This window comes from Micromonospora sp. CNZ322 (assembly GCF_007827755.1).
The window spans coordinates 1-57,671 of sequence record NZ_VITD01000018.1; the positions used below are offsets into that span (position 1 = coordinate 1).

The 57,671-nt window shown below is 71.5% G+C and carries 50 protein-coding genes (1 of these 50 running past the window's edge); 41 read left to right on the forward strand and 9 right to left on the reverse strand.

Going from position 1 to position 57,671, the window contains the following annotated elements; translation table 11 throughout:
- On the reverse strand, nucleotides 1–477 hold a 477-nt coding region (locus FB453_RS29715; protein WP_486480523.1), incomplete at its 3' end, for an SPFH domain-containing protein.
- A gap of 222 nt (nucleotides 478–699) precedes the next feature.
- On the opposite strand from FB453_RS29715, the gene FB453_RS29720 reads away from it, so the two are divergent.
- From FB453_RS29720 to FB453_RS29755, 8 genes are all read left to right on the forward strand, one after another.
- Nucleotides 700–1,461, forward strand: coding sequence for an ABC transporter ATP-binding protein (locus FB453_RS29720; RefSeq protein WP_091401800.1), 762 nt, complete (start codon nucleotides 700–702; stop codon nucleotides 1,459–1,461).
- Nucleotides 1,448–2,140 carry an ABC transporter ATP-binding protein gene (locus FB453_RS29725; RefSeq protein WP_112726738.1) on the forward strand — a complete coding sequence of 231 codons (693 nt, stop codon included), beginning with the start codon at nucleotides 1,448–1,450 and terminating at the stop codon, nucleotides 2,138–2,140. The genes FB453_RS29720 and FB453_RS29725 overlap by 14 nt, the downstream gene beginning before the upstream one ends.
- Before the next feature lie 51 nt (nucleotides 2,141–2,191).
- Complete coding sequence (locus FB453_RS29730; RefSeq protein WP_373861043.1) at nucleotides 2,192–3,442, forward strand: ABC transporter substrate-binding protein; 1,251 nt, start codon at nucleotides 2,192–2,194, stop codon at nucleotides 3,440–3,442.
- A gap of 10 nt (nucleotides 3,443–3,452) precedes the next feature.
- Nucleotides 3,453–4,334: a branched-chain amino acid ABC transporter permease gene (locus FB453_RS29735; protein ID WP_145795532.1), complete on the forward strand. Its 882-nt coding sequence runs from the start codon at nucleotides 3,453–3,455 to the stop codon at nucleotides 4,332–4,334.
- Entirely contained in the window at nucleotides 4,331–5,344 is a 1,014-nt protein-coding gene (locus FB453_RS29740) for a branched-chain amino acid ABC transporter permease (RefSeq protein ID WP_145795535.1), read from the forward strand. Before FB453_RS29735 ends, FB453_RS29740 begins: the two co-directional genes overlap by 4 nt.
- 78 nt (nucleotides 5,345–5,422) lie before the next feature.
- Nucleotides 5,423–6,094 carry a transcriptional regulator gene (locus tag FB453_RS29745; RefSeq protein ID WP_486480524.1) on the forward strand — a complete coding sequence of 224 codons (672 nt, stop codon included), beginning with the start codon at nucleotides 5,423–5,425 and terminating at the stop codon, nucleotides 6,092–6,094.
- Nucleotides 6,095–6,178: 84 nt separating this feature from the next.
- The gene (locus FB453_RS29750) at nucleotides 6,179–7,747 is read left to right on the forward strand and encodes an MFS transporter (protein ID WP_112583338.1); all 1,569 of its coding nucleotides are present in this window, start codon (nucleotides 6,179–6,181) and stop codon (nucleotides 7,745–7,747) included.
- 11 nt (nucleotides 7,748–7,758) lie between these two features.
- Complete coding sequence (locus FB453_RS29755) at nucleotides 7,759–8,367, forward strand: TetR/AcrR family transcriptional regulator (RefSeq protein ID WP_145795537.1); 609 nt, start codon at nucleotides 7,759–7,761, stop codon at nucleotides 8,365–8,367.
- Between the two features lie 87 nt (nucleotides 8,368–8,454).
- Here FB453_RS29755 and FB453_RS29760 read toward each other — a convergent pair whose 3' ends face one another.
- Complete coding sequence (locus tag FB453_RS29760) at nucleotides 8,455–10,374, reverse strand: helix-turn-helix domain-containing protein (protein WP_145795539.1); 1,920 nt, start codon at nucleotides 10,372–10,374, stop codon at nucleotides 8,455–8,457.
- 14 nt (nucleotides 10,375–10,388) lie between these two features.
- Complete coding sequence (locus FB453_RS29765; RefSeq protein ID WP_112583336.1) at nucleotides 10,389–11,171, reverse strand: 3-hydroxybutyrate dehydrogenase; 783 nt, start codon at nucleotides 11,169–11,171, stop codon at nucleotides 10,389–10,391.
- A gap of 341 nt (nucleotides 11,172–11,512) precedes the next feature.
- Here FB453_RS29765 and ruvC point away from each other — a divergent pair, with 341 nt between their 5' ends.
- From ruvC to FB453_RS29805, 8 genes are all read left to right on the forward strand, one after another.
- Complete coding sequence (gene ruvC, locus FB453_RS29770; protein WP_112584546.1) at nucleotides 11,513–12,040, forward strand: crossover junction endodeoxyribonuclease RuvC; 528 nt, start codon at nucleotides 11,513–11,515, stop codon at nucleotides 12,038–12,040.
- The gene (gene ruvA, locus FB453_RS29775) at nucleotides 12,037–12,639 is read left to right on the forward strand and encodes a Holliday junction branch migration protein RuvA (RefSeq protein WP_091401818.1); all 603 of its coding nucleotides are present in this window, start codon (nucleotides 12,037–12,039) and stop codon (nucleotides 12,637–12,639) included. The genes ruvC and ruvA overlap by 4 nt, the downstream gene beginning before the upstream one ends.
- 87 nt (nucleotides 12,640–12,726) lie before the next feature.
- A complete protein-coding gene (ruvB, locus tag FB453_RS29780) occupies nucleotides 12,727–13,794 on the forward strand; it encodes a Holliday junction branch migration DNA helicase RuvB (RefSeq protein WP_112677965.1) in 1,068 nt (355 codons plus the stop codon).
- 122 nt (nucleotides 13,795–13,916) lie between these two features.
- A complete protein-coding gene (yajC, locus tag FB453_RS29785) occupies nucleotides 13,917–14,273 on the forward strand; it encodes a preprotein translocase subunit YajC (RefSeq protein ID WP_145795541.1) in 357 nt (118 codons plus the stop codon).
- Nucleotides 14,274–14,551: 278 nt separating this feature from the next.
- A complete protein-coding gene (gene secD, locus FB453_RS29790; RefSeq protein WP_186718632.1) occupies nucleotides 14,552–16,465 on the forward strand; it encodes a protein translocase subunit SecD in 1,914 nt (637 codons plus the stop codon).
- 1 nt (nucleotide 16,466) lies between these two features.
- A complete protein-coding gene (gene secF / locus FB453_RS29795; protein WP_145795543.1) occupies nucleotides 16,467–17,666 on the forward strand; it encodes a protein translocase subunit SecF in 1,200 nt (399 codons plus the stop codon).
- Between the two features lie 78 nt (nucleotides 17,667–17,744).
- The gene (locus FB453_RS29800; RefSeq protein ID WP_112584551.1) at nucleotides 17,745–18,311 is read left to right on the forward strand and encodes an adenine phosphoribosyltransferase; all 567 of its coding nucleotides are present in this window, start codon (nucleotides 17,745–17,747) and stop codon (nucleotides 18,309–18,311) included.
- Nucleotides 18,312–18,508: 197 nt separating this feature from the next.
- Nucleotides 18,509–21,031 carry a RelA/SpoT family protein gene (locus tag FB453_RS29805; protein ID WP_145795545.1) on the forward strand — a complete coding sequence of 841 codons (2,523 nt, stop codon included), beginning with the start codon at nucleotides 18,509–18,511 and terminating at the stop codon, nucleotides 21,029–21,031.
- Between the two features lie 97 nt (nucleotides 21,032–21,128).
- On the opposite strand, the gene FB453_RS29810 is transcribed toward FB453_RS29805, so the two are convergent.
- Both FB453_RS29810 and FB453_RS29815 read right to left on the reverse strand, forming a co-directional pair.
- Complete coding sequence (locus tag FB453_RS29810) at nucleotides 21,129–21,971, reverse strand: peptidylprolyl isomerase (protein WP_145795547.1); 843 nt, start codon at nucleotides 21,969–21,971, stop codon at nucleotides 21,129–21,131.
- Nucleotides 21,972–22,030: 59 nt separating this feature from the next.
- Complete coding sequence (locus FB453_RS29815; RefSeq protein WP_145795549.1) at nucleotides 22,031–22,915, reverse strand: peptidylprolyl isomerase; 885 nt, start codon at nucleotides 22,913–22,915, stop codon at nucleotides 22,031–22,033.
- A 270-nt stretch (nucleotides 22,916–23,185) separates the two neighbouring features.
- Here FB453_RS29815 and FB453_RS29820 point away from each other — a divergent pair, with 270 nt between their 5' ends.
- The 3 genes from FB453_RS29820 to FB453_RS29830 all read left to right on the forward strand — a co-directional run bounded on the left by FB453_RS29820 (nucleotide 23,186) and on the right by FB453_RS29830 (nucleotide 26,311).
- Complete coding sequence (locus tag FB453_RS29820; RefSeq protein ID WP_091401834.1) at nucleotides 23,186–23,896, forward strand: MBL fold metallo-hydrolase; 711 nt, start codon at nucleotides 23,186–23,188, stop codon at nucleotides 23,894–23,896.
- A 73-nt stretch (nucleotides 23,897–23,969) separates the two neighbouring features.
- Nucleotides 23,970–25,298: a histidine--tRNA ligase gene (gene hisS, locus FB453_RS29825; RefSeq protein ID WP_145795551.1), complete on the forward strand. Its 1,329-nt coding sequence runs from the start codon at nucleotides 23,970–23,972 to the stop codon at nucleotides 25,296–25,298.
- Nucleotides 25,299–25,369: 71 nt separating this feature from the next.
- Nucleotides 25,370–26,311 (forward strand): acyl-ACP desaturase, encoded by a 942-nt coding sequence (locus tag FB453_RS29830; protein WP_181518646.1) that lies wholly within the window; start codon nucleotides 25,370–25,372, stop codon nucleotides 26,309–26,311.
- A gap of 123 nt (nucleotides 26,312–26,434) precedes the next feature.
- Here the strand turns inward: FB453_RS29830 and FB453_RS29835 are convergent, their stop codons facing one another.
- Complete coding sequence (locus FB453_RS29835; RefSeq protein ID WP_145795553.1) at nucleotides 26,435–26,941, reverse strand: PaaI family thioesterase; 507 nt, start codon at nucleotides 26,939–26,941, stop codon at nucleotides 26,435–26,437.
- 55 nt (nucleotides 26,942–26,996) lie between these two features.
- Here FB453_RS29835 and FB453_RS29840 point away from each other — a divergent pair, with 55 nt between their 5' ends.
- Nucleotides 26,997–27,473 (forward strand): winged helix-turn-helix transcriptional regulator, encoded by a 477-nt coding sequence (locus FB453_RS29840; protein ID WP_112677957.1) that lies wholly within the window; start codon nucleotides 26,997–26,999, stop codon nucleotides 27,471–27,473.
- A gap of 336 nt (nucleotides 27,474–27,809) precedes the next feature.
- Nucleotides 27,810–28,856: a S1 family peptidase gene (locus FB453_RS29845; RefSeq protein ID WP_091401842.1), complete on the forward strand. Its 1,047-nt coding sequence runs from the start codon at nucleotides 27,810–27,812 to the stop codon at nucleotides 28,854–28,856.
- 84 nt (nucleotides 28,857–28,940) lie between these two features.
- Here the strand turns inward: FB453_RS29845 and FB453_RS29850 are convergent, their stop codons facing one another.
- A complete protein-coding gene (locus tag FB453_RS29850) occupies nucleotides 28,941–29,675 on the reverse strand; it encodes a DUF998 domain-containing protein (protein ID WP_091401843.1) in 735 nt (244 codons plus the stop codon).
- Between the two features lie 154 nt (nucleotides 29,676–29,829).
- Between FB453_RS29850 and aspS the strand changes: the two genes are divergently transcribed.
- The 4 genes from aspS to FB453_RS29870 all read left to right on the forward strand — a co-directional run bounded on the left by aspS (nucleotide 29,830) and on the right by FB453_RS29870 (nucleotide 34,506).
- Nucleotides 29,830–31,635 (forward strand): aspartate--tRNA ligase, encoded by a 1,806-nt coding sequence (gene aspS, locus FB453_RS29855; RefSeq protein WP_091401845.1) that lies wholly within the window; start codon nucleotides 29,830–29,832, stop codon nucleotides 31,633–31,635.
- A 99-nt stretch (nucleotides 31,636–31,734) separates the two neighbouring features.
- Nucleotides 31,735–32,547: a sugar nucleotide-binding protein gene (locus FB453_RS29860; protein WP_145795555.1), complete on the forward strand. Its 813-nt coding sequence runs from the start codon at nucleotides 31,735–31,737 to the stop codon at nucleotides 32,545–32,547.
- A gap of 67 nt (nucleotides 32,548–32,614) precedes the next feature.
- Nucleotides 32,615–33,223: a winged helix-turn-helix domain-containing protein gene (locus tag FB453_RS29865; RefSeq protein ID WP_145795557.1), complete on the forward strand. Its 609-nt coding sequence runs from the start codon at nucleotides 32,615–32,617 to the stop codon at nucleotides 33,221–33,223.
- Nucleotides 33,220–34,506 (forward strand): MFS transporter, encoded by a 1,287-nt coding sequence (locus tag FB453_RS29870; RefSeq protein WP_145795559.1) that lies wholly within the window; start codon nucleotides 33,220–33,222, stop codon nucleotides 34,504–34,506. Before FB453_RS29865 ends, FB453_RS29870 begins: the two co-directional genes overlap by 4 nt.
- A gap of 39 nt (nucleotides 34,507–34,545) precedes the next feature.
- Here the strand turns inward: FB453_RS29870 and FB453_RS29875 are convergent, their stop codons facing one another.
- A complete protein-coding gene (locus FB453_RS29875) occupies nucleotides 34,546–35,286 on the reverse strand; it encodes a GNAT family N-acetyltransferase (RefSeq protein ID WP_145795561.1) in 741 nt (246 codons plus the stop codon).
- A 140-nt stretch (nucleotides 35,287–35,426) separates the two neighbouring features.
- Between FB453_RS29875 and FB453_RS29880 the strand changes: the two genes are divergently transcribed.
- The 8 genes from FB453_RS29880 (at nucleotide 35,427) to mltG (ending at nucleotide 45,756) form a co-directional block, all read left to right on the forward strand.
- The gene (locus FB453_RS29880; protein WP_091401854.1) at nucleotides 35,427–35,648 is read left to right on the forward strand and encodes a hypothetical protein; all 222 of its coding nucleotides are present in this window, start codon (nucleotides 35,427–35,429) and stop codon (nucleotides 35,646–35,648) included.
- A gap of 74 nt (nucleotides 35,649–35,722) precedes the next feature.
- A complete protein-coding gene (locus FB453_RS29885) occupies nucleotides 35,723–37,261 on the forward strand; it encodes a replication-associated recombination protein A (RefSeq protein WP_145795563.1) in 1,539 nt (512 codons plus the stop codon).
- A 2,444-nt stretch (nucleotides 37,262–39,705) separates the two neighbouring features.
- Nucleotides 39,706–40,401, forward strand: a complete 696-nt coding sequence (locus FB453_RS29890; RefSeq protein ID WP_145795683.1) for a hypothetical protein — start codon at nucleotides 39,706–39,708, stop codon at nucleotides 40,399–40,401.
- A gap of 149 nt (nucleotides 40,402–40,550) precedes the next feature.
- A complete protein-coding gene (locus tag FB453_RS29895) occupies nucleotides 40,551–41,015 on the forward strand; it encodes a DUF948 domain-containing protein (RefSeq protein WP_112677951.1) in 465 nt (154 codons plus the stop codon).
- A 30-nt stretch (nucleotides 41,016–41,045) separates the two neighbouring features.
- Entirely contained in the window at nucleotides 41,046–41,351 is a 306-nt protein-coding gene (locus tag FB453_RS29900; protein ID WP_091401860.1) for a hypothetical protein, read from the forward strand.
- Complete coding sequence (alaS, locus tag FB453_RS29905) at nucleotides 41,348–44,026, forward strand: alanine--tRNA ligase (protein WP_112677949.1); 2,679 nt, start codon at nucleotides 41,348–41,350, stop codon at nucleotides 44,024–44,026. The genes FB453_RS29900 and alaS overlap by 4 nt, the downstream gene beginning before the upstream one ends.
- A gap of 72 nt (nucleotides 44,027–44,098) precedes the next feature.
- Nucleotides 44,099–44,557: a Holliday junction resolvase RuvX gene (gene ruvX / locus FB453_RS29910; RefSeq protein WP_112677948.1), complete on the forward strand. Its 459-nt coding sequence runs from the start codon at nucleotides 44,099–44,101 to the stop codon at nucleotides 44,555–44,557.
- Nucleotides 44,557–45,756, forward strand: coding sequence for an endolytic transglycosylase MltG (gene mltG / locus FB453_RS29915; RefSeq protein ID WP_145795565.1), 1,200 nt, complete (start codon nucleotides 44,557–44,559; stop codon nucleotides 45,754–45,756). Before ruvX ends, mltG begins: the two co-directional genes overlap by 1 nt.
- Nucleotides 45,757–45,867: 111 nt before the next feature.
- On the opposite strand, the gene FB453_RS29920 is transcribed toward mltG, so the two are convergent.
- The gene (locus FB453_RS29920) at nucleotides 45,868–46,299 is read right to left on the reverse strand and encodes a peptidoglycan-binding domain-containing protein (protein WP_112700037.1); all 432 of its coding nucleotides are present in this window, start codon (nucleotides 46,297–46,299) and stop codon (nucleotides 45,868–45,870) included.
- 271 nt (nucleotides 46,300–46,570) lie between these two features.
- Between FB453_RS29920 and FB453_RS29925 the strand changes: the two genes are divergently transcribed.
- From FB453_RS29925 to FB453_RS29960, 8 genes are all read left to right on the forward strand, one after another.
- Nucleotides 46,571–47,398, forward strand: a complete 828-nt coding sequence (locus FB453_RS29925) for a shikimate dehydrogenase (protein ID WP_145795685.1) — start codon at nucleotides 46,571–46,573, stop codon at nucleotides 47,396–47,398.
- Nucleotides 47,399–47,666: 268 nt separating this feature from the next.
- Entirely contained in the window at nucleotides 47,667–49,373 is a 1,707-nt protein-coding gene (locus tag FB453_RS29930; RefSeq protein ID WP_145795567.1) for a glycoside hydrolase, read from the forward strand.
- Nucleotides 49,374–49,595: 222 nt separating this feature from the next.
- Nucleotides 49,596–51,533, forward strand: a complete 1,938-nt coding sequence (locus tag FB453_RS29935; protein ID WP_145795569.1) for a hypothetical protein — start codon at nucleotides 49,596–49,598, stop codon at nucleotides 51,531–51,533.
- Nucleotides 51,534–51,661: 128 nt separating this feature from the next.
- A complete protein-coding gene (locus FB453_RS29940; RefSeq protein ID WP_186718634.1) occupies nucleotides 51,662–52,180 on the forward strand; it encodes an acyltransferase in 519 nt (172 codons plus the stop codon).
- The gene (locus FB453_RS29945; protein ID WP_145795572.1) at nucleotides 52,173–53,771 is read left to right on the forward strand and encodes a lipopolysaccharide biosynthesis protein; all 1,599 of its coding nucleotides are present in this window, start codon (nucleotides 52,173–52,175) and stop codon (nucleotides 53,769–53,771) included. The genes FB453_RS29940 and FB453_RS29945 overlap by 8 nt, the downstream gene beginning before the upstream one ends.
- A gap of 68 nt (nucleotides 53,772–53,839) precedes the next feature.
- On the forward strand, nucleotides 53,840–55,132 hold the full coding sequence (locus FB453_RS29950) for an O-antigen ligase family protein (RefSeq protein WP_225855075.1): 1,293 nt from the start codon (nucleotides 53,840–53,842) through the stop codon (nucleotides 55,130–55,132).
- A complete protein-coding gene (locus tag FB453_RS29955) occupies nucleotides 55,129–56,766 on the forward strand; it encodes a lipopolysaccharide biosynthesis protein (RefSeq protein WP_145795574.1) in 1,638 nt (545 codons plus the stop codon). The genes FB453_RS29950 and FB453_RS29955 overlap by 4 nt, the downstream gene beginning before the upstream one ends.
- Before the next feature lie 8 nt (nucleotides 56,767–56,774).
- A protein-coding gene (locus tag FB453_RS29960; RefSeq protein WP_112700043.1) for a sulfotransferase domain-containing protein crosses the window boundary here: on the forward strand, nucleotides 56,775–57,671 show its 5' portion. 6 nt of this gene lie beyond the right edge of the window; the window shows 897 of its 903 coding nt (coding positions 1–897); it begins with the start codon at nucleotides 56,775–56,777; its stop codon lies beyond the right edge, outside the window.

The window sequence follows — 57,671 nt, forward strand, 5'->3', positions numbered from 1 at the left end:
CCATGCCAGGCACCATCTACCAGCACACCCAAGATCCCTACCAACTGACACATGTATCGGGACTTCAACACTGACAGATGTCATGGGACTGAATACCTGCCATTCGACGAGCACCTCGACGCAGGCGTCGGCGAGGGTGCCGGTGCGCACACGTACGCAGTTGTTGCCGCCGATGTGGTCGTACTTCTGGCGGCCCGCGTCCCACTCGCCGACCTTCTGCCAGGGGGCCACCCACTTCAGGCCCGAGCCGGTCACCTCACCGGTGGGCTTGCCGAAGCTGGTGACGATGCCGACCGAGCGGATGGGCACCGAGTGGGCGCTGGAGGCGATGCCGACCAGCAGCGTGAGGGCGAGAAAGCCGAACGCCGCGAGGGCGGCCATCCGCTTGAGCGACCGTGCGGGAGCGACGAGAGCGACGACGGCGCTGACCGCCAGGGCGACGGCGAAGACGATCGCCATGGTGAAGCCGACGGGCATGGGGTGGGGACCTTCCGATGGGCTGTGTGGATCATCAACCTAGGGGGTCTGGTCAAGTCGACGGCGCGGGGAGTGGAGTTCAGGCACGTCAAACGTGGGTCGAATATGGAGCTCATCGACATGGTTCGACTCCGGCGGCCCGCCGTAGGTTTCGTCCACGCGACGGGCCTGTGACCACGGTCACCGAACCGACCGTCGCCGCGACGTGCGGAGGATGAGGCGATGGCCGGGCAAGCGCTCCTGTCGGCCCGTGGGCTGACCCGCGACTTCCGGGGCTTCCGGGCGGTCGACGACGTCGACCTCGACGTGGCGTCGGACAGCGTGCACGCGCTGGTCGGCCCGAACGGCGCGGGCAAGACCACCCTGTTCAACCTGCTCACCGGCTTCCTGCGACCCAGTGGTGGCCGGATCGAACTGGCCGGACGGGACGTCACCGGGCTGCCCCCCGAGCAGGTGGCCCGGCTCGGTGTGGCCCGCTCGTTCCAGATCACCAGTCTCTTTCCCCAACTGTCCGCGCGCGAACACGTCGCGCTGGCGTTGCAGTCGCCCAGCGGGCTGGGCTGGCGGTTCTGGCGGTCGGCGAAGCTGATGGGCCGCTACACCGAACGGGCCGACGAGCTGCTGGCCATGGTGGGGCTGGCCGAGCTGGCGCACGCCCCCTCGGCGTCCCTGGCGTACGGCCGGAAACGCGCCCTGGAGCTGGCCATCGCCCTGGCGCTGGATCCGAAGGTGCTGCTGCTCGACGAGCCGACCGCGGGCATGGGCCTGGAGGACGTCGACCGCACCGTCGAGCTGATCGGTCGGGTCCGTCAGGGCCGGACCGTGGTGATGGTCGAGCACAACATGAGCGTGGTCGGCCGTCTCGCCGACACCGTCACCGTGCTCCAGGCCGGCAAGGTCCTCGTCGAGGGCCCGTACGAGCAGGTCCGCGCCGACGAGCGCGTGATCACCGCCTACCTGGGAGCCGCCGATGCTGCGCATTGAGAACCTGTCCGCCTTCTACGGCGAGGCGCAGGTGCTGCGTGACGTCAGCCTTGAGGTTTCCGTCGGCGAGGTGGTCACCCTGGTCGGCCGCAACGGCGCCGGCAAGTCCACCCTGCTGCGCTGCGTGATGGGGCTGCACCCCGGTCAGCGCGGCACTGTGGAGCTGGACGGGCGGGACATCACCAGGTTGCCGGCGCACAAGCGGGCCCGCCTGGGGCTGGGCTGGGTGCCCGACGACCGGGGCAGCTACGCCACGTTGACCGTCACCGAGAACCTCACGCTGCCACCCACTGTCGGCCCCGACCCGTGGTCGCTGGAGCGGGTGTACGAGGCGTTCCCGGCCCTGTACACCCGACGGGACTCGGCGGCCACCATGCTCTCCGGCGGCGAGCAGCAGATGCTCGCGCTGGCCCGGGTGCTGCGGATGGGCGCTCGGCTGCTGCTCTGCGACGAGCCCACCGAAGGGCTGTCGCCACTGCTGGTGCAGCAGGTCGGCGACCTGCTGCGCGAGGCCAAACGGCACGGGGTGACAGTGCTGCTGGTCGAACAGAACCTGCACTTCGCCACCGGTGTCGCCGACCGGCACTACCTGCTGGCCGAGGGCCGGGTCGCCGAGGCGATGGACAACTCCGAGGTGCGTTCGCGCGAACGCGAACTGCTCGCGTACCTCGGGATCTGAATTTTCTCAACGACGACCCGCGCGACGCCGCGCGGAATGGATGGAGTGGGCATGCGCAGGACGATGGGTGTGGCCGCGGCGTCGGCCGTGGTGGTGCTGGCCGCCGGATGCGGTGGCGGTGGTCCCCAGTCGAGTGGCGACCAGAAGCTGACCGGCGACAAGATCGTGCTGGGCGTGCTCAACGACCAGTCCGGGGCGTACTCGGAGTTGTCCGGAAAGAACTCGGTGGCGGCGGTGGAGATGGCCATCGCCGACTTCACAGCGAAGTACGGCGACAAGGCGGTGACCACTGACATCACAGTGGAGACGGCCGACCACCAGAACAAGCCGGACGTGGCCAACTCCAAGGCCCAGGAGATGTACGACCGCAAGGGCGTCGACCTGATCCTGGACGTGCCCACCTCGTCGGCCGCGTTGAAGGTCGCCGACGTGGCGAAGGAGAAGAAGAAGCTCTACTTCAACATCGGGGCGGCGACCACCGACCTGACCGGCAAGAGCTGCAACAAGTACACCTTCCACTACGCGTACGACACGTACATGCTGGCCAACGGCACCGGAAAGACCACCACCGAGCAGATCGGCAAGAACTGGTACATCCTCTATCCGAACTACGCCTTCGGTCAGGACATGGAGAAGAGCTTCTCCACAGCGATCACGGCGGCCGGCGGCACTGTCGTCGGCAAGGACGGGGCGCCGTTCCCGAACACCAGCGGTGACTTCTCCACCTTCCTGCTCAAGGCGCCGAACCTGAACCCGAAGCCGGACGTGCTGGGCACCATGCAGGCCGGCGCGGAGCTGGTCAACGTGGTGAAGCAGTACAACGAGTTCAAGCTGCGGGACAAGGGCGTCGGCCTGGCGGTGGGGCTGATGTTCCTCACCGACATCCACTCGCTCACCCCGGCCGCGCTGGCCGGCACCACGTACACCGACGCCTGGTACTGGAACTTCGACGCGAAGAACCGGGAGTTCGCGGACCGCTTCCAGCAGAAGGCCGGCACCCGGCCGACCTTCGCGCACGCCGCCAACTACTCCGCGGCGTTGCAGTACCTGGAGGCGGTGCAGGCCGCCGGCACCGATGACGCGGACGCCGTGGTCAAGGGCCTGGAGGGCAAGACGGTCGAGGACGTCTTCCTGCGCAACGGGAAGATCCGCGCCGAGGACCACCGGGTGGTGCACGACGCGTACCTGGCCCAGGTGAAGCCGCAGTCCGAGGTCGCCGAGCCGTGGGACTACGTGAAGGTGCTCAAGACGATCCCCGCCGCGGAGGCGTTCCGCGCGCCCTCCGCGGACTGCAAGCTGTGAGCGGCTCGCTGTGAGCGGATTCGCGCAGAACACGTTCAACGGGTTGGTGAGTGGGGCGTTCTACGCCCTGCTCGCCCTCGGTCTCGCGGTCATCTTCGGCATGCTGCGGGTGGTCAACTTCGCCCACGGCGCGTTCTACATGCTCGGCGCGTTCGGGGCGTACGTGCTGCTCAGCGAGGCGGGCGTGCCGTTCTGGGCCGCCCTGGTGATCATGCCGGTGGGGCTGGGTCTGCTCGGCATGGCGCTGGAACGCGCGGTGATCCACCGGCTGACCAAACTGGACCCGCTCTACAACTTCCTGCTCACCTTCGGTCTGACGCTGATCCTTCAGGACCTGGTGAAACTGCGCTACGGCGTGCAGTCCAGCCCGTACGAGACACCGTCGCTGTTGAGCGGGTCGGTCGACTTCGGGCTTTTCGACTTCCCGACGTACCGGGTGTTCATCCTCGGCTTCGCGGTGCTGCTCTGCGTCGCGGTGTGGTGGGTGCTGACCCGGACCCGGATCGGCATGGTGGTCCGTGCGGCCACCGAGCGGCCGGACCTGACCCGTGCGTTCGGCATCGACGTCGGACGGTGGGTGACTCCGGTCTTCGGCTTCGGCATCGGGCTGGCCGGCCTCGCCGGTGTGCTGGCCGCGCCGATGCGCGCGGTCAACCCGCTGATGGGCGCCGACCTGATCATCGTGGTGTTCGCCGTGGTGGTGATCGGCGGGCTGGGCTCGATCTTCGGGTCGGTCGCCGCCGGCTTCGGCATCGGACTCGTGCAGGCGTGGGGTGAGGCGTACCTCTCCGACTTCCCGCTCGTCTCGCAGACGATCGTCTTCGTGGTGATGGCCGGCGTGCTGCTCTGGCGCCCGGCCGGCCTGTTCGGTCGGGAGGAGGCCCCCGCATGACCAACACCGTGGACACTCCTACCGACGCGTCCCGTTCGACGCCACCGTCCGGGCTGATCGCCGTGGCCCGGGCCCCCGGCTGGGTCCGGTACGCGCTGCTCGCCGTCGGCCTGGCCGTCGCGGCCTGGCTGCCCAACGGCCTCTACCCGGCGGTCGCGGTGGACATCCTCTGCTGGGCGCTCTTCGCCGTGGCGGTGGACCTGCTGCTCGGCTTCACCGGGCTGATGTCCTTCGGTCACGCCGCGTTCTGGGGCACCTCCGCGTACGTCACCGGGCTGGTGGCCATCCACGCCGGCCTGCCGTTTCCCCTCGCGGTGCTGGCCGGGGCCCTCGCCGCGGCCGTGCTGGCGGTGCCGATCGGGTACCTGGCGGTCAAGCGGACCGGCATCTACTTCGCCATGGTGACGCTGGCCTTCGCGCAGATGGTCTACTACGTCGCCAACGAGTGGCGTTCGGTGACGCAGGGCGAAAACGGCCTCCAGGGGGTGCCCCGCGAGCTGTTCGGCGTCGACCTCACCGACGACTACTTCTTCTACTACGCGATCCTGCCGATCGTGCTGCTCGGGCTCGCCGCCGCCTGGCGGATCGTGCACTCACCGTTCGGTCGGGTGCTGGTCGGCATCCGGGACAACCCGGCGCGGGCCAGGGCGCTGGGCTACCCGGTGCACCGCTACAAGCTCACCGCGTTCGTGCTCTCCGGGTTCATCGCCGGCCTCGGTGGCGGGTTGTTCGCGGTCGGCCACCGGTTCGTCTCGCTGGACGTGCTGCACTGGACCACCTCCGGCAAGGCGGTCATCGTGGTGGTGCTCGGCGGGATCGGCACCCTCTGGGGTGGGGTGCTCGGCGCCGCCCTCGTGGTCCGGCTGGAGGACTGGCTGTCGTTCTCCGGGTTCGAGGCGATCGGCCTGGTCACCGGCGGCATCTTCGTCCTGGTCGTGGTGCTGTTCCGGCGCGGCATCTGGGGCAGCATCGCCGCGTTGGCCCACCGGCTGGCGGCCCGCCGCCGCTGAAATTCCGCAACGGCGCATCCGCCAGGTGCGTGCCGAGCGAACCCCCGGGTAGAGAACGTCTACCCGGGGGTACGTCTGGTGCTGACCGATCCGATGCCGGCCGAGGCCGTGGAGATCGCGCACAAGCAGGTGTCGCTGGCTGCCGAGGACCTGGACGCCAACGCCGTCGCGACGCTTGTGCTGGAGTTGGCCGAGGCCTGGGGCGTGCCGGCGCTCTGGGAGCAGGTCTGTCGTCCGTTGCTGGCCCGGCTGTCGGGGCGTACCGCCGTCGAGGTCGTCGTCGAGCACGCCCTCTGCGAGGGTGTCCGGGTCGGGTTGAACGTCTACCGCCGGGAGCCGGGCCGGTCACTGCCCACCGGCGGCGTGCTGTTGGCCGGCGCCGAGAAGGAGGCGCACAGCCTGGGTCTGCTGGCGCTCGGCGCCGCGCTGCGCGAGCAGGGCCGCGGCTGTCTGAACCTCGGTGCCGCGCTGCCCTGGACCGCGCTCACCAGCGCGGTGTACCGGGCCCGCCCGCGCACCGTCGTGCTCTGGTCGCAGACGCCGCTCACCGGCCGCGCGTACCGCCTGGTGCGCTTCGCCCGGGACTTCCCGCTGCTCCGGGTGTACGGCGCGGGGCCGGGCTGGATCGAGCCGCTCGGCGCTCCGGCGGTCCGTCTCGGCACGTTGACGGAGGCCGTCCACGCCTGCCTGGCGGTCGCGTCCGGGCGTGATGCCCACCACATACGATACGGATCGGTGCCGTATCGTTAATACGCGTCGTAGGCTGACCCGCGTTACGAGTCTGACCCGTATCGTATTTCGTCGCGGGTGATCAGCGTGGGGGGAAAGCCAGGCATGGAGCTGCACAACAACACCGGACACCCGAGGCGGTGGGCGATCCTGGGGGTGCTGGTGATCAGCCTCCTCGTGGTCGTCCTCGACAACACGATCCTCAACGTCGCCCTGCGCACCCTGGCCGACCCGGTGCACGGTCTCGGCGCCAGCCAGGGCGAGCTGGAGTGGTCCATCAACTCCTACACACTCGTCTTCGCCGGGCTGCTGTTCACCTTCGGGGTGCTCGGCGACCGCGCCGGCCGCAAGCGCTTCCTGATGATCGGACTGGTGCTGTTCGGCCTGGCGTCGCTGCTCTCCGCGTACGCCCAGAGCCCCGGACAGCTCATCGCGGCCCGCGCCCTGATGGGGGTCGGCGGCGCGGCCATCATGCCGGTGACCTTGTCGATCATCTCCAACGTCTTCGACCCGCGCGAGCGTGGTCGGGCCATCGGTGTCTGGGCCGGTGCGGTCGGTCTCGCCGTGGCGATCGGCCCGATCCTCGGCGGCGCGCTGCTGGAGCACTTCTGGTGGGGCTCGGTCTTCCTGATCAACGTGCCGGTGGTCGTTGCCGGCGTGGTTCTGGTGGCGCTGCTGGTCCCCGAGTCGCGTGACCCGCGGCCCGGCCGGATCGACGTGCTCGGCGTGCTGCTCTCCGTGGTCGGCCTGGTCGCCCTCTCCTACGGCATCATCGACGGCGGCGAGCACGGCTTCGGCCGTCCGCTGGCCTGGGGCTCGATCCTGATCGGCGTCGCGGTGCTGGCCTGGTTCGTCCAGCACGAGCGGCGCAGCGACCACCCGTCGCTGGACGTCCGACTGTTCAAGGTGCCCCGCTTCGCAGCGCCGGTCGCCATCGTCGGCCTGGTGTTCTTCGCCGCGATGGGCTCGATGTTCTTCGGCTCGTTCTACCTGCAACTCGTGCGCGACTACAGCCCGTTGCAGACCGGTCTGCTCTTCCTGCCCTTCGCCGGCGCCCAGCTGGTCTTCGCGCCGCGCAGCGCCGCGATGGTCCGCCGCTACGGCGGTAAGGCCGTCGCCACCGTCGGGTTGGCGCTGACAGTGGTGTCACTCGGCGCGTTCGTCTTCATCGGCGCCTCCACCCCGATCTGGATCGTGCTGCTCGTCTTCCTCATCCAGGGCGCCGGAATGGCCAACATCATGCCGCCGGCCACCGAGTCGATCATGTCGGCGCTGCCCCGGGAGAAGGCCGGGGTGGGCTCCGCGGTCAGCAACACCATCCGCCAGGTGGCCGGCGCGCTCGGCGTCGCCGTCCTCGGCTCGGTGCTCTCCGCGGTCTACCGCAGCGACATTGGTGACGCGTTGACCGGTCTGCCCACGCAGGCCCAGGACGCGGCCAACGAGTCGATCTCCGGTGCGTACGCGGCGGCGGGCCAGCTCGGCCCGGCGGCGCCAGGGCTGATCTCGGCGGCCAACGACGCCTTCGTCACCGCCATGCACTGGGCGGCCGGGCTCTCCGCGGTGATCGCCGCACTCGGGATCATCGTGGTGCTGCGCTGGATGCCGGGCAAGGAGGACACGAGCGTCGCCCCGGCGGCGCCGGTCGCCGAGCCTGAGCTGGCCGGTACGGCATAGGTTCGGGGAGAATGGCGGACATGACGTCCACTGCCGATGCTCCGCGGTCGCCTGGTCGACCGCGGAGCATCCGCGCCGACGAGGCCATCATCGAGGCCACCCTCGACCTGCTTGCCGAGGGCAGCACCATCGAGGCGCTCTCGATCGAGGCGATCGCCACCCGCGCCGGGGTCGGCAAGGCCACCATCTACCGCCGCTGGGCCGGCAAGGACGCGTTGCTGCTGGACGCGTTGCGCCGCCTCAAGGGCGTCCTGGCCCAGCCGGCGGGCCACTCCGTCCGCGACGACCTGGTGCTGCTGGTCGGCGCGATCGGCAAGAACGTCGACCCACGAGCGGCCAAGATCATGCCCTGCCTGGCACCCGCCGTGAACCGCAGCGCCGACCAGTTCCAGCTCTACCAGAACATCATCTCGCCCCGGCGGCAGCTGATGCGCGAGGTGCTGCGGCGCGGCATCGACGAGGGCGTGCTGCGCGCCGACATCGACGTCGAGGTGACGATGGCGCTGCTCACCGGGCCGATGCTGATCCAGCGGGTCCTCCAGTGGAACCCGGACCTGGACGAGCAGTCCCTGCCCGAACGGGTCGTCGACGCCGTGCTGGAGGGCATCCAGGCCCGCTGACGCCGAGCGCTCGATCGGCGACGTTCGTGCCGGCGTACTGACGGCGGGCGCTCGGTCGGCGGCGTTCGTGCCGCCGGCCGGCGTCGGTCAGCCGGCGGGTGCGCGCAGTCGGTGCAGCCGCAGCGCGAGCTGCACCTCCAGCGCCCGCTCGGGCCGCTGCCAGTCGACGCCGAGCAACTGCCCGACCCGCTCCAACCGCTGGGTCACCGTGTTGACGTGCACGTGCAGTTGCTCGGCGGCCCGGGCCAGGCTGCCACCCACCCCGAAATACGCCTCCAGCGTCTTCACCAGAGCCGTGCCGCGCCGGGCGTCGTAGTCGAGCACCGGCCCGACGGTGGCGCTGAGAAACTCGGTCACGTCCTTCTCACCCCGGTCACCGACCGTGCCCAGCAACAACCCGACGAAGCCCAACTCCACGGTGCTCGCGCCCTGCCCGGCGCGGCCCAGTGCGCCCAGCGCCGTCAGGCACCGGTCCGCCTCCTGGAACGTCCCGGCCAGCGCCGCTGGCGTGTTCGACGGGCCACTCGCCCCGGCGGTCACCGGCCGACCGGTGACCCGGGACAGGTCCCGGGCCACCGCGCGGGCGCTGCCGCCCGCGTCCAGCCCCGGCAGCATCAGCACCACCCGGCCGTCGCGCGCCGCGGCCAGTCCACCGCGCGCCGAGGCGTACGTGGTGGCCCAGGAGAGCACCCGCTGCCGAGCCGAGCCGGTCGCGGCGATCGCGTCGTCGCCGACCGCCACCAGCACGTGCGGCGCGTCCAGGTCCACCCCGAGCCGACGGGCACGACTACGCAGCGCGTCGGTGTCGCGCAGCGGGCGGGCGATCAGGTCGTCCAGCAACTCACCACGCACCCGCCCCTCCGCCTCCGCGACCGTCCGGCGGAACAGCAGCAGCAGCGCGGTCACCAACGCCGCCCGCTCCAGGATGCGCTGGTCGGCGTCGACCAACTCGTCGTCCGGGCGCAGCACCAGGGCGCCCAGGTTCTCCGCGCCGGCCACCACCGCCGCGTACCAGAGCGGACCCCGTCGTACGCTGCGACCCTCGGTCCGGGACGCGGCCACCGCCTCGACGATGTCCGCGCGGTCCGGCTCCTCGATCTCACCCACCCGGGCCAGCAGGCGGCCCTCGGCGTCCAGCGCCAGCAGCGCGCCGCCCAGCACCTCGGTCACCGCAGCCGCCACGTCCTCCACACCGCCGCCACGCAGCACCAGCGCGGTCATCCGGTCGTGTGCCGCCGCGGCCCGCTCCACCGAGCTGCTGTGCGCCCGGATGGTGGTGTTCGCCGCCGACAACTCGGCCAACGCCGAACGGGTCTCGGTCAACAGCCGGGCGGTGTCGATCGCCACCGCGGCGTGCGCGGCCAGCGACACCAGCAGCGCCACCTCCTCCCGGACGAACGGCCGGGCCGAACGGTTGGCCGCGTAGAGCACCCCGATCGAGGTCGAACCGAGCCGCAGCGGCACCCCCAGGATCGCCACCAGACCCTCCTCGCCCACCCCGGCGTCGATCTCGCCGGTGTGGTGGAAGCGCGCGTCCTCGCCGTAGTTGGCGGTGACGTACGGGGCGCCGGACTGGGCCACCAGACCACCGAGACCAGCGCCCATCGGCAGGCGCAGCCGCTGGAAACGGGCAGAGACCGACCCGTCGGTCACCCGCATGTACGTGTCGCCACGTTCGTCGTCGTTGAGCGTCATGTACGCCACGTCCGCGCCCAGCAGGTGACGGGCCCGGTGCACGATCGCCCGCAACACGTCGTCCAGATCGCGCAGCCCAGCCAGGTCGCTGACCGTGTCGTACAGGCCGGACAGCTCGCTCTCCCGGCGGCGGCGACGCTCCAGCAGCGCGCGGACCCGCAACGCCACCGACTTCGCCTGCTCCAGCTCCGCCAGCCGGTCCGGTGGCAGCCCGGCGGCCCGCGCGGCCACCAGCGGTCCCTCGAACTCGACCGCCGCGGCCTCTCGGGCGAGCAGCTCCAGGAACTCCACCGGCGAAGACATGGTCGACATTGTGCTCAGCCCCACTAGTTGGCCGTCCAGCCCCCGTCGAGGGCGATCGACGCCCCGGTTATGAACGCCGCCGGCGGCGAGCAGAGGTACGCCAGCAGCTCGGCCACCTCCTCCGGCTCGATCAACCGTTTGATCGCCGCCCGGGCCAGCATGATCTTCTCGATCACCTCGGCCTCGTCGATGCCGTGACTGGCCGCCTGGTCGGCGATCTGGCTCTCCACCAGCGCGGTACGCACGTACGCCGGGTTGATGCAGTTGGCGGTGACCCCGTGCGCGGCGCCCTCCAACGCGACCACCTTCGACAGCCCTTCCAGGGCGTGCTTGGCCGAGACGTAGGCCGCCTTGTACGGCGAGGCACGCAACCCGTGCACCGAGGAGATGTTGACGATCCGCCCCCAGCCCCGCGCGTACATGTGCGGCAGCGCCCGGCGGATCAGCAGAAACGGCGCCTCCACCATCACCCGCTGGATGTACTCGAAACGCTCGACGGGAAAGTCCTGCAACGGCGCGACGTGCTGGAGCCCGGCATTGTTCACCACGATGTCCACGTCCACGTCGAGTGAATCCACCGCCGCGGCGTCGGACAGGTCCACGCCCTCGGCCCGGCCACCGGCCTCGGCGGCCACCGCCTTGGCCGCCTCCAGGTTGCGGTCCACCACGATCACCTTGGCGCCGGCCGCGCCCAGCCGCAGGGCACACGCCCGCCCGATGCCGCCGCCGCCCCCGGTGACCAGGGCGGTCCGACCGGAGAGGTCGACCTGTACGACGTGGGGGACCACCACGGGTTCTGCCGTCATGGCGCAAGAAGTTACGAGCTGTGTGCTCCCCGGCACATGGGCCAGCGACACATACTCCGTACCAAAGCTGTGTGGCCCCACCCGCCCCCCGCCACCCGCCCCCGCCACGCGCCCGCCCCGCCGCGCCTCACTTCGCGCCGCAAGATCGCGCAACATCCTGGATGTAGTGGCATCCCGGCTCGCCGTTGCCACTACATCCAGGATCGAGCGTGACCTTGACGGCCGGGCCACGGCGAGGGGCGGGGTGCGGGGTGCGGAGGGCGTGTCCCGTGGGGCTGGTGGGAAGGGCGCCGGTTAGGGTGTCGAACACACGTACTGCTGACGGCTGGGGAGGGGGCGGCGTGCGCGTGCTCGGTGTGGACCCGGGGTTGACCCGGTGTGGGGTGGGCGTGGTCGAGGGTGTGCCCGGCCGGCCCTGCACCCTGGTCGCCTACTACGTGGTCTACACCGACCCGGCCGACGACCTGGCGCTGCGCCTGTTGCACCTGGACCGGTCGCTGAACAAGCTGGTCGCCGAGCATCAACCGGAGAGCGTTGCTGTCGAGCGGGTGTTCAGCCAGCACAACGTTCGTACCGTGATGGGCACCGCGCAGGCCAGCGGCATCGCCGTGCTGGCCGGGGCGCGGGCCGGGCTGCCGGTGCAGACGTACACCCCGAGCGAGGTGAAGGCCGCCGTGACCGGGTCCGGTCAGGCCGACAAGGCGCAGATGACCGCCATGGTGACCCGGCTGTTGCGGCTGGCCGAGCCGCCGAAGCCGGCGGACGCCGCCGACGCGCTGGCCCTGGCCATCTGCCACGTGTGGCGCGGCGGGACCCGCTCCAAGCTGGCCGCCGCGGCCGACCGGGCACGACGAGGAGGAGCACGATGATCGCCAGCGTGCGCGGCACGGTGACCGCGACGGGTCCGGACCAGGCCGTGATCGAGGTCGGTGGGGTCGGGCTCGCCGTGCACTGCGCCCCGGGGACCCTCGCGGAGCTGCGGGTCGGCCAGGTCGCCCGGCTCGCCACCAGCTTGATCGTGCGGGAAGACTCGCTGACCCTCTACGGCTTCGCCGACGACGACGCCAAGTCGCTGTTCGAGCTGCTCCAGACCGCCAGTGGGGTCGGCCCGCGGCTGGCCCAGGCGGTGCTGGCGGTGCACACCCCGGACGCGGTTCGCAAGGCGATCGCCAACGCCGACACGGCCGCCCTGACCCGCGTACCCGGGATCGGCAAGAAGGGCGCGGAACGTCTGGTGCTGGAGCTACGTGACCGGATCGGCCCGGTGCCGATCGGCGCCGACGGGGTGGCCGGGGTGACCCGCGGCAGCTGGCCCGACCAGGTCCGCCAGGCGCTGGTGGGGCTGGGTTGGACGGCCGGTCAGGCCGACCAGGCGGTGGCCGCTGTGGCGGAGTCGATCGAGGGTGAGACCCCGCCGGTGCCGGTCCTGCTCAAGCAGGCCATCCGACTGCTCGGTCGTACCCGATGACCGCCCGGCCGCAACGGGCGGCGGCGCGATGAGCGCGAGGAGTGAGCCGGGTTTGCGAGCCCCGCAGTCGCGAATGACGAGGGCACGATGAGCGAGACCGAGGGGCTCGTCTCGGCGTACGTCAGCGACGCCGATCGGGACGCGGAGGCCACGGTACGGCCGAGGCGGCTGGCCGAGTTCATCGCCCAGGACCGGGTACGCGACCAGCTCGACCTGTTGTTGCAGGGCGCCATGCGGCGGGGGTCGCCGCCGGATCACATCCTGCTCTCCGGCCCACCCGGCTTGGGTAAGACGAGTCTGGCCAACATCGTCGCCGCCGAGCTGGGCGCGGGCATCCGGGTGACCAGCGGCCCGGCGATCGAGCGTTCCGGTGATCTGGCGGCGATCCTGACCAGCCTCGCCGAGGGCGACGTGCTCTTCATCGACGAGATCCATCGGATCGCGCGCCCGGCCGAGGAGCTGCTCTACAGCGCGATGGAGGACTTCCGGGTCGACGTGGTGGTGGGCAAGGGGCCGGGGGCGACGGCGATCCCGCTGGACGTCGAGCCGTTCACCCTGGTTGGCGCGACGACCCGCTCGGGCCTGTTGACCGGGCCGATGCGGGACCGGTTCGGCTTCGTCGCGCACCTCGACTTCTACGCCCCTGCGGATCTGGAGACGTTGCTGCACCGTTCGGCGCGGATCCTGGGGGTGCCGATCACGCCGGAGGGCGCTACCGAGATCGCCGGTCGGTCCCGGGGCACGCCGCGGATCGCCAATCGGCTGCTGCGCCGGGTCCGCGACTACGCCGAGGTCCGGGCGGACGGGGTGGTCGATCTCGACACCGCCCGTGCGGCCCTGATCGTGTACGACGTGGACGCGCTCGGCCTGGACCGGCTGGACCGCGCGGTGTTGACCGCGTTGGTCGACTCGTTCCGGGGCGGCCCGGTCGGGTTGTCCACCCTCGCCGTGGCGGTGGGGGAGCAGCCGGACACGGTCGAGGAGGTCTGCGAGCCGTTCCTGGTGCGGGCTGGGCTCTTGGCCCGTACGCCCAGGGGGCGGGTGGCGACCGAGGCCGCCTGGCGGCATCTGGGGCGCACACCGCCGAATGGTACATTTGGTGCGGATAGTCCACCTGTGCCCGACTTGTTCTCCTTGGATGTCGATCAGCCGTGATGTGAACGTGATCTGTGCCGCATTCGGCGTTCTCAGGTGCAGGGTTTAGACTTCGCCGCGGTCTGTACAGGACGTGAGAATCCGCCTCCGCTCCGGCACCCACGGTGCCGGGGAGGTGGCCAATGGGAAGGTCAGTAACCGTGCATTTGGCAGCACCGGGTGGCGGGGCCGGCAGTTTCACGCCGATCCTGATGATCGCCCTGCTCTTTGGCGTCATGTACTTCATGATGATCCGGCCCCAGCAGAAGCGCCGCAAAGAGGCGGAGGCGATGCAGTCCAACCTCGGCCCCGGCGACGAGGTCGTGACCATCGGTGGGCTCTACGGCACGGTCACCGGCATCGAGGACGACACCGTCCTGATCGAGGTCGCGCCGGGCGTGCAGACCCGCTACGCCCGCCCGGCCATCGCGCGGGTGGTCACTCGCGCGGAGCTGCCGAGCGAGCCGGTCACCGAGGACGCGGACACCGCCAAGGACTGACCCGTCCCCTCGGGAGCGGCGAGTCCGGCGTACGGCCGGTCGGCCGGCTTCCGGGTCGTCGCGCCCGAACGGGGCAGCGGGCGAGACGTGAAAACTGGATAGTTGGGTCGACGCCGGGCGTCGGCACGTTCCCGTGACCGTCGGCGTTCCGCGCCGGGGTGCCCGGTCCTCGTGTCGGCATTCCGTCGGCTCAAGGCAGACCCCGTCGGGCGGGACCCCCGGCCCGACACCGCCGCCGCTGCGACAGCGGCGCGACCGTACAGGGAGACAGGACAGCCGTGGCACCACCTCAGGGACAGATGCGCCCCGGGCGGCAGCTCGCCGTGCTCGGGTTCATCTTCGTGGTCCTCTATCTTTTGGTGTTCTTCGCTGGCGCCAGCGGCAGCTGGAAGGACCGGCTCGAGCCCAAGCTCGGCCTGGACCTCATCGGCGGCACGCGGGTGACACTCGAGGCGACCAACAGCGTCGACGGCAAGCCCCCGACGGCGGAGAACCTCGAGGAGGCCCGCGAGATCATCGAGAGCCGGGTCAACGCGTTCGGCGTGGCCGAGGCCGAGGTGGTCACCGAGGGCAACCGCAACATCGTCATCTCCCTGCCCGGTGAGAACCGGAACCTCGACGATGTGGGCGAAGCGGCTGAGCTGCGCTTCCGCAAGGTGCTCAAGGCCGCCTCCGGCAGCGGGGTGGCCGAGGCGCCGCCCGCCGCCACGCCGGCCCCGTCCGGTAGCGCCGCCCCGACCGGCAGCGCGACCCCGTCCGGCGCCGCGACCCCGACGGGCAGCGCCTCGCCGAAGGTGACCTCGTCGCCCAGCGGCGGTCAGGGCGGAATGGCCCCGGCGTCGCCCAGCGCCACGCCGACTCCCTCTGCGTCCGCCACGGCCTCGCCGAGCGCCGCCGCGCCCAGCGCCAGCGCCGAGCCGGTGCCGGCCAATGTCGAGCAGCAGCGCAAGGTCGTCGAGCAGAAGGTCGGTGCCGCCGCGTGGCAGGCCGCCAACGGGTTGCAGGCCCCGGCCGATCTGACCGCCGACCCGTCGCTGGCCGAGAAGCTCAAGCCGTTCGGCACGCTGTCTCCGCAGGAGGTAGCGGTGCTGCCGGCGCAGATGCAGTTCAACGTGCCGACGATCAGCTGCGCGCAGCTCGACCAGCGCCCCCCGGCGTCGATCTCCGACCCGAAGCAGCAGGTGGTCTCCTGCGAGGACGGCGCGTCGAAGTACCTGCTCGACCAGGCCAAGGTCGAGGGCACCGACGTGTCCGACGCCGACGCGGTGCTCGACCAGACCAACGCCTGGGTGGTCAGCCTGGACTTCACCGGCGACGGCCAGGGCAAGTGGACCTCGCTGACCCGTGAGGCGTTCAACAACGAGGGCCAGGCCTGCGACGCGACCGCGCTGGGCCAGGACGGCAAGTGCCGGGTGGCCGTCGTGCTGGACAACAAGATCGTCTCCTCCCCGGAGATCCAGGGCGTGCTGACCGGCAACTCCCAGATCACCGGCACCTTCACCCAGAAGGACGCCAGCACCCTCGCCGGTCAGCTCCGCTACGGTGCGCTGCCGGTTACCTTCGAGCAGCAGGAGGCGCAGAACGTCACCGCCACGCTGGGCGCCAGCCACCTGCGCGCCGGTCTGCTCGCGGCGGGCATCGGCATGCTGCTGGTCATCATCTACGCGTTCTTCTACTACCGGCTGCTCGGCTCGGTGATCTTCCTGAGCCTCATCCTCTCCGCGCTGCTGGTCTTCGGCGCGCTGGTGGTGCTCGGCCGGCAGATCGGCTTCACGCTCACCCTCGCCGGCATCGCCGGCATGATCGTCTCGCTCGGTGTGGCGGCGGACTCGTTCGTCATCTACTTCGAACGACTGAAGGACGAGATCCGGGAGGGGCGCAGCCCGCGTAGCGCGGTGCCCCGCGCCTGGATCCGGGCCCGTCGGACGATCATCTCGGCCAACGCGATCACCCTGCTCTCCGCAGTGGTGCTCTACGTGGTCTCGGTCGGCACGGTCAAGGGCTTCGCGTTCGCGCTCGGCCTGGCCACGGTGCTGGACCTGGTCGTGGTGTTCCTCTTCCGGCACCCGATCATGACGATGTTCGCCCGGACCCGGGCGTTCCTGTCCCCGCGGGTCAGCGGTCTGGGCCGGGCACTCCCGGCCCGCAACCAGCCGACTCAGCCCCGCAACCCGCGCGCCAAGGAGGCCTGAGATGGCTGAAAACGGTCTGGCGAGCCGCCTCTACAACGGCGAGGCTGGTCTCAACATCGTCGGCCGGCGCAAGCTCTGGTTCGGCGTCGCCGGGGTCCTGGTCCTGATCGCGATCCTCAGCTTCTCGATCCGTGGGTTCAGCCTGGGCATCGAGTTCGCCGGCGGTAACTCGTTCCAGGTGCCGGCCAGCGTCGGCACCCTGGACGACGCCGAGCGGGAGGTCAACTCGGCCCTCGCAGCCGAGAACACCGGCGTCACGGTGGCCACCACGCAGAAGGTCGGCGGTCCGGGGGGCGACTCCTACGAGCTGCGCACGCCGCAGCTCACCGCCGAGCAGGCGACCGCGGTCAAGGCCCAGATCGCCGAGGACCTCGGCATCAACGTCGACCAGATCAGCGACAACCAGGTCAGTGAGGCCTGGGGCAGCCAGGTGACCGAGCGGGCCCTGCTCGGTCTGGTCATCTTCATCGCGCTGGTGATGGTCTACCTGATCCTGCGCTTCGAGTGGCGGATGGCCGTCGCCGCGGTCGCCTCGCTGATCACGAACCTGATCCTCACCGCCGGCATCTACTCGCTGGTCGGCTTCGAGGTCACCCCGTCGACGATCATCGGCTTCCTCACCATTCTGGGCTTCGCGCTCTACGACGTGGTGGTGGTCTTCGACAAGGTCCAGGAGAACACCCGGGGCATCACGGCCAACAACAACCAGACGTACGCCGAGGCGTCCAACCTGGCCATCAACCAGAGCCTGATGCGGTCGTTGAACACCTCGGTGGTCGCCCTGCTGCCGGTCGGCGGTCTGCTCTTCATCGGTGCCGGCCTGCTCGGCGCCGGCACGCTGAAGGACCTCGGTCTGGTGCTGTTCGTCGGTATGGCGGTGGCGTTCCTGACCTCCATCCTGGTGGCCACCCCGCTGCTGGCGCTGTTGAAGAACTACGACCCGCGGATCCAGGCGCACAACAAGCGCGTCCTGACCCGGCGGGGCGCGGTTGGCCGCGGCGAGGTCACCGGCAAGGGTGCTGCCGCGAGCCCGGTGACCCAGGCCGACGCGACCGACGAGCCGGTCGACCCGGACGCCGCCGCGCTGGCCGGTGCCGCCCCCAAGGTGGGCGCTCGGCCGGCGGGCAAGCGGCCCACCGGTGCCCGGGGCGGTCGCCCGGGTGGCGGCGGCAACCGGCCGGGTGGCGCCAAGCGGCGCTGACCCGACAGGAAACACCCGAACGGCGTCCGGCATGCTGTTGCCGGACGCCGTTCGTCGTTGAAGGAGAGCGAAACAGCCGTGACGGAGACCCACAGCACCGCAGCGCGCGGGGACAGTGGCCCGGAGGTCGCCCGACTGGTCGCCAGTCGGGTGCTGGACGTGCCCGACTTCCCCAAGCCCGGCGTCATGTTCAAGGACCTGATGCCACTGTTCGCCGACGGCAAGGTCTTCCGTGAGGTGATCGACGGGATCGTCGAGTACCACGGGCGGGACGCCTTCGACGTGGTGGTCGGCATCGAGGCGCGCGGGTTCGTCGTCGCGGCGGCCATCGCGTACGCGACCGGCGTGGGTGTGGTGCCGGTGCGCAAGGCCGGCAAGCTGCCCCGCCCGGCGCACTCGGTGTCCTACGAGTTGGAGTACGGCGAGGCCACCCTCGAAGTGCACGAGGACGCCTTCACCGCCGGGCACCGGGTGCTGGTGGTCGACGACGTGCTGGCCACCGGTGGCACCGCCGAGGCGACGCTGGACCTGGTCGAGCGGGCCGGCGGCACCGTCACCGGCTTCACCGTGCTGCTGGAGCTCGGCTTCCTGGGTGGGCGTGAGCGACTGACGCCGCGTCCCGTCCACGCCCTGTTGACTGTTTGAACCGGTCCATACTCCGCTGACCGTTTGATCCCAGACCTGTCGGATGGACCCGGCGCCGACCGTCCGGCGGAGCGGCAGGGGACCGTCCGTGCGGGTAGCATTGCCCTTTGCTGACGCCGGCGGTACCCCGTCCGGCGAGCGAGACCAGGTCGGCCGATCTTCGGCCGGCGTGTTTCCGGCGAGCGGTGAGGAGGCCGGTGTCCCACGATGTCGTCCCTCCGGCGGAGGGCACGGTGCACCCGACAGGCGACGCTGACGGCTCGGTGACCGACCGGACAGGCGACGCGCCGGCCCGGGTGACGGGCACCGGCAACGGCTCCGGCAGGGCTCCCGGCGAGAGCGCGGTGCGTCCGACCAGCGGCCCGCCGAGCGCCGAGGCGCCTCCCGGCGCCGATGGTGTCGTGGTGCCGTTCCCGACCGACGCCGGCATCGACCCGTCGCCCAATGCTGGCTTCGGGTTGTCCAACGCGCCCACCGGCCGGCGGGTCCGGGCCCGGCTGGCCCGGTTCAACGCGCCCTGGCAGACCTCTCAGGTCAGCGAGGTGCTGGAGCCGCTCATCGCCAGCCACCGGGACAACCACCCCAAGGCGGACGCCCGGCTGCTCCAGCGCGCCTTCGACACGGCCGCGCGGTGGCACTCCGGGCAGTACCGCAAGTCCGGTGACCCCTACATCACCCACCCGCTCGCGGTGGCGACGATCCTCGGCAACCTGGGGATGGACACCACCACGCTGGTCGCCGCGCTGCTGCACGACACCATCGAGGACACCGAGTACACCCTCGACCAGATGCGCGCCGACTTCGGTGGCGAGGTCGCCCTGCTGGTCGACGGCGTCACCAAGCTCGACAAGGTCAAGCTGGGTGACGCGGCCAAGGCCGAGACGATCCGCAAGATGGTCGTGGCCATGGCCAAGGACCCGCGGGTGCTGGTGATCAAGCTGGCCGACCGGCTGCACAACATGCGGACCCTGACCTTCCTGCCCCGCCCCAAGCAGGAGCAGAAGGCCAAGGAGACGCTGGAGATCCTGGCGCCGCTGGCGCACCGGCTCGGTATGAACACGATCAAGTGGGAGCTGGAGGATCTGTCCTTCGGCACGCTGTTCCCGAAGCGCTACGAGGAGATCAACCGGCTGATCGGGGAGCACCAGCCGCAGCGCGAGGCGCTGTTGCGGCAGGTGACGCAGAAGGTGCAGACCGACCTGAAGGCCGCCAAGATCAAGGCGGAGACCACCGGGCGGCCGAAGCACCTCTACTCGATCTACCAGAAGATGATCGTGCGGGGCCGCGACTTCAACGACATCTACGACCTGGTGGGTGTGCGGATCCTGGTCGACACGGTTCGCGACTGCTACGCGGCGCTGGGGGTCATCCACGCCAACTGGCAGCCGGTGCCGGGCCGGTTCAAGGACTACATCGCGATGCCCAAGTTCAACATGTACCAGTCGTTGCACACGACGGTCATCGGGCCCACCGGCAAGCCGGTGGAGATGCAGATCCGCACGTACGCGATGCACCGCACCGCGGAGTTCGGCATCGCCGCGCACTGGAAGTACAAGGAGCACAAGGGCACGCAGATCGTCGGCCCGCCGGCGCACATCGACGAGATGACCTGGCTGCGGCAGTTGCTCGACTGGCAGCGTGAGGCGGCCGACCCGAGCGAGTTCCTGGACGCGCTGCGTTTCGACCTGTCCAGCCAGGAGGTGTACGTCTTCACCCCGAAGGGTGACGTCATCCCGCTGCCGACCGGGTCGACACCTGTGGACTTCGCGTACGCGGTGCACACCGAGGTGGGGCACAAGTGCATCGGGGCGCGGGTCAACGGCAAGCTGGTGCCGTTGGAGTCGACGCTGTCCAACGGCGACGTGATCGAGATCTTCACGTCGAAGTCCGAGACGGCCGGCCCGACGCAGGACTGGCTGGGCTTCGTCAAGAGCCCGCGCGCCCGCACGAAGATCCGGCAGTACTTCAACAAGGAGCGGCGCGAGGAGGCGATCGAGGCCGGCAAGGACGCGATCGTCAAGGCGATGCGCAAGCAGGGCATGCCCCTGCAGCGGATGCTCACCTCCGACGCGCTCATGTCGATCGCCCGGGACCTGCACCTGGCCGATGTGGCCTCCCTCTACGCGGCGGTCGGCGACAGCCAGGTCTCCGCGCAGTCGGTGGTGCAGAAGCTGATGGCCGCGTACGGCGGCGAGGAGGGCGCGGCGGAGGACATCGCCGAGACCGCCGTCGCCACCCGGCCGCCGCGCAGCCGGCAGAGCAGCAGCGACCCGGGCGTGGTGGTCCGGGGCGTCAGCGACGTCTGGATCAAGCTGGCCCGCTGCTGCACACCGGTCCCACCGGACTCGGTGTTCGGCTTCGTCACCCGCTCCGGCGGGGTGAGCGTGCACCGCGACGACTGCGCCAACGCCGAGGACCTGCGCGCGCAGAGCGAGCGGGTCGTCGAGGTGAGTTGGAAGCTCACCTCCGCGTCGACGTTCCTGGTCGCCATACAGGTCGAGGCCCTGGACCGGCACAAGCTGCTGGCCGACGTCACCCGGGTGCTCTCCGACGAGCGGGTCAACATCCTCTCCGCCACCGTCACCACCACCCGCGACCGGGTGGCGGTGAGCCGGTTCAGCTTCGAGATGGCCGACCCGAAGCACCTGGGCCACCTGCTGGCCACGGTCCGCAAGGTCGATGGCGTCTTCGACGCCTACCGGGTCACCTCCGGGGCCTGACGCCCACCGGCTCGGTTCCGCGGCTCGACGCGTACCCCGAGAACGCGACAGCGCCCGCCGGCTCAGCCGGCGGGCGCTTCGTCGTGCGCGCGGGGGGTCAGCCCTGCGGGTTGCTCATCGTGAGGTCCTTGATGATGAGCTCCTTCTTCGGGTGCCCACCACCGGGCTGCGGGGCGAAGGCAGCGTCGTCGCCGGCCTTGGCCACGTCCTTGACGATGTCCAGACCGCCGGTGACGGTGCCGAGCACCGTGTACGTCGCGTCCAGCGGCGAGTCGCCGTAGACGATGAAGAACTGGCTGCCGGTGCTGCCCGGCTGGCCGGAGTTGGCCATCGCGATGACACCCTCCGGGTACGGCGGGCGCTTGTCGGTGGGCAGGTTCTCCTCGGGCAGGCGGTAACTCGGGCCGCCCTGGCCGTCGGTGGGGCGCCAGCCGTTGCCGGTGGCGCTGGGGTCACCGCACTGCAACACCTTGATGCCCTCGGTCACCATCCGGTGGCACTTGGTGTTGTCGAAGAAGTTCTTCTCCGCGAGGTAGGTGAAGCTGCCCGCCGTGCACGGCACCAGCGACCGGTCGACCTTGGCGGTGATCGGGCCGAGGTTGGTGTCGAGCGTCATGGTCTGGACGCCCTTGGCGGACTGCTCGTTGCTCGGCACCCCCACGTCCTTGATCTGCGGGGGGCGCTGCTCGGTGGGCAGCGCGGTGTACGCGCACTCGGCCGCGCCCGCCGCCGGCGCGGCGGTGTCGCTCTTGTTGTCGTCGTCGCCGCCGAGGCTCACCGCCAGCCAGACGGTGCCGGCGACCACGAGCACCAGCGCGGCAGCCGCGCTGACGATCGCCGTCGTCTGCCGGCGCTTGCGGGCCTTGGCCGCGCGCTCGGCCATCTCCTTCTCGAGCCGGGCGCGTGCCGCCGCGCGCTGCCGCTCTCTGGTGGACGTCACGCCTGGATCCTCCTGGCTGTCTGCTGCTGGGTGCCGCTTGGGTGGATGGTGGCGCCCGGTCAGCCGGCGCTCGGGCTGCTGGCCGGGGTGCCGGAGGCCGAGGGAGCCGGTGCCGCACCGGTGACCGGCTCACCGACCGTGAGGCTCTGGATCGTCACATCGGTGCTGGGCTTGACCTTCGCCCCGGTCCCATTGTCCACGGTCGGGAGGGCGCCGATCTTCTCCACCACGTCCAGCCCGCCGGTCACCCGGCCGATGACCGGGTACTTCGGGTCGGCGGTGGTGAAGTCCTTGAAGAAGATCAGGAACTGGCTGCCGTTGCTGCCCGGCGGGTTGGAGACCATGGTCACCGTGCCCTTCGGGTACGTCGGCGGCTGGCCGGGGGCCGGACTGGCCGACGGTGACGCCGACGGCACGGTCGGCAGCTCCTCGTCGTAGAACGAGTAGGCCGGCCCACCAAGGCCCGTGCCGCTGGGATCGCCGCAGCGCAGCGCGCCCTCGGCGGTGATCTCGTGGCACTTGGTGTTGTCGTAGAACGACCGGCTCGCCAGGTGGGCGATGCTCGCGGCCGCGCACGGGGAGTTGGTCAGGTTCAGTTCCGCGGTGATCGGCGCGCCCTGGTTGGTGGTCACGGTCATCGCCCGGGTGCCGTCGGTGGGCAGATCCTTGGTGGCCGGCGTGCCGACGTCCTTGAGGTTGGTGTTGGCCGTCGCGTCCTGCGGCGTCCAGAGGCAGGTCTCCTCCGCGGCCGTGTTCTGCTTCGGGTCGGAGTCGAACGCCCCGAGCGCCCAGGCTGAGCCGGCCACTACCAACACGAGGATCAGAGCGGCGCCAACTCCGGCCTGGATCTGCCGTCGGCGCCGCGTCGAGGCGGCCCGGCGAGCCAACTGCCGGTCGAGCTTGGCCCGCGCCAGTTTGCGCTGCCGGTCCCTGCTGGAAGCCACCCGTGCTCCCCTTTCCTCTACCTGGTCGTCGCCGGCGGCCGGTCGCCCCGGCCCGTCCGGGCGTCACGTGTGCCGCGCCACACGCCCGCCAGAGTGTACGGCTAGTGACTGGGAATGTGGTGTACGAGGTCCACCCCGTGCCGAGCAGCGCTTATCGGAGGTTGTCACTGTGCCCTACGGGGCGCCTGGGACGGACGCGGCAAACTCGCTCGGCCCGCCCGATAGGCTGCTGTGCAGGACGACAGCTGCTCGACGGAAAGGACAGTGCCCGTGCTCGTGGCCGGCTTTCCCGCGGACGCCTTCGGCACCAACTGCTACGTGGTTGCCACCGCGCCGGGGGAGCAGTGCGTGGTGGTCGACCCTGGCATCGGGGTGCTCGACCAGCTCGACGCGCTGCTCGCCGAGCACCGCCTGCATCCGGCCGCCGTGCTGCTCACCCACGGGCACCTCGACCACACCTTCTCGGTCGCGCCGGTCTGCGGCGCGCGCGGCATCACCGCGTACGTGCACCCCGGTGACCGGGAGATGCTGGCCGACCCGTCCAAGGGCCTCTCGACCGACCTGACGTCGCTCTTCGGCGGCCGGCTGAGCTACACCGAGCCGGACGACGTGGCGGAGTTGACCGACGGCGCCACGCTCACGCTCGCCGGCCTGGAGATCGCCGTCGACCATGCCCCGGGCCATACCGGCGGGTCGGTGCTGTTCCGGCTGCCGGGCGCCGGGTCGAGCTGGGAGGCTGACGAGCTGTGCCTCTCCGGTGACGTCCTCTTCGCCGGGTCGATCGGCCGCACCGACCTGCCGGGCGGGAGCATGCCAGCCATGCTCACCAGCCTGCGCGACAAGATTCTTCCGCTGGCCGACGACACAGTCGTGCTGCCCGGTCACGGCCCCAGCACCACCATCGGCCGCGAGCGCGCCAGCAACCCGTACCTCATCGAGGTGGCTGGCACGTCGCCGGCCGCTCCCACCCGGGGCCTCTAGATCTTCTGTCCGCGCCGCGCGCGGACCCACGACACCACCGCGCCACCGGCGCGGAACCGCAAGGAGTACGCCGATGAGCAAGCCCACGCCCATCTCCGGCTTCCCGGAGTGGACCCCCGGCCAGCGGATGATCGAGCAGTTCGTGCTCGACAAGATCCGGGCCACCTTCGAGCTGTACGGCTTCGCGCCGCTGGAGACCCGCGCCGTGGAGCCACTGGACCAGCTGCTGCGCAAGGGCGAGACCTCGAAGGAGGTCTACGTGATCCGGCGGCTGCACGCCGACGCCGAGGGTGCCGGTGGTGACGACCAGCTCGGCCTGCACTTCGACCTGACCGTGCCGTTCGCCCGGTACGTGCTGGAGAACGCCGGCAAGCTCAGCTTCCCGTTCCGCCGCTACCAGATCCAGAAGGTGTGGCGGGGCGAGCGGCCGCAGGAGGGCCGCTACCGGGAGTTCGTCCAGGCCGACATCGACATCGTCGACCGGGACACCCTCGCCGCGCACCACGAGGCGGAGATGCCGCTGGTCATCGGGGACGCGCTGCGCTCGTTGCCGATCCCACCGGTGACGATCCAGGTCAACAACCGCAAGATCTGCGAGGGTTTCTACCGGGGCATCGGGCTGACCGACCCGGAGGCGACGCTGCGCGCCGTGGACAAGCTCGACAAGATCGGCCCGGCGAAGGTGGCCGAGCTGCTGGCCCAGACCGCCGGGGCGAGCGAGGCGCAGGCCAAGGCGTGCCTGGCGTTGGCCGAGATCTCCGCCCCGGACGCCTCGTTCGCCGACGCCGTCCGGGCGCTCGGGGTGAGTGACCCGCTGCTTGACGAGGGCATCGAGGAGCTGGTCCGCGTGGTGGACACGGCCGCTGAGCACTCGCCCGGCCTCTGCGTGGCGGACCTGCGCATCGCCCGTGGACTGGATTACTACACGGGCACCGTCTACGAGACCCAGCTGCGCGGCTACGAGCGCTTCGGTTCGATCTGCTCCGGCGGCCGGTACGACAACCTGGCCAGCGCCGGCACCGTCTCGTACCCGGGGGTGGGGATCTCGATCGGGGTGACCCGGCTGCTCGGTCTGCTCTTCGGCGCGGGGGAGCTGTCGGTCTCGCGGGAGGTGCCGACCGCCGTGCTCGTCGCGGTGACCAGCGAGGAGCACCGTACGGCCAGCAACCGGGTGGCCGAGGCGCTGCGGCGGCGCGGGGTGCCGACCGAGGTGTCGCCGAGCGCGGCGAAGTTCGGCAAGCAGATCCGCTACGCCGAGCGGCGGGGCATCCCGTACGTCTGGTTCCCCGGCGCCGAGGGAGCGCCGGACGAGGTGAAGGACATCCGCTCCGGTGAGCAGGTCACGGCCGGTGCGGGGGAGTGGATGCCACCCCTGGCGGACGTCAAGCCCACTGTCGGTTGAGTGTCCCCACTGGCGCTGACGGCCGCGGGGACCTACGGTAGCGTAAGTTACGCCACCGTAGGGAGTTTCTCGTGACCGTCAGCACCACAGTGAGCCAGACCGCGCTGCTCGTCGAGTTGGAGCCGGTTGTCGCACGCAACCTGGACCGCCACCTCTCGCTCGCCAAGGAGTGGTTCCCGCACGAGTACGTGCCGTGGAGCGAAGGGCGGACCTTCGACGGGCCGCTCGGCGGCGAGGCGTGGTCACCGACCGACTCCACCATCCCGGACGTGGCCCGCACGGCGCTGATCGTGAACCTGCTGACCGAGGACAACCTGCCCTCGTACCACCACGAGATCGCCACCCTGTTCGGTCGCGACGGCGCGTGGGGCACCTGGGTGCACCGGTGGACCGCCGAGGAGGGGCGGCACGGCGTCGCGATCCGCGACTACCTGACCGTCAGCCGGGCGGTCGACCCGGTGGCGTTGGAGCGGGCCCGGATGACGCACATGTCGGAGGGCTACACCAACGCCCACGGCGACGAGGTGCTGCACTCGCTGGCGTACGTCTCGTTCCAGGAGCTGGCCACCCGGATCTCGCACCGCAACACCGGCAAGGCCACCGGCGACCCCACCTGCGAGGCGCTGCTGGCCCGGGTGGCCGCCGACGAGAACCTGCACATGGTCTTCTACCGCAACCTGCTCGCGGCCGCGTTCGAGCTGGCTCCGAGCCAGGCCATGCGGGCCGTCGCCGACGTGGTGGCCGACTTCCAGATGCCGGGCAGCGGCATCGACGGGTTCGCCCGCAAGTCGGTGGCGATCGCCCTGGCCGGCATCTACGACCTGCGCCAGCACCGCGACGAGGTGCTGCAGCCGGTCCTGCGTCAGTGGGACGTTTTCAACGTGACCGGCCTCAACGCCGACGGCGAGGCCGCCCGCGAGCAGCTCGCCGCCCAGCTGGAGAACCTGGACCGCGCCGCGAGCCGCTTCGAGGAGAAGCGCGACGCCCGAGCCGCCCGCCTAGCCCTCCGCTGACCCACCCCCTTCCACCTCACCCACCCCCCCAGCCCTTGTTGATCATGAAGTTATTGCCACTCGTGACGGCGTGTCGGGGCGATAACTTCATGATCGACCCAAAGGAATGGGAGGGGGTCGGGGTTAGGGGAGGGGGAGGATCAGGCAGGTGCTGGTGGCGTGGGCTATCAGGCGGTCGGTGGCGTCGGTGATGCGGGCCTCGGCCAGGGCCGTGCGGCGGCCGCGTTGCAGCACCGTCCCCGCGCAGCGCAGGGTGCCGCTGTCGACGGTGACCGGGCGGAGGAACTTCACGTTGAGATCCAGCGAGGTGTAGCCGACGCCGGCGGGCAGGGTGGTGTGCACGGCGCACCCCGCGGCCGTGTCCAGCAGGGTCGAGAGCACGCCACCGTGGACGCTGCCGAGCGGGTTGTAATGGAACTCCTGTGGAGTCAGCTCGACGACGACCCGGCCCTCGTCGGCTTCCATCCGGGTCATGTCGAGAAGGTGCATCACCGGCGGCGCGGCCAGCTCGCCGGCGATCATCGCCCGGAGCATGTCCAGGCCGCTGCGTCGGCCGACCTGGGCGGCGTTGACCGACGGGTCCGCCCAGGTGAAGGTGCGGCTGCGCACTGGTTCCTGCGTCTGCGTCATGGACGCAGCCTGGCAGCAGGTTGCTGAGTCTGTCAACGAGATCTAGCCTGATCGGATGCGACCCGCGGCTCTGGACTGGTCAGTGGAGAACTGCACCATCGCCCGCGCGATGGAGGTCCTCGGTGAGCGGTGGACCCTGGTGGTGCTCCGCGAGGTGTTCACCGGCGTACGCCGCTTCGACGACATGCGGGTACGCACCGGTATTCCGCGTCAGGTGCTGACCAACCGGCTCGCCAGCCTGGTGGAACAGGGCGTGCTGAGTCGCGAGCCGTACCGGGAGCCCGGCAGTCGGCTGCGCCACGAGTACCGGCTCACGGAGAAGGGTCTGGATCTGTGGCCGGTGCTGGTCGCCGTCCTCGGTTGGGGCGACCGGTACCTCGCCGACGCGGAGGGCCCACCGCTCAGTGTCACGCACCGCGACTGTGGCGCCGAGGTACGCGCCGAACTGCGCTGCGCCGACGGGCACGACGTGGGTCGGCCCCGCGACGTGGTGCCCAGCCCGGGCCCCGGCGCCCGTCGCCGTACCCCCTGACCCGAGCCTGCCGCACCCCCGGACGTCCGTTGCCCGCCGCGCCCTGACGCCCCGTCGCCCGCCCGACGCCCGGCGCCGGAAGGCATCGATGATCGTGCGCGCCGAATGTGGACCGGATGTCGGTTGGTGTGACGGTGGCTGTTCACCAGCGTGTCAGGGGTGTTGCGGCGATGTGGCCAACCGAGATCGGTGAATCCGGGCGAATTCAAGCCTTGTTAATGATCTTAAGTATGTGAATACTTCAGTCTCAGCCGGCCGGTTTCCCCAGATCGGCCGCGTTGCCCTCGGGTCAGCCGCCCCCGGCAGACCCGCTCCCCCGCCCAGGAGGTTTGTTACATGCGACCCACGAGGTCCTCATTCCGCGTTGCGGCCACAGTCGCCGTTTCCGGAACCCTGGTCGTCGGCTCGCTCATCGGCGCGCCCGCCCAGGCCGCTCCTGCCGCGTCGCCCGACGCCGCCGCCGCGATCTCCGCGGAACTCGGCGACCGCTCCGCCGGCTCGTACATCGACGCCAGCGGCAAATCCGTCGTCACGGTGACCGACGCGGCCGCCGCCAGCAAGGCGAGCAAGGCCGGCGCCGTCGTCCGCTACGTCACCCGCGGTGCCGCCGAGCTCAACCGGGCCACCGCCGAGCTGGAGCGCTCCGCCAAGATCCCGGGCACCGCCTGGTGGAGTGACCCGGTCACCAACCAGGTTGTCGTCTCCGTCGACAGCACCGTCACCGGGGCCAAGCTGGAGCGGGTCAAGGCCGCCGCCGCGCGGGCCAACGGCGCGGTCCGGGTCGAGGCCGAGGCGGGCGTGCTGAGCACCCGGATCTCCGGCGGTCAGGCCATCTACGCCGGCGGGGGCGGGCGCTGCTCGCTCGGCTTCAACGTGCGCAGCGGCAGCACCTACTCCTTCGTGACGGCCGGGCACTGCACGAACATCTCGGCCAGCTGGTACTCGAACTCCGCCCAGACCTCGCTGCTCGGCACCCGTACCGGCACCAGCTTCCCGGGCAACGACTACGGCATCGTGCGGCACAACAACTCGGCCAACGCCGCCGGCAACGTCTCCCTCTACAACGGCAGCTTCCGGGACATCACCGGTGCCGGCAACGCCTCCGTCGGCCAGTCGGTGCAGCGCTCCGGCAGCACCACCGGCCTGCGCAGCGGCTCGGTGAACGCGACCAACGCCACTGTGAACTACGCCGAGGGCTCGGTCTCCGGTCTGATCCGCACCAACGTCTGCGCCGAGCCGGGCGACAGCGGCGGCTCGCTGTTCGCCGGCGGCACCGCCCTGGGTCTGACCTCCGGTGGTAGCGGCAACTGCCGCACCGGTGGCACGACCTACTTCCAGCCGGTCACCGAGGCGCTCAGCCGCTACGGCGTCAGCGTCTTCTGATCCACGCACCGCTCGCGGGCCGCCGGAACCTTCCGGCGGCCCGCGTCGCGTTGATGGCCACCGGACCCGCCGTCGCCGGGCGACTCACGGCAGCCGGTCGGGTCGCCCGGGGGTGGGCCCGCTCGGTGGTCCGAGGGGATCCGGGGGTACGACGCCGATCGTCGGCAGGTCCGGGCCGACGCGTACGGTGCCGCCGGTCGACCAGGCGAGGTGCGCCCGCCGGGCGGAGAGGACCGCCAACAGCGGCCAGAGGGAGACCGCCACCGCCGTCACCCGCTCGGCCAGCCCGGTGCGGGACCCACTGGTCACCTCGAACGCGCACCAGCCGAAGAGCGCGAGCAGCACGAGCGTGGTGCTCAGGCCCACCGCCCGGCGGAACGCCCAGGGCGGCTCCGGTCGAGTGGGGTGCTCAGTGTCGTGACCGCGCGGCAGCCGCAGTGCCGAGCCGGCCGGCCAGAGCACCAGGGCGAGGACGGCCACCGTCGCCGCGACGCCGTGGCTGAGCGAACCGCCGACCGGCGGCCGGGGAAAGGCGACCAGCGCGATGGTGGCCACACCACCGATCGCGAGCAGGAAGCGGCTGGGCAGCCCGGCCGCGTGTAGGACGGCGGCGACCGACAGGTAACAGCAGCCGAGCAGCACCAGGGCCACCACCATGATCCAGGCGTCGGTGGCGTCCTGTCCGGCCAGCTCGCTGATGGTGTCCCGGACCGGGTCGTACCCGACGGGCTGTCGGGCCTGCGCCACCGTCCAACCGGCCACCAGCAGCACGGGCGCCGCCGCCGCCGTGGCGACGGCCCAGTTCGGTACGGGCCGCATTTCGCCACGTTAACCGGTGCGGCTGCCGGGGGAGTCGGGTTCGCCGGTCCACCCCACCAGCGAATCGTGCCGGCCTGCCGGGTGCCCGGAGGCGGGGCTGCCACCCCTGACAGAATGCGGGTGAGGACTGTTCCACGATGAGGAGTTGCCAGCCGTGATCCGTACCCACAATGCCGGAAGCCTGCGCGCCGCGGACGCCGGCTCGACGGTGACGCTCGCCGGCTGGGTGGCCCGCCGCCGCGACCACGGCGGGGTCATCTTCGTCGACCTGCGCGATGGTTCCGGTGTTGTCCAGGTGGTGTTCCGCGAGGAAGATGCGCACGCGCTGCGCAACGAGTTCTGCGTGAAGGTCGTCGGCGAGGTGACCCGCCGCCCGGCCGGCAACGAGAACCCGGAGCTGCCCACCGGCGAGGTCGAGGTGACCGTCGTCGAGCTGGAGGTGCTCTCCGAGGCGGCGCCGCTGCCGCTGCCGGTGGACGACCAGATCGAGGCCGGCGACGACATTCGACTCCGGTACCGCTACCTGGACCTGCGCCGCAGCGGCCCGGCGAACGCGCTGCGGCTGCGCTCGCGCGCCAGCCAGCTCGCCCGGGGTGTGCTGCACGAGCGGGACTTCCTGGAGATCGAGACGCCGACGCTGACCCGCTCGACGCCGGAGGGCGCCCGCGACTTCCTGGTGCCGGTGCGGCTCCAGCCCGGCAGCTGGTACGCGCTGCCGCAGTCGCCGCAGCTGTTCAAGCAGCTGCTGATGGTCGGTGGCATGGAGCGGTACTACCAGATCGCCCGCTGCTACCGCGACGAGGACTTCCGCGCCGACCGGCAGCCGGAGTTCACCCAGCTCGACATCGAGATGTCGTTCGTCACCGAGGACGACGTGATCGACCTCGGCGAGGCGATCGTCTCGACGCTGTGGAAGGACCTGGCCGGGCACGAGATCACCCGACCGATCCCGCGGATCACCTGGCACGACGCGATGGCCCGGTACGGCTCGGACAAGCCGGACCTGCGCTACGGCGTCGAGCTGACCGAGCTGACCGAGTACCTGCGCGGCACCGAGTTCCGGGTCTTCGCCGGGGCGATCGACGCGGGCGGCTACGTCGGCGCGGTCGTGATGCCGGGAGGCGCGGCGCAGAGCCGCAAGGAGCTGGACGGCTGGCAGGACTGGGCGAAGGCGCGTGGCGCGCGCGGCCTGGCGTACGTGGTGCTGGACGCCGAGACCGGCGAGGCGCGCGGCCCGGTGGCGAAGAACCTCTCCGCCGAGCACCTGGGCGGGCTCGCCGACGCGGTCGGCGCCAAGCCGGGTGACGCGGTCTTTTTCGCCGCGAGCGCCACCACCCGGGAGGCGCAGGAGCTGCTCGGGGCGGCCCGCGTCGAGATCGCCAAGCGGTCCGGCCTGATCGACGAGAGCGCCTGGGCGTTCTGCTGGGTGGTCGACGCGCCGATGTTCGAGCGCACGGACGAGGGCGGTTGGACGGCCGTGCACCACCCGTTCACCTCGCCGAACGCCGAGTGGGTCGACCGGTTCGAGGAGGCTCCGGACCGGGCCCTGGCGTACGCGTACGACATCGTCTGCAACGGCAACGAGATCGGCGGCGGGTCGATCCGTATCCACCGGGGTGACGTGCAGAAGCGGGTCTTCGACCTGCTCGGCATCACTCCCGAGGAGGCGCAGGACAAGTTCGGCTTCCTGCTGGAGGCGTTCAAGTACGGCGCCCCGCCGCACGGCGGTATCGCCTTCGGTTGGGACCGGGTCTGCATGCTGCTCGCCGGTGCCGACTCCATCCGTGAGGTCATCGCCTTCCCGAAGACCCGGGGTGGCTTCGACCCGCTGACCAGTGCACCCACCCCGATCACCGCCCAGCAGCGCACCGAGGCCGGCATCGACGCCAAGCCCAAGCCCGCCGCAACGGCCCACACCGGCACCGCCGGCCCCGCAGCCCCGGTAGCAGACCCGGTCTGACCCCCCCCGCTCATTGCTTGGTTGATCAAGAGGTTTGCGTCATCATCGCCCCGCGAGATGACGCAAACCTCTTGATCGTCAGTGGGGGAGTGGGCTGGGATGCGGGTGCTTGTTGTCGGGGGTAGTGGGTTACTCGGACGGTCGGTCTGTCGGCGGGGCGTCAGCGCCGGGTGGTCGGTGGTCGGGACGTTTCACTCCGGTGAGATCGACGTGCCGGGAGTCGCGGCACGGCGGCTGGACGTGACCGACCGGTCCGCCGTGCGTGCGCTGGTCGCCGAGGTGCGGCCGGACGTCGTGGTCGGGACCCCCTATCGGTACGGGGACTGGGCGGTCACCGCCGACGGGGCAGCGCACGTGGCGCTCGCCGCCGCCGAGGTGGGTGCCCGGCTGGTGCACGTGTCCAGCGACGCGCTGCACGCCGGACGACCCGTGCCGTACGCCGACGACGAACCACCCACGCCGGTGCACGCGTACGGTGCCGCGAAGGCGGCGGCCGAGACCGCCGTACGAGCGATCGACCCGGGCGCGGCGCTGGTGCGAACCTCCCTGATCGTGGGGGAGGGGAGTAAGCAGATTCAGCTCTGCCGGGACGCGCTCGCCGGCCGGGCCACCCTGTTCAGCGACGAACTGCGCTGCCCGATCGACGTGACTGACCTGGCCGACGCCGTGCTGGAGTTGGCCGCCTCGACGTACTCCGGTCTGCTCAACGTGGCGGGCCCGGACGCGGTCAGCCGGGCTGAGCTGGGCCTGCTGGTCGCCGAGCGGTACGGCCTGGACGGGGCCGGGTTGAGGACCACCACCAGCGCGGCCACCGGGCTGATCCGTCCTCTGGACGTCCGCCTCGACTCCGCGCGCGCCGCCGCCCTGCTGCACACCCGACTGCGCGGGGTACGCGAACTCCTCGCCAGCTGAGCGGCACATGCACACTTCCTATGCATAATTCTTGTGCATAGGAAGTGTGCAGAGATAGTGTGCAGTCATGGAGAACGACGAAGGCGTCTCGCGGCCGGCGCCGCGTGAGGTGCGGATCGACAAACAGCAGGTCCGGGTGCTGGCACACCCGCTGCGAATGCGGCTGGTCGGAGCGCTACGGGTGAAGGGTCCCGCTACCGCGACCACCCTCGCGGAGCTGCTCGGCACCAACACCGGCGCGACCAGCTACCACCTGCGACAGCTCGCCGAGGTCGGGCTGGTCATCGAGGATCCCGACCGGGGCAGCGGGCGGCAGCGCTGGTGGCAGGCCGCCCACGACGTCACCAGTTGGGAGCCGTCCGACTTCGACGACGACCCCGACGCCAGGGCCGCCATCGAGTGGATCCAGGGCGACCAGGTGCGTCTTCTCGCCGAGACCGCCGAGCGCTGGTTCGCCACCCAGCACGAGTGGTCGGCCGCCTGGCGGGACGGGTTCGGCATGGGCGACATCTTCATGACCATCCCGCCGGCCCGGCTGGAGGAGCTGAAGTCGGAGGTGTGGCAGGTGCTGGAGCGGTATCACCGCGAGGCCGAGTCAGATGCCGCCACCGATCCGGAGGCCCGCCCGGTGCAGGTGTTCCTGGCCGCCTACCCGTTGCGCGAGGGCCTCCAGTGAGCGCGCTGACCGTACGCCAGGTCCGGCGTCGTTACCTCACGCTCTACGGCCTGCGCTGGCTGCCCACGGGTCTGATGATCCCGGTGATGATCCTGCTGATGCAGGAGCGCGGCCTGTCGCTGCCGCAGATCGGCCTGGTCTCCACGGCGCAGGGGCTGCTGGTGCTGGCGCTGGAGTTGCCCACCGGCGGGCTCGCCGACGCCCTCGGTCGTCGACCGGTGCTGCTCGCCGCCGGAGTGCTGAATCTCGCCTCGCTGGCGCTGTTCGCGGTGGCCGATTCGTTCGTGCTGTTCTTCGTGGTCTGGGCTCTGCAGGGCATCTACCGGGCGTTGGACAGCGGCCCGTTGGAGTCCTGGTACGTCGACGCCACCCTGGCCGCCGACCCGGAGGCCGAGTACGAGCGTGGCCTCGGCTACGCCGGCACCGTCGTCGGTGGGGCCATCGGCGGTGGTGCGCTGCTCAGCGGTGGACTCATCGCGCTCGGCCCGATCGGGCCGGTCAGCGCGCTGACGGTTCCCGTGTTGGCCGCCATCGTCGCGCAGGCGGCGGCGCTCGTCGCGCTGGTCGTGCTGCTGGTCGAAGAGCGTCCGGCCACGGGGTTCGCGGCGCTGCGGGCCTCGGTGGTCCAGGCGCCCCGGATGATCGGCCAGGCCGTCGGCCTGCTGCGACGTTCCCGGGTGCTGCTGGCGTTGGTGGCCGTCGAGCTGTTCTGGGGCTTCGGCATGGTCACCTTCGAGTCGCTGCTGCCGGTACGGCTCGCCGAGGTGATCGGCGACCCGGAACGCGCCGCGGTGCTGCTCGGGCCGGCGAACTCGGCCGCCTGGCTCGCCTCGGCCGCCGGCGCGGCACTGACCCCACTGCTGCTGCGCTGGTTCGGCGCCGCGCCGGGTGCGGCCCTGCTGCGCATCCTTCAGGGCGTGACGGTGGTCGGGATGGGGCTGTTCGCCGGGCCGGTCGGCGTGCTGGTGGCCTACCTGGCCTGCTACGCCGTGCACGGCGCGTCCAACCCGTTGCACAGTGGGCTGCTGCACCGGCAGGTCGACGGCCCGTACCGGACCAGCGTGCTCTCGCTGAACTCGATGATGGCGCAGCCGGCCGGCGCGCTCGGCGGGGTGGTCCTCACCGCGCTCGCCGCCGCCACCAGCGTCAGCACCGCGATGGTGGTCGGTGCGGTGGTGTTGGCCGTCGCCGCCCCGCTCTACCTGCCCGCCTGGCTGGCCGGGCGTCGGGCCGCCCCGGCTGCGGAGCCGACAGCTGTTCCGGTTCCCGCCGCCGACCGTTGAGAAGGGGCCCCTTGTCCACAAGGGGCCCCTTACTGCCGTTCAGGCGAGGCGGATCGAGCTGAGCGGGAGGGTGTTGGTGTAGCCGAGCCGACGGTAGAGCCGCCCCGCGGCGACATTGTGCGTGTAGACGCCGAGCCCAACCATGTCGTGGCGTGCCAGGAGCGCCCGGGTCATCCCCGCGGTCAGAGACGCGCCCAGCCCTCGACCTCGTTGGTCGGGGGCGACGGTCAGGCCGGCGAGGAAACCGATGTCACAGTGGCTGCGGTCCGCGCCGCACGCCACCAACCGGTCGCCGGCCCGGATGCCGTACCAGTCGACCACCCGTGGGTCGCCCGGTCGGGAGGTACTGCTGGGGAACGACTCCTCGACAAGCGCCGCCAGCGCCGGCTGGTCGGCGTCGGTGAGGCGTACCACCGGCTGCTCGTCCGACTGCGCCGGCGGCACCGTGTCGGTCCAGTGGAAGTCCCAGTCGCTGTGCTCGGCCACCGCCAGCCGGTCGACCAGCCGACCGCGATCGTGTCGAGGCAGGTGCAGCCGCTGTCCGGGCTGGAGCATTCCGTCGGCGGCGAGCGCGACACAGATCTCCAGCGCCGGTTCGGCCGGGCCGATCGCGCAGCCAGCCGGCCCGTACTCCGGCGGCACCAACCACAGCACGGCGCCATCACGCTGGTACGCGCGCGCCGGCACGGCCCGCCCGAGCGCGTGCCGGGCGAACGGGTGGTGGCCGACGGCGGCCAGGATGGCGCTCCGGTCCTGGAGCACCCGGTCGTCGATGATCATGCGGTCCAGCCTAGGAGCCGGGGGTGGATTGCCTCCGCCGGGACCTCGCGACGTGGCCGTCTCCACGGTGGAGATTGGCGAGTCGACCGATTGGGTACATCACGCGCCGACCTACTGGGAACCCCCACCGGAGGACCGACATGCTCGCCATCCTGGCCGCGATTGTCTTCGGCTTCGCCCTGCTCATCGATTTGCTCAACACCAACTTCGGCGCACCCGACCTGTTCAACTGGAACACCCTCGTGCTCATCGGTCTGCTCCTGCTCTCGCTGTACCTGGCCGGCGTGGGTAGCGGCCCGCGCGGCGGCGGTGGCGGTGGCGGCGGCCGTTGGTACCGGGGCCGTCGCCCCGGGCGTGGCTGACCGGAACCGATCACCGGTGGCGGGCCCGCGGCGCGATTCCGGCGTCGTGGGCCCGGCCCGGTACTGTCTTCGTGATGGAGTCCGACGCCCTCTTCTCCCTCGGTGAACCCGCCGGGTCGCGCAGCGCGCCCGACGGTCCCGCCGGTGTCGACGGCTTCACCGCGGTGGCCGACGATTCGCCCCTGCCCGTCCGGATGCGCCCGGTGACCCTCGACGAGCTGGTCGGGCAGGAACACCTGCTCGCTCCCGGCGCACCCCTGCGGCAACTGGTCTCCGGCGGGGCTCCGATGTCGGTGATCCTCTGGGGCCCGCCGGGCAGCGGCAAGACCACCATCGCGCACCTGGTGGCCGGGGCCACCGATCGCCGCTTCGTGGCCATGTCGGCGCTCTCCGCCGGCGTGAAGGACGTCCGGGCGGTGATCGAGGCGGCGCGCCGCCAGCGCCGTTCCGGCGGCCCGCAGACAGTGCTCTTCATCGACGAGGTGCACCGGTTCAGCAAGACCCAACAGGATTCGCTGCTCGCCGCCGTCGAGGACCGCACTGTCACCCTGCTGGCGGCCACCACCGAGAACCCGTACTTCTCGGTCATCTCACCGCTGCTGTCGCGGTGCGTGCTGCTCACCCTGCAACCGTTGGACGACGAGGCGGTGCGGGGCCTGCTGCGCCGCGCGGTCGCCGACAAGCGTGGCCTGGACGGCGCCCTGGCCCTGACCACCGAGGCCGAGGATCACCTGGTCCGGCTGGCCGCCGGTGACGTCCGTAAGGCACTCACCGCCCTGGAGGCCGCGGCGGCCTCCGCCACGGCCCTCGGCGGCGGACGGATCGACCTCGCCACCGCCGAGCAGGCCGTCGACGTGGCGGCGGTGCGCTACGACCGCGACGGCGACGCCCACTACGACGTGGTCAGCGCCTTCATCAAGAGCATGCGCGGCTCGGACGTGGACGCGGCGGTGCACTGGCTGGCCCGCATGCTGGTCGCCGGTGAGGACGCCCGGTTCATCGCCCGTCGTCTGGTCATCTTCGCCAGCGAGGACGTGGGCATGGCCGATCCCAGTGCGCTGAGCGTGGCGACTGCCGCCGCGCACGCGGTCGAGTACGTCGGGCTGCCCGAAGCGCAGCTCAACCTCGCCCAGGCGGTGATCCACCTGGCCACCGCGCCCAAGTCGAACTCGGCCACCACGGCCATCGGCGCCGCGATCGCCGACGTCCGGGCCGGTCGCGGTGGCCCGGTGCCGCGAGGGCTGCGCGACGCGCACTACGCCGGCGCCCGAGGGTTGGGCCACGGGACCGGTTACCGCTACCCGCACGACGACCAGCGCGGCGTGGTCACCCAGCAGTACGTCCCGGACGACCTGGTGGGCACCGACTACTACCAGCCCAGCCCGCACGGCGCGGAGCGATCGGTGGCCAGCCGGTTGCCGCTGCTGCGCCGGATCGTGCGTGGCTTGCCGGCTCCGGCCGCGCGCCCGCAGACGCCGACAGCCGAGCCGTCCGTAACGGCGCAGACCACGCCAGCGCTATCCCCGGGGGTCGCCCGTCCGACGACGGGCACGGGTGCCCCCGGCACGATGCAGGACAGCGGCACCGACGCCGCAGGAGAGGGTCAACAGTGAGATCGCGTGGTGGGGACCGCCCGGACGAGGGCCCGGACGAGGGGCGCGATCCCCGCGCCAAGACCCGCCGTTGGGGTCGCGGCCGGCCGGCTGAGCCCGAGCCGGAGGAGCCGGTAGCCGGCGAGGAGTTCGGCTGGATCGACGACCTGCGCTCGGCCAAGCAGCAACGCACCGAGCTGGGCCCGGACGGCGCACCGGCGGAGCCGAACCGGCCCCGCGGGGGCATGCCGCCGGCAGACCCGCCCGGACCGCCGGCACAGCCCATCCCGCGTACGCCGGGAGAGCCGGCCGGTGTGCGCGGCAGTGCGCCGGAGTCCTCGGCGCCGCCGGCCCCGCGCCAGAGTGAACCGGGCGGTGCCGGCGCCCGTCGGCCGGTCGACGGGCCCTGGCCCGGGGAGACGCCGCCAGCGGGTCGTCGCCCGGACAACCGGCCACCCACCACCGGCCCCGCACCGGGGCAGCCGCCGCGCCGCGGCGTGCAGCCGGTGCCCGGCGCCCGCGCTGCCGTACCACCGCCGCCACCCGCCGCTCGCCCGGGCGGGGGTGACCCGACCGGCCCGCAGGGGCCTCGTCCGGCACCCGACGCGTCCGGCGGCCCGGCCCGTTCGCGCGGTGCGGCAGCCCCTCCCGGCCCACCCGTGGGCCCACCGACCTCCGGCCCCCCGGCCGGTCGTCGCCCGGACGCCCCCGCCTCGCCGGCCCGTCGTCCGGACGCCGCTGTTGCGCCGGGTCGTCATCAGGACCCCGCCGCATCCGGCGGTCATCCCGACGCCATGCCGCCGCTGCGCCGTCCGGATGCCGGTCCGCCGGTCCGCCGACCCGGCCCGGAGCAACCGGTCGAACCCGGACGTGCCCGACCGCCTGCCGACGGCACGCCCGTCGGTCGCCGCGCCGCGGGCTCGGCACCCGACCCGGCGCGGGCCGCCGGAGCACCCGCCGCCCCCGGGCCGGCCCGCTTCGACGGCGCGCCGGCTGGCGTCGTGCCGCCGACCGCGGACGGCCTGCGGCCCGACCCCGCCATCGACAGTGACCCGCGTACCGCCCGGCGTCGTCCGGGCCCGGCCGACCCCGGTGCACCCGAGCCCGCCGGGCGCGCTTCGGAGGGTCCCCGTCCGACAGCCGGCGGGCGTCGTCGCGCCGCCGAACCCGACGAGCCGGTGGTGCCCCGCTCGGGGAACGCGCCACCCGTGCCCCGCTCGGGGAACGCATCGTCGGTGCCCGAGGCGACCGGCGCGCACAGTGGCGCCCTGCCCACCACCGGCCACGCCGACGGCACCGTTCGCCGCCGGGTCGTCTCCGGTGAAACGGAACGCCGAACGCCGCCCGGCGGCGAACCCCGCCTGGACCGGCCGGACCGCCCGGAGCGGCCCGCGGACTGGCTCCGCCAGGCCGGCCGCCTGCCACACACCGACCCCGGCCTGCCGGTGGTCAACCGCCGAGACGGCAGTCCGCCGGCCGGGGGTCGCCGTCCGGCGTCGCCCGTCGGGCCGGGAGACCTCACCGACCAGGCGTCCGGTCGACTCGCCGTGCCCGACCCGGCCGCGGAACGCACCGCCGCCCGCCGGCCCGCCGGCCCGCCGGTCGACCCGGGCGCGGACGCACCGACCGGTCGCCGCGCCGCCCGCCCCGACGCGTCGGGATCGACCGGAGAGCAGGCCCTGACCTACCCCCCGCCGCCCGGTGACCGGCCCGCCCGTGGGCGGGGCGCCGCGGCGGTGCCCACTCCGGACCCCAGCGGCCAGCGCGGCCGTGCCGTGGCGGGCCCCGGGCCGGACGCACCGCCCGTCCCGGATCCGACCGGCCGACGACGTCGTCCACCGGCCGAGCCCGGCCCCGACGGTACGGCTGGCCCCGGTCGACCGGGGCCCGCGAGCGACCACGGCGACGACCCGTACGCCGGTGGTCGACCCGGCGCCGGTCCCGCTGCTCGGGGCGCCGCCCGCTCCGTCCCACCCGGGCGGGCCCGTCCTATCCCGGGCGACGCGCCGGCACCCGGCACCCGGCACCGTGGCGCTGACGGCCCACTGCGTCCCGGCCCGGGTGGCGAGCCCGCACCCCGGGACGCGACCCGTCCGGACGGGTCGGCTCGCGCGGCGGTGCCGCCGGGTGTGGACGGTCCGCCGCGTTCGCGTCCGGACGGTCCGGCTCGTGCCGCCGTCCGCCCGCCCGGCGGGCAGCCGCCAACCGACGACCGGACGACCGGTGAGCCCGGGCCGGCCCGTGGTGCTGCGCCAGCCGGGCGACCCTCGCCGGCCGACCGTGCCGCCGGACGTGCCCTGCCTCCGAATCGCGAGCCCGGCCGTGCCGAGCCGAGCGGTGTCGCGCCCGTGCCACCGCCCGGGCGCGCCGGCGAGCCCGTCGGCGTGGCCCGCGCCGCCGCCGTTGTGCCCTCCGTGTCCGGCCCGGTGGACCGGCCGGAACCGGAGCCCTCCGACGGGCCGGCGCTGCGCTCGGCCGGTCAGGACGCGCCGGACGACGACGCCGCACCGGGTGCTCGTTCCGAGGAACGCCGGCAGACCCGCGAACGACGTCGCCTGCGCGCGGCGGTGCTGGCGCTGGTCAGCGTCGTGCTGCTCGGCGCGGTGCCGCTCTTCTTCGGCATCCGGACGCTGAGCCATGACCCGGTCTTCGACAACCTGGACCAGCTCGGCGTGCCCGCCTGGGCGGCCGCGAAGACTGTCGACGACGTCAGCGGCAGTCGCTGGTGCCTGCTCGACTGCCGGCTGCGCGAGCGCACCGTGACCTCGGAGAAGGCGCCCAAGGAGACGGCGCAGGTCTACGAGGACGCGCTGCGCCGGGACGGGTGGCAGCCGTGGAAGGTGAGCCGCTGCCCGGAGCAGCAGACGAAGGGCAGCTACACCTGCTGGCGTCGCGACGAGTTGACCCTCGACCTGTGGGTACGCGAGCCGACCTGTGTGCCGCCGCCGGTGGACGGCGAGCCGGCGGTGGTGCCGTCCGGCGACCCGTCGGCCGCTGCGACCGAGTGCACCGGCTCGTTGGTGTCGGTGAAGGTGCGCAATGCGATCGACGACGAGCGGACCAGGCCGCAGCCGACCACCGACCCGTCACTGACCGGTGAGGATCCGTTCCCAACGGTCAGTGCGGATCCGCTGGGCGAGCCGACACCCTCACCGTCCTGAGCCGGTCTCCATCACGGACGGTAGGGTCTGGGGCTGGCGGGCACGCCCGCTGCCGGTGACCGCCGACGGCTCGGCGGCCGGTACGGGCGGCATGGTTGTGCGTTCCGGGGACGTCGGGTCCTGCGGAACTCTGCTTGAGGAGGACAGGCGTGGGCGACATTGGAGCGATCGCGGCGCTGATCGCGGCATCCGCGTTCGCGGTGCTGGTGCTCATCCTGACGCTGCCCATCCTGCGGCTGCGGCACACGGTTGACGCCACCACCCGAATGATCAACGACCTGAACGATCGGACCGCACCGCTGCTCGGTGACGTGAACACCACTGTGAAGAACGTCAACACCGCGCTGGAGCAGGTGCAGACCTCGCTCGACGGTGTGAACCTGCAGCTGGCGAAGGTCGACACCATGACCAGCCACGCGCAGAACGTCACCGCCAACGTCGCCAACCTGGCCACCGTCGTCTCCGCCGCCGCCGCCAACCCCCTGGTCAAGGTGGCCGCGTTCGGCTACGGCGTGCGTAAGGCCGCCGCCGGCCGCCGGCACGCCGAGACCGAGCGCGAGGTGCGCGACACCATCAAGCAGCAGCGACGGGCCGCGCGACGCGGCAACAGCTGACCGACCCGGCGCACCAGGAGGTAGCGGGACATGAGGCGCTTGTTCTGGCTCGGCATCGGGGTGGCCGTCGGTGTGATCGTGGTCCGCAAGGCGACCCGGACCGCGCAGGCGTACACGCCGGCGGGCATCGCCAGCTCGCTGACGGAATCCGCTGGCGGGCTCGTCGAGTCGCTGCGTAGTTTCGTGGAGGACGTCCGGGTCGGGATGGCCGAACGCGAGCAGGAGATCCACCACGCGTTCGCCCAGGGCGAGGCGTTCGACGACAAGTTCGCCGACCTGCGGGAAGACCCGCGAATCGGCGATCGAGAAATCTTTCCGGAGGAACACCAGCGATGAAGACGGCGGAGATCAAGCGGCGGTACCTCGCGCACTTCGAGGCGAATGGCCACGCCGTGGTGCCGTCCGCTCCGCTGCCCGCCATCAGCGACCCGAACCTGCTGTTCGTCAACGCCGGCATGGTGCAGTTCGTCCCGTACTTCCTGGGTCAGCAGACGCCCGCGTACCAGCGGGCGGTCAGCGTGCAGAAGTGCATCCGTACCCCGGACATCGACGAGGTCGGTAAGACCAGCCGGCACGGCACGTTCTTCCAGATGAACGGCAACTTCTCCTTCGGTGACTACTTCAAGGCCGGCGCGATCCCGCTGGCCTGGGAGTTGTCCACGAAGCCGATCGCCGAGGGTGGTTACGGGCTGGACCCGGAGCGGATCTGGCCGACGGTCTACCTCGACGACGACGAGGCGTACGAGATCTGGCGGTCGGTGGGCGTGCCGGCCGAGCGGATCGTCCGCCGAGGCAAGGCGGACAACTTCTGGTCGATGGGCATTCCCGGGCCGTGCGGTCCGTCGTCGGAGCTGTTCTACGACCGGGGCCCGGAGTACGGCCGGGAGGGCGGCCCGGCGGTCGACGAGGACCGGTACATGGAGTACTGGAACCTCGTCTTCATGCAGTTCGAGCGGGGTCCGGGCACCACCAAGGAGGACTACCCGATCCTGGGTGACCTGCCGGCGAAGAACATCGACACCGGCATGGGCCTGGAGCGGATGGCCTCGATTTTGCAGGGTGTCGACAACCTGTACGAGATCGACGAGGTCCGGCCGATCCTGGCCCGGGCGGCCGAGCTGACCGGTAAGCGGTACGGCGCGCACTCCGGGCATGTGGCCAGTGAGTCGCACCCGGACGACGTCCGGCTGCGGGTGATCGCGGATCACGTGCGTACGGCGCTGATGCTGATCGGCGACGGCGTGACCCCGTCCAACGAGGGTCGCGGGTACGTGCTGCGCCGGATCATGCGCCGGGCGATCCGGTCGATCCGGCTGCTGGGCTGGCAGGAGCGGGCGCTGCCCGAGTTGCTGCCGGTGGCCCGGGACTGCATGGCGCCGTCGTACCCGGAGCTGGCGACCGACTTCGACCGGATCGCGGATTACGCGTACGCGGAGGAGGAGGCGTTCCTGTCCACCCTGCGGGCGGGCACCACGATCCTGGACACCGCGATCGCGGAGACCCGTACGGCGGGCGGCTCGGCGCTGTCCGGGGCGAAGGCGTTCCAGCTGCACGACACCTACGGCTTCCCGATCGATCTGACCCTGGAGATCGCCGCGGAGCAGGGCCTCACTGTCGACGACGAGGGGTTCCGGCGGCTGATGGCCGACCAGCGGACCCGGGCGAAGGCGGACGCGCAGGCCCGCAAGACGGGGCACGTCGACCTGTCGGCGTACCGGTCGGTGCTCGACGCGGGTGGTCCGGTGACGTTCACCGGGTACAGCGAGGTGTCCCGCGAGTCGACGGTTCGGGCGCTGCTCGGCGCCGACGGTCCGCGTCAGGCGGCGACCGAGGGCGACACCATCGAGCTGGTGCTGGACACCACCCCGTTCTACGCCGAGGGCGGTGGGCAGCAGCCCGACCAGGGCATGATCACGGTTGGTGGCGGGCAGGTCGAGGTGCTCGACGTGCAGCAGCCGGTGCCCGGTCTGATCGTGCACCGCGCGCGGGTGATCCGGGGCGAGGTACGCGCCGGTGAGGCCGGCTTCGCCGAGATCGACACGACCCGACGTCGGGCGATCTCCCGGTCGCACACCGCCACGCACCTGGTGCACCAGACCATGCGCAACTTCCTCGGAGAGTCGGCCACGCAGGCCGGGTCGCTGAACGCCCCCGGTCGGCTCCGGTTCGACTTCAACACCCCGACCGGGGTGTCGCCGAGCGTCCTGCGCGACGTGGAGCAGCAGGTCAACGAGGTGCTCCTGGCCGACCTGGAGGTGCACGCCTTCATCACCTCGTTGGAGGAGGCGCGGCGCATCGGCGCGATGGCGCTCTTCGGCGAGAAGTACGGCGAGGAGGTGCGGGTCGTCGAGGTGGGTGACTACGCCCGGGAGCTGTGCGGCGGCACGCACGTGGCCCGCTCGGCCCAGCTCGGCCTCGTGAAGATCCTCTCGGAGTCGTCGATCGGCTCCGGTGTCCGCCGCGTCGAGGCGCTGGTCGGCATGGACGCCTTCGGCTTCCTGGCCAAGGAGCACCTGCTGGTCTCCCGGCTGGCCGAGTTGTACCGGGTGCCCAACGACCAGGTCGCCGACCGGGTGGAGCAGACCGTCACCCAGCTTCGGGACGCCGAGAAGGAGCTGGAGAAGCTGCGCGCCCAGCTGGTGCTGGGTGGCGCGGCGGCACTCGCGGCGCAGGCCAAGGACGTGCGCGGGGTCGCGTACGTGGGCACCGAGGCGCCGGAGGGCGCGGCCGGCAACGACGTGCGCACCCTGGCCCAGGAGATCCGCGGCAAGATCGACCCGGCGCGGCCGGCGGTCGTGGCGGTGGCGGCGCGGTCGAACGGCAAGGCGTCCCTGGTGGTGGCGGTCAACGCGGCGGCGCGCAGCCGGGGCCTGGCCGCGTCGGATCTGGTGAAGGCGGCGTTTTCCGGGCGCGGAGGTGGCAGCCCCGACCTGGCCCAGGGCGGCGGTCTGCCGGCGGCCGAGGCGCCGAACCTGCTGCTCACCGTCGAGAAGGCGATCACTGAGGCGTGATAGATCATCACTGTGAGTCAGGGCGGGCCGATTGGTCCGCCCTGGTTCGTACCCGGCCGGTGGTGACCGTCGGTGGCTGAGCTGACGCGTGGTGTGCGGATCGGCGTGGATGTCGGTCAGGTGCGGGTGGGCGTCTCCCGCTCGGATCCGGACGGGATCTTGGCAACGCCGCTGGTCACCCTGGCCCGCGATCTCACGGCGGCGCCGGACGCGGTGCCGAGCGACCTCGCCGAGCTGGCCGCGTTGGTGGCCGAGCACGAGGCCGTCGGGGTTGTCGTCGGCCTTCCGGTCAATCTCGCCGGCAAGCATGGTCCTGCGGCCGTCCATGTGAAGGCGTACGCTGACCGACTGGTCGATGTGATAGCGCCTGTCCCGGTAACGCTCACTGACGAGAGGATGTCGACGGTGGTCGCTTCTCGTAGGCTTGCCGAGCGTGGCGTCCGAGGTAAACGTCAACGTGCGGTTGTCGATCAGGCGGCCGCGGTGGAGATCCTGCAGAGCTGGCTGGACGCGCAGCGGAGGCGGACGTAATGATCGACGATCTGGATCTTGGGTTCGACGAGCCGGAGCGGGGGGAGAAGGGTCGGCACCGGCGCAGCTTCCGCAAGAGCAAGGGCGGGTCCGGCGGCGGCGGTGGCCGGGGCAAGACATTCCTGGCTCTGCTGATGGCCCTGCTCCTGTTGGGCGGCATCGGCGGCGGCGCGTTCTACGGCTTCGACCGCATCCAGAACTACTTCGTCACCCCCGACTACGACGGCAGCGGGGCCGGTGAGATCACCGTCGAGATCAAGAACGGCGCGCTGCTCGCCGACATGGCCGACGCCCTGGTGGCGGCCGACGTGGTGAAGAGCCAGAAGGCGTTCATCGAGGCGGCCGAGGCCAACTCGCGCAGCAAGAACATCCAGCCGGGCACGTACAAGCTGCGCAAGCAGATGAGCGGCGCGAACGCCGTGACCGCGATGCTCGACCTGAAGAACAAGATCGTCAACGGGCTGACCATCCCCGAGGGCCGCACGAGCTTCAACATCTACAAGCTGCTCTCCGACAAGACCAAGATCCCGGTCAAGGACTTCCAGGCCGCCGCGAAGGACCCGGAGGCTCTCGGCATCCCGGACTGGTGGTTCAAGCGCGGCGACGGCAAGAAGAGCGTCAAGTCCGTCGAGGGCTTCCTCTTCCCCGACACCTACGAGATCCCGCCGAAGTCCACCGCCGAGAGCGTCCTCAAGCTGATGGTGAACCGCTTCCTGTCGGTGACGGGGGAGATGAAGTTCGCCGACCGGGTGCAGGAGGAACGCAAGGTCAGCCCGTACGAGGCGCTGATCGTGGCGTCGCTGGCCCAGGCCGAGGCGGGTAACAAGGACGACCTCGGCAAGGTCGCCAGGGTGGCCTACAACCGCGCGTACGGCGAGTTCCCGTGCAACTGCCTGGAGATGGACGTCACTGTCAACTACTACCTGGAGTCGATCGGCAAGCCGACCAAGTCGTCCAAGCAGATGACGGCGGCCGAGCTGGACGACCAGAAGAACCCGTACAACCGCAAGCTGCGGGGCATGATCCCCACCCCGATCAACAACCCCGGTAAGCAGGCCCTGGAAGGGGCGATGGACACGCCGACCGGCAAGTGGCTCTACTTCGTGGCCATCGACGACAAGGGCCACTCCGCCTTCGCCGACACGTACGAGCAGCACCAGCGCAACGAGAACAAGGCTCGAGAGGCCGGCATCATCTGACCGGCCGGGTCACGCCATAAAGGCTCTCTTCCCATTGCGACCGCAATTATGGTCGCTGTCGGGAAGGGAGCCTTTACGGTTCAGCCGTGACGCGCAATTACTGCGTCATTGTCAGTGACTCGTGCCGGTCCAGGTGCCGGTGCGCGGGTTGAGGAACGTCCACACGCCGTTGCTGTTCTGCTTGCGCAGACCGAACGTGCGGTTGTAGCCGTAGTAGAAGTAGCCGGTCTGGGTGCTCGTGTCGAACCCGGTGTTGCGGTTGACCGCGCCGTACGCCTCACCCCAGGTCTGCGGCCCGACCGACCCGTCGATGCCGACGTTCATCACGTCCTGCCAGGTCCTGGTCTTGGCGGCGGTGTTGGAGCCGTACTCCCCGTCGATGAAGCTGGTGCCGACGGTGCCGCTCAGGTCGTCGGCCCAGACGATGGCCTGCCAGAGCCGCACGATGTTGCCGCTACGGACGCAGGAGCTGGACTGGCACAGCTGGTGGTTGTCGGACCAGCTGTTGGCTGCGGCGTCCGCCCGCGCGGGAGCTGCGGTCATCAGCGAAAGACTGAAAACCGCGGCAATCGCGATAAGGGCACGGAGAATGCTTTTGTTCAAGGTTTCCCCTTTTTCGATCGGCGCTTCCGTCACCGGAATGCTTTCACCAACGTCGATGGCGGTCAAGCGATGACCCGATTGCGCGGGGTGGCGGCAGAGCCGGTTCCCTGGTGCCCGTGACGGGGTGCTGGGTACTGTCGATCCCGACGTGAGCGGGAGGGCGGAGAAGTGATGTCGACAGTGACCGGGCCACCGGCCGCCACCGGCGGTGATCGTGTCGACCCGTAGGGCCGCGGTGCTGGGCAAGCCGATCGCGCACTCCCTCTCCCCGGTGATCCACACCGCGGGTTACGTCGCCGCCGGGCTGACCGGGTGGTCGTACACCCGGATCGAGTGCGCGGCGGCGGAGCTGCCGGATCTGGTCGCCGGCCTGGGCCCGGAGTGGGCCGGCTTGTCGGTGACCATGCCGGGCAAGGAGGCCGCGCTCGCCGTGGCCGACGCCGCGTCGCCGGTCGCCGCCGCCGTCGGCGCGGCCAACACGTTGGTACGCCGTCCGGACGGCTCCTGGTACGCGGACAACACCGACGTCGCCGGCATGGTGCGGGTGCTCACCGACGCCGGCGTGACCGCCGGTGCCGCAGTGACGGTGCTCGGCGCCGGGGGGACGGCCCGCGCCGCGCTCGCCGCCGCCGCGCAGCTCGCGTGCTCAGCGGTGACGGTGGTGGCCCGCCGACCCGAGGCGGTCGACGAGCTGCGCCCGGTGGCCGGCGCGGTGGGCGTCGCGCTGACGCCCGCCCCATGGGCCGGTGCGCCCCGGCAACTCTCCACCGCAGACGTGGTCGTCTCCACGGTGCCGAAGGGGGTCGCCGACCCGTTGGCCGGCGCGGTGGCCTGGCGGCCGGGCGCGGTGTTCTTCGACGCGCTCTACGACCCGTGGCCGACCCCGCTGGCGGCGGCCGCCGACGCGGCGGGCTGCCGGATCGTCTCCGGCCTGGACCTGCTGCTGGCCCAGGCCGTCGGGCAGTTCGAGCAGTTCACCGGCGTCACCGCGCCGAGGGCGGCGATGGCCGCCGCGCTGACTGCCGCTCGCGCCGGCTGACGGACCGAACAGACGGTCCGGGGCGGTCGCCGATGGTCGCGACGCGTTCGGGAAGCGCTTCCAACGCATCCCGTTGACTCTGCGCGTACTCCGCGGGCAAGGTGTGTGGCGGGGCTTCGGTCGCACCCGCGGCCAGAGCCCCTGATTTCCCTGAGGCGGTTTCTTAGCTGACGGTTAAGACGCGCTTACGGGAAACTGTCCTACCTGCCACATGTCCTGGTCATCGATACGCTGCTCACCGTTACGGACGCAGACACAGGGAGTTTCCTTGACCAGGCACGGACTGCACCGCATCACCCGGTTCCGCTCCGGACCCCGGCGTAAGGCGATTGCCATCGGCGTGGTCGGCGGTTCGGTGGTGGCCGGCATCGTGGCGACCATGATGCCGCTGCTGGCCAGCGACGACCTGTCGATCCGGGCGGCGGCCGACACCACCGCCACCGCGGTGTCGCAGGACGGTGACAACGCGGCCAAGTCGACGCTGGCCACCTGCGCGACGCGCTGCGAAGGCAACCCGCGCGGTGGCCGGGAGGCGGTCATCGAGTTCGCGGTGACCACGGTGCCGGCCACCGCGGTCAACATCCGGGCGACGCTACGGGTGCACGCCTGGCAGCAGTTCGCCGCCACGGTGACGGCGCACGCGTCGCCGCTGAGCGCCCGCGAATCGCGGCCGCCGCTCACGTCGGCCGGTGCCGCGCTGGACAGCGTGACCAGCGTGTCCAAGGGCGTCAACGAGTGGGACGTCTCCAAACTGGTCACCGGCAACGGCACCTGGACGGTCTCGTTGGCGCAGAGCGGCCTGGAGAGCCGGATCTACTGGGCGTCGGTCGAGAACCGCAACCCGGACCTGCGACCCGGCCTGCTGATCAGCTACGACCTCGGGGCCCGGCCGTCGCCGGTGACGACCACCCGGCCGGCACCGCCGCCGTCGCCGAGCGCGTCGCCGACCACCGCCGCGCCGAAGCCGTCGCCGACCATCGCTCCGACCCGGACGGCGACCCCGAGCGCCAGCGGCACCCTCCCGTCCGGCAAGTGTGGTTCCGTCTCGGACAAGCTCGTCCCGTCCTGTGGCGCCTGGTGGGGCATGTACTCGCCCGCCGGGGCGGCCGGCGGCTGGGACCACGGCAAGGCTGTCGCCGACGTGGAGACTCAGGTCGGGCGCAAGTTCGACATCGTGCACCGCTACCACGACTTCTCCAACGCCGGCAGCAACGGCGCCTTCCCGGACATGTACGAACAGCAGCAGATGCGCGAAGGCCGGTTGATGTTCTTCGCCTGGGAGTCCCGTGACTTCTCCGCCGGCACCACCCTCAAGTGGTCGGACGTCTACGGCGGCAAGCAGGACGACACCATCGACGCGGTCGCGGGCCGGATCCGCGCCGCCGGTGTGCCGGTCTTCATCGGCTTCGACCACGAGCCGGAGGACGAACCGAACAAGGGCAGCGACGCCGACTTCGTCCGGGCCTGGCGCTACGTCCACGAGCGGTTCGCCAACGCCGGCGCGACCAACGCGGTCTGGGTCTGGACGATGATGGGCTGGTCCGGGCACTACTCCCGGTACGCCGGCCTGTACCCCGGTGACCGGTACGTCGACTGGGTGGCCTACGACCCGTACAACTTCCACGTCTGCAACGGCAGCACGGTGTGGAAGAGTCCGAGCACCACGGTCGGTGGCTTCTACCGGTGGTTGGACGACAACGGCATCGGCGCGGGCAAGCCCCGGATGCTCGCCGAGTTCGGCACCAACTTCAACTCCGACGACCCGGGCGCCAAGCAGCGCTGGTTCCAGGAGTTCCCGGCGGCGCTGAAGGCGCACCCGAAGATCAAGGCGGCGATCTACTTCAACTCGGCCGGCATGACCAGCCGCACGTCGACCTGCGACATGACGATGAACCACGACGCCTCGGCGGTGGCCGGCTTCGCGAAGGCCGGACAGGACCCCTACCTGCGGCAACCCACCGGAGGTAGCCGCTGACGTTCGAGACGGGCTGACCGGACGGCGTTCGCTGGGGGGTCGGACACCCGACCCTCCGGCGTTCTGTCGGCTTGCGGATTCATGCACCGCCCAATCGGCGGATTTTGTTAACCAGGCTGGACGAGGCACGCTACCTCGGGTTCTCATCCAATCTGGAGGCGCAGCGTGCCCAAACTCTCGCACTTGTGGCGTTTTGCAGGACGACGTCGTACTCGGGCGGGGATGGTCGCGTTGGCGATCATCGCCGCAGCTCTGGGCGTGCCCACTACCGCGTCGGCCGCGGTGGTACCGGTCCCGGCCACGGCGACCCTGGTGTCGGCGAACCCCGCCGACGCGACCCCGCACGCCCGAGACGGTGAGACCCGTGCCTTCGCGCAGGTGGGCAACACGGTCTTCGTCGGCGGCAGCTTCACCCAACTCCGGCAGACCGCCAGTTCCGCGTGGATCACGCAGCGCTACCTCTTCGCGTACGACCGGACCACCGGCACCATGTCGACCACCTTCCTGCCGGTGCTCGACGGCGCGGTCAACACGCTCCTCGCCGGCCCCGGCGGCACCCTGATCGTCGGCGGCACCTTCAAGAACGTCAACGGCGTCTCCCGGAAGAACCTGGTGGCGCTCAACCCGTCGACCGGCGCGATCATCGACAGCTGGGTCGGGCGTTCCGACGGCGGCACGGTTCGTGACCTGGCGCTGGACGGCAACTGGCTGTACGTGGCCGGGGCGTTCAACTGGCTCAACGGCACCGCGCACGCGGGTCTGGGTCGGCTCAACGCGACCACCGGCGCGATCGACCCGAGTTTCAGCATCGACGCCACAGTGGGACGGCACGGCACCACGTCGTACGTCTGGACCATCGACGTCGCGCCGGACGGCGACACCCTGGTCGTCGGCGGCAACTTCACGCTCGTCAACGACCTGCCGCGCAACCAGATGGCGTTGGTGGACGTCTCCGGGACTCCCACGTTGCTCGACTGGAGCACCGACAAGTTCGTTCCGCCGTGCGCCTCGCCGACGACGTTCGTGCACTACGTGCAGGACGTGAAGTTCGGTGGCGACGGCAGCTGGTTCGTGGTCGGCACCAACGGCGGCGCCGGCTGGCCGGCCGCGTACTGCGACGCCCTGGTCCGCTTCGAGACCGCCGCGCGGGGCTCTGGCCTGCTCGCCACCTGGGTCGACTACACCGGTAACGACACCATCACCTCGGTCGAGGTGGCGGACAACGTCATCTACCTGGGCGGGCACTTCCGCTGGGTCAACAACCCGAACGCCAGCGACAACGCCGGCCCGGGCGCTGTCGACCGGCTCGGCATCGCCGCCGTCACTCCGGCGACCGGCATGCCGGTGAACTGGAACCCGCGCCGTAGCGGCAGCGCCTCGATGCCGTCGGGCACCAGCAACTGGGGTTCGTCGGTGCCGGTGCTCTGGCGCGGCTCGGACGGCCTCTACTTCGGGCACAACTCCGATGGCATGGGCGAGGAGTACCACGGCCGGCTCGGCATGTTCCCGCTCGCCGGCGGACGTACCTTCACCGCGAAGAACCCGCCGTCGGCCACCACCGGGAACCTCTACCTCGGCACCGCCTCGGGCACCGTGGCGAAGGTGCCGTTCAACGGCACCGCGCTGGGCACCGCAACCAGCGTCAGCCAGCCCGCGTACACGGCGGCCGGCGCGACCTGGCGGGTGGACGACCGGATCTACTGGTCGCACACGGTGGCCGGCACGCCCACCGGCAGTCGGATCGACATCTCGCTCTTCAACGGAGGCGCGATCGGCTCGCCGTGGGAGGCGTCCGGCTACAACGACTGGTACAACCCGGCGTTGCTGACCGGCGCCTTCTTCCTCGACGGCCGGCTCTACTACACCCGTACCGGGGCGAACAACCTCTACTACCGCTACTTCGAGATCGACGGCAACTACCTGGGCGCCACCGAGTTCGCCCTGCCGACCACGGGCGTGACCTGGTCCGCGGTGCGGGGCATGGCCTGGGTGGGCGGCCGGATCGTCTACGGCTCCACCGACGGCGCGCTGCGGAGCGTGCCGTTCGACCCGACGGCCGCGCCGAGCGCGGTGGTCAACGGCGCCACGGCGACTGTCATCAGCAGCGCGACGCCCGAGTTGTCCTGGTCTACCCCATCGACATTCTTCTCCGTACAGTAAGGGTCAACCGTTCGTAACGGAGCATCGGTAGATTGTTCACGTTGGGCCGGTGGCGGTACCCACCGCCGCCGGCCCGCGACGGTGGGGGAGGGTCGTTGCTCGGCGCCGCTGGCATCCGAACGAGACGCGTGGTGCGTCTGGTCTTCGCGGTCAAACGCGGCTGGTATCAGCTCCGTTACCGACGGTTGACGCTCGGTCGGGACGTGGAGATCCGTGGCCGGATCCGGTTGCGGCGTGGTGTGCGGGTGACCATTGGCGACCGCACCCGGTTGAACAAACTCGTCCGCTTCGCCGGCCCCGGCGAGGTACGCGTCGGCGAGGACTGTCTGCTCAACGCCACCTGGATCGGCACCTGGACGTCGGTCACCGTGGGGGACCGGTGCCTCCTGTCGGACTGCGAGTTGCTCGACAACGACTTCCACAACCTGCCCCCCGAGCAGCGGCACGCGCCGCCCGGCCCGCTCACCCGTGCCCCGATCGTTCTCGAGGACAACGTCTGGGTCGGTGCGCACGCCCTGGTCCTGAAGGGCGTGCGGGTCGGTCGGGACAGCGTCGTCGGCGCGGCGACTGTGGTCCGCACGGACGTACCACCCGGCGTCGTGGTCGTCGGTAATCCTCAACAGACGGTGAAGAAGTTCCATGACTGATGCAGCGCCCGGCCCCTGGCCCACGGACGGCCCGTCCTCCGGCACCTCGCGTGCCGTGACACTGACCGACCTGCTGCGGGTGCCGATGCACCGGTTGCGGTTGGTGGCGGCGGTCGCCATGGTCGGTCTGCTCGCCGCGCTCGGCTACGTGCTGCTGGTGCCGGCGGCGCTGTCCGCGAGCGCCGTGGTCGCGGTCCGGCCGGTGGTGACCGACGCCTTCACCCCCAGCGGCGCGGGCGCCGACCGCGCGGTCAACATGAACGTGGAGAGCGGCATCGCCACCGGCACCGAGGTGGTGCAGCGGCTCGCCGACTCGGCCGGCGGCGACCCGCGGGACATCCGCGACGCGCTCGAGGTCGAGGTGCCCACCGGTGGGCAGATCCTGCGCTTCACCTACCAGGCACGCGAGGCGCACCAGGCCGTGCAGAGCGCCAACATGGCCGCCGAGGCCTACCTGAGCGTGCGCCGGGCCATGTACGAGCAGCAGCGCGCCGAGATGCTGCGCTCCTACGACGCCAGCATCACCAAGGTCGCCGCCCAGCAGACCGTGTTGCAGAAGCGGGCGAACACCGCCAAGGACACCGCCGCCGGTGACGCGCTGGTGGCCGAGCTGGCCGGGATCAACAACCAGCTCACCCAGCTCAACGCCGCCCGTACCGAGATCGCGGCGGTCGACGTCAACCCCGGCTGGGTCACCCAGACCGCCGAGAAGGCGCTGGTCACCTCCGCCGGGCACCGGCCGCTCTACCTGGTCGCCGGCCTCCTCGGTGGCGCGCTGATCGGCATCGTGCTGGCGTACCTCTGGGAGTCGACCGACCGGCGGGTCCGCTCGGTCGCCGACGGCCGGGAGGCCTCCGGCCTTCCACTGCTCGGCACCGTACGCCGGCCGGCGTTCCGGGGCAGCCCTCGGGCGGTCGACGCCGACGTCCGGTACGTGGCGATGGCGGTCGCCGAGCGGGTCCGGCAGCCCGCCCGGGTGGCGCTGGTCACCGCCCGGGAGGACGCCACGGTGCTCACCGCCGGGCTCGCCGTGGCGCTCGCCGTGGACGGCCGGGAGGTCTTCGTCGCCGACGACAGCGGGCGGATCGAGCGGCTTCGGGCCACCGTTCTCGCCGACCGGGGGCGGCTGCCCATCGACCCGTCCCGGCCGCTGGTGCCCAAGCCCCGGCCGGCCGGCAGCACACCGGCCGCCGGTGCCGCCACGGAGAGCACGCCCGCCCGTCGGCCCTCCCCGCACCCGCCCGGTGCCCGCCCGTCCACCGACCCCGATGCCACCCTGACGCTGCCGAGGGTGTCGTCCGCCCGCCCGGAGAACAGTCGCGTCGTCACCCCCGACGAGGTTGTCGTGGGTGTGGGCAGTGTCCGGTTCGGCACCTGGCGGCAGGGCGCGGACCACGGCCTGGTCCTGTTCAACGCCCCGCCGGCCGAGTCCGACGAGCGTGGCGTGGCAGTGGCCCGGCAGGGCAGCGCGGTGGTGGTCGTGGAGCGGGACCGCACCCGGCAGAGTGACCTGCGACGCCTGGTGGAGCGACTGCGCGCCGCCGGCGTCACCCCGCTGGGCTTCGTGCTCACCCGAAACGGCCGGGCCTGAGCGTGTCGGTGACCCGCGCCCCGGCGACCGAACCACCACCCGGAGGCGCTCCGCAGGAGGCCGCGCCGGTGCCGCCGTCGGCGCCGCCGCAACTGCCGCTCTGGCCACTGTCGATGATGTTCGGCCTGGTGCCGCTCTGGTGGCTGTTCGGCGCCTTCTACCTCGGCTGGCCGCTGCTGGGTGCGCTGCTGTTCGCGTTGCTGCTGACCCGGGGGCGCGTGCCGCTGCCGCCGGCGGCCGGCATCTGGCTGCTCTTCCTCGCCATCGTGGTGGTCAGCGCCACCCAGTTGTCGTCGCCGGCCTCGCTGCTCACGTTCGCCCTGCGGCTGGCCTTCTACCTGACCGCGCTGGTGGTCGGCGTCTACGTCTACGCGGCCGCCCGGGAACGCGCCAGCCTGGTGGCGGTGCTCACCCCGCTCTGCGCGTTCTGGTTCGGGCTGGTGGCGCTGGGCTGGCTCGGGGTGCTGGTGCCGCGGCTGGCCATGACGACCCCGATGGAGGTGCTGCTGCCCGGCGGGGTGGCCGGCACCCCGTTCATCCAGGACATGGTGCACCTCACCACCGCTGAGTACAGCGCCCGTTCGCTCAACCCGATCTATCGGCCGGCCGCGCCGTTCGCGTACACCAACAACTACGGCAGCGCGTACGCGATGACCCTGCCCTGCGTGGTGGCCTTCACGATGCTGCGCCGGCAGGGGCTGCTGCGCTGGGCGCTGCTGGCGTCGCTGCCACTGTCGCTGGCGCCGGCGTTCCTCACCCTCAACCGGGCGATGTTCCTCAGCCTCGGCGCCGGGCTGGCGGTGCTCGGGGTGCGGGCCAGCCTGCGCGGCAATGTCCGGGTGGCCGCGTCCATCGTCGGGGTCGTGGTGATCGGCGGGTTGGCCACGCTGTTCATCCCGATCACCGAGCTGATCAGCAGGCGGGTCGACTCCAGCGACACCAACACCGACCGGCTCTCGCTCTACACCGAGGTGATCCGCCGGGTGCAGGAGTCGCCCTGGTTGGGCTATGGCGCTCCGGTGAACGTGGACACTGTGTCGGCGGCCGCGCCGATCGGCACCCAGGGGCAGCTGTGGATGGTGCTGTTCAGCCACGGCGTACCCGCGCTCATCTGTTTCCTGGCGTGGTTCGTCGCCGCAGCGGTGATCTGCGCGCGGGCGACCTCGGCGGCCGGGCAGTGGCTGGCGGCGGTGCCGGTGGTCTGCCTCGTGCAGATCCCGTTCTACGGCATGGCGAACCAGAACCTGGCGGTCGCGTTCTTCGCGGTGGCCTTCGCGATGGCGCTTACCGAACGCGAACGGCGAACCCGGCTGGCCGGGTCGTCGCCGACGCCCGCGCGGACCGCGCCGGTGCCCGCGTGACCGCCGCGACCCGACCGTCGGCCGGTGCCGACGAGGGCCGGCCCACGCCCACCTCCGTCGAGAACCAGGCCGCGCCGTCGCCGGCCGGGGACACCGGCTCGGCCGAGACCCGCCGCAGCGCGCGTAGCGGCGTGGCCGGACTGCTCGGCGCGGCCACCAGTGGTTTGTTCGGGTTCGTTCTGGCGGTCGTGATCACCCGGGGCTACGGCCCGGCCGGCGCGGGCGCGTTCTTCGCCGCGATCGGGGTCGTCACCGTGGCCACCGCGATCTGCACGCTCGGCGCGGAGACCGGTCTGATGTGGGCCCTGCCCCGCCGCAGCGCCGGCGTGCGCGGTGACGCCGCCCGGGTCCTCCCGGTGGCGCTGATCCCGCCGTTGCTGACCGGGCTGCTGGTCGCCGGCGCGGGCGTGCTGGCCGCCGACGCCCTCGCGCCCCGGCTGCTGCGCGGCTCCGGCGCGAGCGGCGACGCTCTGCTCACCGTCACGTTCGCCGCGGTGCCGGTGGTGGTCGCGATGACCCTGCTGCTGGCCACACTGCGTTGCGTGCGGCCGATCCGGGCGTACGTCGGGGTGCAGTTCCTGCTTCTGCCGGTCGCGCGCCCGGTGCTGGTCGGCGCGGCCGCGTTGGCGGGTGGTGGTCTGCTCGCCGGCATGACCGGCTGGTTGGTGCCGGCGGCGTTGGCCCTGCTGGTCTGTCTCACCCTCGTCGCCGGCCCGCTCGGGCTGGGCCGGGGCGCGACGCTGCGTCCGCACCGCGCCGACTGGTCCACGTTCTGGCGCTTCGCGCTGCCCCGGGCCGCCTCGGCGGCCATCGACGCCGGCAGCATGTGGGTGGGTGTGCTGCTCACCTCGGTGTTGGCCGGGCCGGCGGACGCCGGTGTGTTCGGTGCCGTCGGCCGGTACGTGCTGGCCGGTCAGCTGGCCATGCAGGGGCTGCGGGTGGCGGTGTCGCCGCAGCTCTCCCGGCTGCTCGGGCGGGGCGAGCGGGCCGCGGCGGCGGCCGTGCACCGGCAGTTGACCACCTGGGGGCTGGTGCTGTCCTGGCCGGTGTACCTGCTGCTGGCGGTCTTCGCGCTGGCCTTCCTCCAGCTGTTCGGGCCGGAGTTCACCGCCGGTGTGCCGGCGATGACGGTGCTCGCGCTGGCGATGCTTGTCAACACCGGAGTGGGCAACGTGCAGAGCCTGCTCCTGATGGGCGGGCGCAGCGGGCTGCACCTGGTCGCCACCGTGGCCGGGTTGACGGTGACCGTCTCGCTGGGTCTCTGGCTGATCCCCCACCACGGCGCGACGGGCGCGGCGGTGGCCTGGGCGGCCGGCATCGCCACCGAGAACCTCACCGCCGCCGGGTTCGCCAGGTCGGTGGTTCGGGAGCCGCTGTTCGACGCCGCGATGGTGCGTGCCGCGGCGGCCACGATCGCCGGTGTGGGCCTGGCCGCCGGGGCCGGCGTGCTGGTGGGCGGTCGCGGTCTGCCCGGCCTCGCGGTGGCGTTGGCGGTGCTGCTGACCGGCTGCGTCGGCATGTTGACGTTGCCCCGGGTGCGCGCCGGCATCCGGGGGACCATGAGGCAGATCCGTGGAGGGGACAACGCGGCCACGGCCGCCGAGCCCACCTCGGCATCGACGAGAGGCAGGTGAGGTTCGTCGTGGTGTCCATCCGTGACCGGGTCAAGCAGTTGGTTCCGACCCAGGTGACCACCCGGGTGAAGGAGTCGCTTGTCGACTACGGCGTTCGCACCAGCGACCGCCGGCCGCTGCCGGACTTCCTGATCATCGGGACCAAACGGGGTGGCACCACCTCCCTGTGGAACTACCTCATCCAGCACCCGTTGGTGCCCCGGCTCTTTCCCGCGTGGAACACCAAGTCGGCGCACTACTTCGAGGAGCACTGGGGTCGCGGCGAAGCCTGGTACCGCTCGCATTTCCCGACCGAGCGGCAGCGCGAGGCCCTGGCCAAGCGGCACGGTGGGCCGGTCCGGGTCGGTGAGGCCGCCCCGCTGTACATGTTCCACCCGCTCGCCGCGCAGCGGGTCGCCGCGCTGATGCCGACGGTGAAGCTCATCGTGCTGCTGCGGGACCCGGTGGAGCGGGCGTACTCGCACTGGAAGGAACGCCGCACCCACGGCATCGAACCACTGGACTTCGCCGCCGCGCTGGCGGCCGAGCCGGAACGCACGGCGGGGGAGCGGGAGCGGTTGATCGCCGAGCCGGAGTCGTTCAGCGAGCCGTACGACTGGTACACGTACCGGGCCCGGGGGCGTTACCTGGAGCACCTGGAGCCGTGGCTGGAGCGTTTCGCCCGGGAGCAGATCCTCTTCCTGCCCAGCGAGGACCTGTACCGCGACTCGCGGGCGACCTACCGACGCACCCTGGACTTCCTCGGTCTGCCGGCGTACGACCTGCCCAACTTCAAGGTCTACAACGATCGGCGCTCGGCACCGCTGGAGCCGACCGTGCGGGCTGAGCTGACCGACTACTACCGGCCGTACAACGACGCGTTGCGTCAACGGCTCGGGTTGGACCTCGACTGGGCGGACCGGGCG

Excerpts from the sequence above, each read along its gene's own strand:
- FB453_RS29720 (WP_091401800.1), top strand. The coding sequence starts at position 700 with ATGGCCGGGCAAGCGCTCCTGTCGGCCCGTGGGCTGACCCGCGACTTC.
- FB453_RS29725 (WP_112726738.1), top strand. The coding sequence starts at position 1,448 with ATGCTGCGCATTGAGAACCTGTCCGCCTTCTACGGCGAGGCGCAGGTG.
- FB453_RS29730 (WP_373861043.1), top strand. The coding sequence starts at position 2,192 with ATGCGCAGGACGATGGGTGTGGCCGCGGCGTCGGCCGTGGTGGTGCTG.
- FB453_RS29740 (WP_145795535.1), top strand. The coding sequence starts at position 4,331 with ATGACCAACACCGTGGACACTCCTACCGACGCGTCCCGTTCGACGCCA.
- FB453_RS29750 (WP_112583338.1), top strand. The coding sequence starts at position 6,179 with ATGGAGCTGCACAACAACACCGGACACCCGAGGCGGTGGGCGATCCTG.
- FB453_RS29755 (WP_145795537.1), top strand. The coding sequence starts at position 7,759 with ATGGCGGACATGACGTCCACTGCCGATGCTCCGCGGTCGCCTGGTCGA.
- FB453_RS29760 (WP_145795539.1), bottom strand. The coding sequence starts at position 10,374 with ATGTCGACCATGTCTTCGCCGGTGGAGTTCCTGGAGCTGCTCGCCCGA.
- FB453_RS29765 (WP_112583336.1), bottom strand. The coding sequence starts at position 11,171 with ATGACGGCAGAACCCGTGGTGGTCCCCCACGTCGTACAGGTCGACCTC.
- ruvA (WP_091401818.1), top strand. The coding sequence starts at position 12,037 with ATGATCGCCAGCGTGCGCGGCACGGTGACCGCGACGGGTCCGGACCAG.
- ruvB (WP_112677965.1), top strand. The coding sequence starts at position 12,727 with ATGAGCGAGACCGAGGGGCTCGTCTCGGCGTACGTCAGCGACGCCGAT.
- yajC (WP_145795541.1), top strand. The coding sequence starts at position 13,917 with ATGGGAAGGTCAGTAACCGTGCATTTGGCAGCACCGGGTGGCGGGGCC.
- secF (WP_145795543.1), top strand. The coding sequence starts at position 16,467 with ATGGCTGAAAACGGTCTGGCGAGCCGCCTCTACAACGGCGAGGCTGGT.
- hisS (WP_145795551.1), top strand. The coding sequence starts at position 23,970 with ATGAGCAAGCCCACGCCCATCTCCGGCTTCCCGGAGTGGACCCCCGGC.
- FB453_RS29835 (WP_145795553.1), bottom strand. The coding sequence starts at position 26,941 with ATGACGCAGACGCAGGAACCAGTGCGCAGCCGCACCTTCACCTGGGCG.
- FB453_RS29840 (WP_112677957.1), top strand. The coding sequence starts at position 26,997 with ATGCGACCCGCGGCTCTGGACTGGTCAGTGGAGAACTGCACCATCGCC.
- FB453_RS29845 (WP_091401842.1), top strand. The coding sequence starts at position 27,810 with ATGCGACCCACGAGGTCCTCATTCCGCGTTGCGGCCACAGTCGCCGTT.
- FB453_RS29850 (WP_091401843.1), bottom strand. The coding sequence starts at position 29,675 with ATGCGGCCCGTACCGAACTGGGCCGTCGCCACGGCGGCGGCGGCGCCC.
- FB453_RS29860 (WP_145795555.1), top strand. The coding sequence starts at position 31,735 with ATGCGGGTGCTTGTTGTCGGGGGTAGTGGGTTACTCGGACGGTCGGTC.
- FB453_RS29865 (WP_145795557.1), top strand. The coding sequence starts at position 32,615 with ATGGAGAACGACGAAGGCGTCTCGCGGCCGGCGCCGCGTGAGGTGCGG.
- FB453_RS29875 (WP_145795561.1), bottom strand. The coding sequence starts at position 35,286 with ATGATCATCGACGACCGGGTGCTCCAGGACCGGAGCGCCATCCTGGCC.
- FB453_RS29880 (WP_091401854.1), top strand. The coding sequence starts at position 35,427 with ATGCTCGCCATCCTGGCCGCGATTGTCTTCGGCTTCGCCCTGCTCATC.
- FB453_RS29885 (WP_145795563.1), top strand. The coding sequence starts at position 35,723 with ATGGAGTCCGACGCCCTCTTCTCCCTCGGTGAACCCGCCGGGTCGCGC.
- FB453_RS29900 (WP_091401860.1), top strand. The coding sequence starts at position 41,046 with ATGAGGCGCTTGTTCTGGCTCGGCATCGGGGTGGCCGTCGGTGTGATC.
- alaS (WP_112677949.1), top strand. The coding sequence starts at position 41,348 with ATGAAGACGGCGGAGATCAAGCGGCGGTACCTCGCGCACTTCGAGGCG.
- mltG (WP_145795565.1), top strand. The coding sequence starts at position 44,557 with ATGATCGACGATCTGGATCTTGGGTTCGACGAGCCGGAGCGGGGGGAG.
- FB453_RS29920 (WP_112700037.1), bottom strand. The coding sequence starts at position 46,299 with ATGACCGCAGCTCCCGCGCGGGCGGACGCCGCAGCCAACAGCTGGTCC.
- FB453_RS29935 (WP_145795569.1), top strand. The coding sequence starts at position 49,596 with ATGGTCGCGTTGGCGATCATCGCCGCAGCTCTGGGCGTGCCCACTACC.
- FB453_RS29945 (WP_145795572.1), top strand. The coding sequence starts at position 52,173 with ATGACTGATGCAGCGCCCGGCCCCTGGCCCACGGACGGCCCGTCCTCC.